Here is a 52,443-nt window from a genome sequence, read left to right on the forward strand (position 1 = left end):
AAGGCCGGCAAACGCGTGGTCCGCCTGAAATCCGGCGACCCGATGATCTTCGGCCGGGCCGGCGAGGAGATTGCCTGCCTGGAACGCCAGGGCATTCCGGTCGATGTCGTGCCGGGCATCACCTCGGCGAGCGCCATGGCCTCCCGGCTCGGCATCTCGCTTACCCATCGCGATCATGCGCAGGGCGTCCGCTTCATCACTGGCCATTCCCGCAAAGGCACGCTGCCCGACAATCTCGACTGGAACAGCCTCGCCGACCCGCGGACGACGACGATTTACTACATGGCCGGCCGCACCGCCGGCGAAATCGCCGCGAAACTCGTTGATGCCGGCATGACGCCTGCCATGCCGGCCGTGATTGTCAGCGCAGTGTCCAGGCCAAACGAAAAGCGCTGGGCGGGATCACTTGGGGACATGGCGACAGCGATGACCAAGATCGGTGTCGACCAACCCGTGCTGATCGGCATTGGCGAAGTGTTCGGCAAGGCAATGCTGGCGGTCAACACCGGTCCTATGAGAGAGCAGCTTGCGGCCAGCGCCTGAGGGCAGGAAGTCAATAACGAGAAAGGGGCGATGAAATCGCCCCCCAGACTGCTGACAAACCCCTGGTCACAGCCGGGGGTTTGTGATTCACTGGGACATGTTGAAGAAACCTGCTCCCGAACAGACGGCTCTCGAGATGGTGACGCTCGACGAGTTGGTGCCTAAGGATCATCTGCTTCGCAAGATCGATGCGGTGATCGACTTTTCCTTCATCCATGATCGCGTTGCCGGTCTTTACTGCGCCGACAACGGCCGCCCGCCGCTCGATCCGACCTTGATGTTCAAGGCGCTGTTCATCGGCTACCTGTTCGGGGTGCGCTCCGAGCGGCAGCTGGTGCGCGAGATCGAGGTCAACGTCGCCTATCGGTGGTTCCTGCGGCTGAAGCTGACCGATCCTGTGTTCGATGCCTCGACCTTGTCGCAGAACCGCCGCCGCAGGTTCAACGACACGTCCGTGGCGCAGGACATCTTCGACGCGATCGTCGAGCAGGCGATCCGGCACGGCCTGGTGGACGGCACGGTGCTCTATACGGATTCGACGCATCTGAAGGCCAATGCCAACAAGGGCAAGTATGACCTTGAGATGCTCCAGAAGTCGCGCGCCGACTATTGGGCCGATCTCGACCGGGCGATCGAGGCGGAGCGCGCCGCCCACGGCCAGAAGCCGTTGAAGGAAAAGGAATGCGAGCCGGAGGTGAAGGAAACCAAGGTCAGTCGCACCGATCCTGAGGCCGGCTACATGGTGCGCGACGGCAAGCCCAAGGGCTTCTTCTATTTGGATCATCGCACCGTCGACGGCCGCCATGCCATCATCACCGACACCCATGTGACGCCGGCAAACGTGCATGACAGTATCGTCTATCTCGAACGACTGGACCGACAGCGCGAGCGCTTCGACTTGGCGGTCGGCGCGGTGGGGCTCGATGCGGGCTACGCCACATCAGGCATCGCCAAGGGACTGGAGGACAGACAAATCCTCGGCGTGACCGGCTATCGCAACCCGACCCCGCCAAAAGACGGCATGATGCGCAAGTCGAAATTCGTCTACGAGCCTGACACCGACGGCTACTGCTGCCCTCGGGGCCGGTTGCTCACCTACGCCACCACCGACCGCAACGGCTACAAGCACTATCGCTCCGACCCGTCCATCTGCCGCGACTGCCCGCTGCTGGCCTCCTGCACCTCGAACGCCAAGGCGGAGCGGACCATCACCCGCCATGTCTGGGCCGACGCCCGCGAGCGCACCGACAGCCATCGCAAGACGCCCTGGGGCAAGGCGATCTACAAGCGGCGAAAGGAAACGGTCGAACGCTCCTTCGCCGATGCAAAGCAACTCCACGGGCACCGCTATGCCCGCTTCCGGGGATTGATCAAGGTCAGGTGGCAATGTCTTCTCGCCGCCGCCGCCCAGAACATCAAGAAGATCGCAATGGCCGTCACCAAGCGGCCCGAACCAGCCTGGGGATGAGGACCAAGAGCCCTTTCGCGTCGATCCCCCCACGACCTTCTCCAAGTCTCCGCCCAACGCCAACACCACAAAAACAAAACCCGCCGAAAAATCGACGGGTTTGTCAGCGGTCTGAGGGGCGATGAAATCGCCCCCTTCTCAGTTTATCGTGATGCCGGCACAGCCCCTTCCTTATCCTTGTAATAGGAAAGATAGCTGCTGCGCAGCCGTTCCGGTGCGCCCGGATCGGCGTATTTATGCAGTTCCGACATCTCCGTCTTGTTGAGGATGACGCCGACTGTCTTCGAAGCGATCTGCGGCTCGGAACGCAGCACCGACTGCACTGCTTTCGCGGGCGTCGCGCCCCATTCCGTCACGAAGACGAAGCCGTCGACATAGGGTTCGAAAGCCTTGGCGTCGATCACCGGGATAAGCGGCGCAAGGTCGACGACGATGACATCGAACGTCTCCTTGATGCTTTCGAGGAACTGGCTCATGCCGGAAGAAGCCAGGAGTTCGCTTGTATGGGCGAGATTGCGGCTCCGCATGGTCATCGGCAGGATCGTCAGCCGCGACCTGCGATCGACGCGTGCAGCGCTCGTCCATGACGTTTTCTGGAGGATGACTTCCACAAGACCGACCTCCGGCTCGCTGCCAAGCATGCGGCTGAGGCCGGGGTTTCGCAGGTCGGCATCGATCACCAGCGTCCGCACGCCGGTCGAGGCGAGCAGGCCGGCGAAGTTTGCCGCAACCATGGATTTTCCCTCGCCGGGCAGGCAGGATACAACGCCGATCACCCGGCATTTCCGATCCTGCAGCATGATATCGCAGGCAAGCTTGGTATTGCGCAGCGTCTCGGCAAACTGCGAACGGGGCGCCTCCACGGCAATCCGCATCAGACGTCTGGATGAAATCGGGTTGCCGGCAGGTACACCAGCCGCCTCACTCTCCGTCGGCGGCGCAGGAGGGGCCGAAGACGTCGATTTGTCTTCCACCAGAGCATTGCTGACCCTCGGCAGATACCCGAGGAAACGTTGGCCGAGCTTGTCCTGCACGTCGTCGCCGGTGCGGAAGAACCGCTCGCGGAATTCGAGCAGCGTCGCCGCCGCACCGCCGATAAGCAGGCCGAGCACGATCGAAAGCGCCATCGTCAGCGTCTTGCGCGGGCTGGACGGCGCCGTCGGAATACCGGCATCTGAGATCACCCGCGCCTTGGCAATCGGGAAGGATTGCCGCTGGGTGGCTTCTTCGAAACGGCCTAGATAGGATTCGTAAAGTGACTTCAGCGCCGCCGCTTTCTGCTCCAGTTCATGCAACTGGACCATTGAGACATTGGCCTCCGAATTCCGCCCGGCGACGCGGTCGATGCTATCGCGCAGCGACTTTTCCCGGGAGCTTGCCACTTCGAACTCATTGCGGAAGCTTCCCATCAACTGCTGCAATTCGCGATAGATCTGTTGCGCGACATCGTTCTTTTCCGCTTTCAGCGCGACAGCCTGCGGGTGATCTGCCCCGAACTGCTGGATGACCCCCTGCTCTCGGTCATTGATCGCGATATAACGCTTCCGCAAGTCCTGAATGACCGTATTGTCCGTATCGCGTGCTGAAACGACGGCGTTCTGGACAGCCGCATCCGGCCCCTTGTCGGTAATCGCCTTGTATTGCTCATAGCGGGCCGAAGCGGCTGCGGCATCTGCCTGGGCGACGATCAACTGGCTGTTCAGATCGGAAAGCTGTTGCGTCGAAAGCAGTTCTCCGCGTGGCGAGACGAGATTGTGCTCGATCTTATATTGCTCGACGGCCAGCGCCGCCTGCTGCGAACGGCTGTTAAGATCGTTGAGCCGTTCCTGCAGCCACAGCGAGGCTCGTTCAGACGCATCGAAGTTGGCATTGAGCTGATCGGTCAGGTAGGAATCGGCATAGGTTCTTGCGATCGATGCCGAAAGCTGCCGATCAGGGGACCTGACGGAAACCGCAATCACCGAGCTGCGTCCGACGCGTTCGACGGTCAGGGACTGCTGCAGGACAGCGGCGGCCTTCTCACGCCGGCCCATGCGGGCAAGCTCTTCCGAAAGCGGCGGATCGCCGGGGGTGACCAGGGCGACGATGCTGCGAACCGCTCCCTTGGCAAGAGCGACCGGCGATTGCGGCGGATTGACCAGTATTTCGTTCTGGTCGAACCTGCCCTTGTCGACGACCCGTAACGCCAATGCCTTGGATTTCAGGATCTCCACCGCACTCGACATGCGGTTGTCGATCTGCTGGGCGGTCTGGCTGTCTCGCTCGTCCTCGGCATAACGCGAGAGATTTTCGTCAATCAGGATTTGCGTCATCGCCGTGTAAGTCGGCTGCGCGGTGAGGAGGTAAAGCCCCGCAAGCGTGACGGTGGCGATGAGGCACACGACGATCACGCCCAGGCGGCGAAACGCCGCCGCCCAGAGCTTGTCGAGATCAATGAACGTGTCGCTGTCGCGCGTCTCGCCGGGAAATATCGTTCGTGGTCGAAAGTTTACCTGATCCATGGAGCTCGCTTTCCGGAGCGTTGGTGTGACGGGCGGCAGCCGCGCTGCCGTCCGCCGCGAATGATTTCAAGCTGCATTAAGCTGCCTGGACGCGTGTCTCGTGTGACATCATCAGTTCCTTGAGGGAGGCGTAAATCTCCGCTCCCATATCCGCACGCAACATGGCGAACGCGACATTCGCTTCGATGAAGCCACGCTTGCTGCCACAGTCGAAAGTGCGTCCCTGATAGGGGTGTGCATGGAACGGCTGGACCTTCGCAAGCTTGTGCATGCTATCCGTAAGCTGGATCTCATTGCCGGCACCCCGTTCCTGACGCGCAAGCAATTCAAAGATTTCCGGTTGCAGAATATAGCGACCATTCAGGTAATAATTAGACGGCGCTTCGGACGGTTTGGGCTTCTCGACCATCTCGGTCACCTCGAAACCGTGCCTGACGGAGTGGCCGACACCGACGATGCCATAGCTGGACGTCTCCTCGGGCGAGCATTCTTCTACCGCAAAGACATTGCCGCCGACTTCCTCATAAAGCTCCATCAGCCCGGCCATGCAGCCCTGCGGACCGTAGGAGACCATGTCGGGCAGCAAGAGCGCGAATGGTTCGTTGCCCACCAGTTCCCGGGCACACCAGACCGCGTGACCGAGCCCGAGCGGGACCTGTTGACGCGTGTAGCTGACGGTGCCGGCGACCGGCAGCATCTTTTCAAGCTGGGTAACCTGGACCGTCTTGCCGGAGCGGGTCAGCGTGGCGATCAGTTCCGGCGCACTGTCGAAATAGTCCTCGATCGCCGTTTTGTTACGGCTGGTCACGAAGATGATGTTCTCGATTCCCGCCTGCATGGCCTCATCGACGGCATACTGGACGACGGGACGATCGACGATCGTCAGCATCTCCTTCGGCATGGCCTTGGTGGCCGGCAGAAACCGAGTGCCATTGCCTGCGACGGGAATCACCGCCTTTCGAACTGGTCTATTCATATCCATTCCTTCGTCCTTTCTGGAGGGCGCCCCCGCCCTATCCGATCGGATTTCAGTTGGCGCCAGCCGTTCCCCAACAGCCGGCGCATGCGGACAGCAATCGGCATGCGCAAATGTCTCAATGCACGCGGATTTCCGATCGCTGTTTTCAGGAAGCCCCTGACGGAGCCTTTCTTGATATCCTCGACGAGCGTGAGGAACGCACCCGCCTCGACGAGGCTGCGGGTGCGTCGGCGCTGGGCGGCCATAGCCTTCTCATCCAGCGTATAGCGGGAGAGGAAGGCCCGGTCGGAGGCCAGCATCGCGTCGAGGTGGTGTTGTTCCAGGACCCGCGAAATCGAGCCCTGCCGAAGATGGTAGACATAGCCGACATCCGGCATGACTGCGCACTCGCCGCCGCTTGCAAGGGCGGAGGCGAGCAACAGATAGTCTTCCCCGATCCGCAGCGTCTCGTCGAAGAGTAGTCCGGGGCGTTCAAGGAAACCCCGCTCATAGACCGGCTTCATGTAACCGAAGTTGAAGGTCGACCGAAAAATCACGTTCGAGCCGATGAAATCGGCAAGCGTCATGAGCGGACGCCGCGTCAGCTCTTCCCTGGGAAACATCGTCTGCGGCTTTCCGCCCTCGATGGGGATGACATCGATATTGTCGACGACGATCTGGGCCTCGGCAGCCTCCGCCCTTTCAAGCATCATCAATAGCCTTGCCGGATAGACCGTATCGTCGGCATCGAGGATGGCGATCCAGCGGCCGCAGGCGACAAGAAGGCCTGCATTGCGGGCAACGGCCGGTCCGCCATTCCTCTCCTGAACGATCAGCCGCACCCGATCATCCGCAAGCGCACGCACCCGCTCGCGCGTGCCGTCCGTCGAGCAGTCGTCGATGACGATGACCTCCATGGTCACCCCGATCTGAGCCAGCGCACTCGCAATCGCACGCTCGATCGTATCTTCCGCGTTGTAGGCGGCGATCACGAAGCTCACGTCGGGTTGGTGTACGAACGTGCTCATGCTGCTTCAGCGGCTCCATATTGGCGAATCTCGCGCATGCCGAGCGTGCCGGAAACGGCGCCGGCGTGCAGAGCCGCACGAAGGGCATAACGGTTGCGGATGACCGGGGAAAAGGCCATGGCTGCGGCCATCGCCGCGCAAAAGGCAAACTTCGAACCGGCAAGCCCCATCTGTGTGACCCGATTCAAACCAGCATGCTTGGAGGCAAGAATGCGCCCATGCGTCTGGCCCGAGCGGAAGCGTCGCTTCGCAAGCCAGGAAAAGCTCGCCCGTTTTTCCGGAACGATTTCCTCGACAATCGCCTCCTGGGCAAATTCAATGCGCCCACCGGCATCGGTGAGCGCTGTGAAGAAATGCGTGTCCTCGCCGCCGCTCTGGCCGAGCGACAAGGCAAACTTGCGACCCGCAACCACGGGCGAACGCATGTCGAGCAATACGTTGCAGGTGTAGCCGGTCCTGATCCTGCCACCGACCCAGACGGGCATGGTGGAATGGAAATCCCCCTTGCGCATCCATGAGGTGCTCCGTGCTCCGTAGACCGCCCGGACGGGGCCGAGTATCGCGTCTGCGCCGGTAAGCATCACCGCTGCAAATAGCTCGGCGAGCCATCGGGGCGTAGCCGTCTCGTCGTCATCGATGAAGGCAAGATAATCCGCATTGCATTCGGTCAGGCAGGCGTTGCGGGCAATCGAGATATTCGATTTCGGGCAATGGACATAGCTGATCGGAAAGGGCGACCGGTTGCGCAGGCCGTCTACCAGAGTGCGCGCGCTCGGAATTGCATCGTTGTCGGCAACGATCAGGCGCAGTTCGACACCCGCCGGAACGCTCAGCGAAAACAATGACATGAGCGTCGTCTGCAGTTCCGGTCGGCGATAGGTGCAGACGCCGATATCGATACGAACCGACTTTTCTCCTGCCGTCATCAAGCGGCCCTCCCTGGACGAATGCCGATCAGTTCCAGCCAGAAGCCAGCCGACCAGGCGAAATGCATGATCATCGCCGAGAGCGAGGCGAGCGGGCCGTAGGGATTTTTCTGCCCCACGGCCATCCAGAAGCCGTAGCCGAGGCAGGCCGCAGCCCAGATCGCCAGCGGCACCGCGGCCCACCAATGAAGCAAGGCGAGGAACGCGCCGACGACAACAGGAGCGACCGCGAGCGGGATCGCCTGACGTAGCCTCGGGATCGAGCGATGCTTGATGAGGTTTTTCGCGCGGCCGCGGCCATAGGCGAGATATTGCCGGAAGAGAGCCGGGGCACTCGCCCGCGGATAATAGGTCATGAAAGTCTTGCCGGTCATCCAGATGCGGAAGCCCGCGGCGCGCAGCCTGAAATCCAGCTCCGCATCCTCGTTGTGGCTGAAATTCTCGTCGTATCCGCCGACAGCGCGAAAGGCCTCGATCCGCATGAGCGCATGATGACCGTGATCCACCCAGTCGCCGCCGCCACCGGCCCTATGCTTGGAGCCGCCATTGCCGAGTTTGGAATTCTGCGCCACGGCCGTCGCCTTCTGGAACAGGCCGAAGCCGACCGTCTCCATGCCGACCACAACGGAATCGGCTTGCATATCGAGCGCTTCCTCCAGCAAGGTCCGACAATACCCGTCTGGATAGTCACCATGCGCATCGATACGGATGAGATAGTCGCGATCCTGCCCGAAACGGTCCACGGCAAGATTGATCGCGGCGCTCTGGATGCGCTTCGGGTTTTCCAGAAGCAGAAGTCGGGGTATCTCAGGCAGAAGCTTTTGCACGATATCCCGCGTGCCATCATGGCTGCCGCCGTCCGCCACAACAAGCAACATGTCCATCTCGCCGCGCTGTCCGTTCAGCTTGCGCAAGAGTGGCTCTATCGTTGCCGCCTCGTTCAGGCAAGGGATCACGAGGAGCGTCCGGACGCTGGAAATCTGGGCATTGGAGTGAGAACGCGAAACCATACTCAACCTCACGACTGCACGGTTGACACGACCGGCATGTCTGCCGGCGACGAGAGGTTGGGATGTAGGGCAGCGAGTCTGGAGACAAGGGCCTGGCATTCCGCCTGACCCGTGATCCATTGATTCCGTTCAATAATTGAAATTCTAGAAGCGAGATCGGCGTAGCGTGCCTCGGTCATGCCCTCGAACAGAGCCTCAAGCGTTTCCGGCATCGCGTTGTCGAGCGTCACGCCAATGTCACGTTTCTCGACAAACCGGCCGGTCTCGGTCCCCGAAAGCGCGATCGGCACTGCGCCGTGGAGCCCTCCTTCATAAAGGCGGTTCGGCAGTAGCCAGCTCGAATTGAGCCCTTCCTCGAAGAAATCGATCGCCCATGTGAAATGGACATCGCCATAGATCGCCGCGAGATCCTCCGGATTGCGGTAGGCGCCGTGGAATTCCACATGCGGGGCAGCACTGACCTTCGCATCGAAATCGTCGAACTCGCTATATGCCGGGCGACCGCGCAGGACGATCTGGACCCTGCCGTCCATCCGCGCCGCGAAATCGATCAGGCTGTCCAGTGATTTTCGGCACCGGATCGCTCCGAACCAGCCAATCCGCCAAGGCGCCCCCTGTCTTGGTGGTCTCGGCGCGACTGAGGCGGGCATAAGTTCCGGCTTCAGGGCCAGAACCTTGTTCTCCAGAAGCAGGACCGGCAGATCGAGACCTGACCGCGGCTTGAAGAAATTCTCGACGAAAGCCGGCGAACTGGTGATCAACAGGCTGGCGCGATTGCCGAAGAAGCGTTGAGCCTGCCGCATCAGGCGGCCTTTTATCCCCTCATCGAGGAGAAGCCGGTGAATATCGAGGCATTCGTAGACGACCGGAACATTGCGATCGAAAAGCGAGGCAGCGTGGCCGGCAAGCGCAAGGGTTTCCAGGTTGCGGGCGATGATAACGTCGGGCCGGGTGATTCCCGAGAGCTTTCGCTTCAGCACCATGCGCGCGGCCGCCACCGCGCCGATACGTTGTGCGAAGCGGGCATCCGCCGTTCTTCCGAGCACAATCGTCGGTACGTCCCGCTCGTCGGACAGCACGTTCGCGCCGCGCTCGAAACCGGCAACGGTGACGCTTGCACCGCCCGCTTTCAAGGTCAGCACCCGCCGCCGGATCGCCGCATCCGCGAGATCATGCGCGAGATAAAGAACGCTCAATGTCAAATCGTCCAACTCCTTTTTCGAGCCTTCTGGCTCTCAGGGACCGCATCGGGCAACGAACCGCAGACCGCCTCAATCGAGCGTGCAGAGCACGGATTCTGGAAAGCGGCAGTCTTCGCCCATCGCCGTGAACGCGACACGGTCAATGGTCATCGTCGTAGGTTGAGTGTAGGAAAACGCACCCATCCATTGTTTGAGTGTATCGGTGCCCCAGAGGCTCAGGAATATCTTCTGGGCGTTCGAAGGTATCGTCGCCTTGTCCGTCACCTCCTGAACGAGCTTGCCGTTCACGAAGTAACGGAGGCGGTTCTCCTCCCAGATGAAGGCGTAATCGTTGAAGCCCTGGTCCGCGCCGCCGGCGACCGGCACAAGCTTCTCATTGCCGCCCTTGCCGTTGATGTACTGGTTCACCTGAACTTGGCCGGTGTTCTTGCCGAGGACCTCAAAGTCGATCTCATCGTGCGGCTTCTTGTCGGTTGGTCCGATATAGCTGAAGAAGGCCGAGTTCAGCCCGGAACCGGTCGCAGCCTTCATCCGCACCTCATAGGTACCGTAGCCGAAGCGCGCCTTGGTCTGGATCTCGCCACAGACATAGTTGCGGTTGCTGGTCTTTCGCTCGGCAAATTCCAACTGCAGTACGCCATTTTCAACGCGCACCTGGTTCTTCGACCAGGTGCAGTTCTGGTGCTTGCCGTTACTCCAGCCGTCGGAGACGTACCAGAACGAACGGTCGAGGCTGTCGAAGTTCTCGACAAAGGATTTGCCGGTCGCGCCCTGTTGAGCTTGGGCCATGGGTGCAAGAAGGCTCGCCACCGCGGCTGCGGTAGCGATCTGCCAGGCTCGCCGAAGATGTCCGGCTTTCGCCATCATGTTTCACCTCTGCTGTTGCGTCATTGCCGGTTCGCCGGAGCGAGTGGTGCCGGCGGACGAATGGGATTTCGCCGCGGCGGAAAGCTTCGCCTTTCGCCCGCGGCTGCCAGTCAGGATTTCATAGAAGCCCGGCATCGCGCGGGAGACGAAGAGATTGGATGTCGTGAGGATGACGAAGCTGGCGATGACCGAGCTGGCATAGAAAAGCGGATACTGCTCATCTCCAGCCATCCGGTTCCAGACCATCCACAGCAGGACCAGCAAGGGATAATGGGCGCAGAAAACCCAGAAGCTCAAGCTGCCGGTGCCGGCCAGACGCCGGCCGATCCACGACCGGATGGCCAAGGCCGACATAAGCCAGAATCCCCCCGCGCCAACGATCGACAGCGTGTTGCGCGCAAGATCAAGCGCCCATGGGAAATCTGGACCGGTGCGAAAAAGACCAATCGACAGCAGGATGGCGACTGCGAGCATTGCTGCGGTCCCAGCAATCGAGAATCGATCGAGCGCCTTCAGGTCCAGCCGGTTGAGCGCCAGGAAAATGCCGAACGTGAAGCTGAAGAGAATCGACTTTTTGAGAACAATACCAAGCGTCAGTTCCGGCAAGATCGCCAGGACGAAGAGAATCACAAGCGTCGGTGTCGCATAGCGGCGCACCAGAAAGGCAAGGATCGGCGAAAGAATGATGCAGACGATCAGGTCACGCAGGAAATAGAGCGGAACATTGACCGGCAGCCCTTCGGTTGCCAGCGCATAACTCAGGAACTCTCGTGTCGAGGCGTTCCAAAGGTCGGGGAAATAACCCACGCCAATATCGAAGTGCTGAAGGAGGAAAACGGTGGCGAGCAGGCTGCAATTCCAAAGCAGGAAAGGAAGAAGGACGGTTTTCGCTTTCGAACGAAGCGTCCTGGCATAGTCGAAAGCGTCCAGGCCGCGCTGGAACAGCAGATAACCGGAAATGGCGCTGAGGCACGGAACGCCAATGCGAAACAGGCTGTCACCAAAAAAGACGCGCAGCCAGTCGAAGAAGCCATTCAATCCGAGGAAGGCGCTCGTCGGAGGATCATAAGGCACATGCACGAAGACAATGCCTGAGATCAGCAGGATACGCATCAAATTGATACGGGAGGATATGTTCTGATCAACAGTCAACGAGTCACCCCTTTTGAGCAGTGCCTCCCCTCACCGCCGTTTCAATCAGAGCAGACTTGGGCCCGCAGTTATCAAAATGATCACGCCGAGTTTGGCGCAAAATGTGGCGGCGCAGCAAAAAATTGATGGATGACAGAGTAATCGATGCGTGGGCAGCCAAGCGCCCGCCCCATCAACTCGCCCGCACGAATTTATGATTCACAGGGAGTTCGATGTGATTCCAACCCAAAATGCTGCATTGCAGCACGCGCGAAAAATTTTTCCTCCCGACCCCGAAACAATCTATCGGAGTCCGTATTCTATTACCGCTCCCGTTTCAGACTTCGCTAAAATATGGCGAGATTAAGGCAAATCTGCGACACAATCGGGCAGGCGAGGCGTCTGACCGGCTCGCGCATCCCGCGACGTCGAATAGACTGGAAAATTTCTCAGAAGCGTCCGCTCCGCAAGGAGGAAACCCGTCCCGCGGCAGTGCAGCCAGCACTTCCATATCGAAGATTTGTTAACCCGTCCGCCCAAAACAGGCAGGAAAACGCGCATGCGGAGCGTCATCACAAAGGCGGTGATCCGTCGATAGACTGCTGGCCAGGCGGCCTCTCCGGCCACCCGATCCGACATCTTCCGGTGTCAGCGGTCTTGCCAGAATGGACATGGTGACAAATTTCAGCCCGAATGTAGCGGTCTTAGATAGCGCGCTCCAGCCGGCACTTGCGTGATGGTCTTAGTGTCGTGACCTGGAGCCACAGGTCGAATCCCGTTGCTGGAGGTCAGTCGAATACGGCAGCGAGCTGCCGCCTAAACCCGGAGCCCGGCGAAAGTCGGTGGCTTGCAATTCTTCGAGGAAGCAGGGCTAAAACATGGCGACGTTCACGGTTGTTATCCCATTTTACCAAAGAGAGGCCGGCATTCTTGGCCGCGCATTGAAATCGATCTTCGATCAAACCTATCAGGATTTCGATATAGTCATCGTCGATGATGAGTCCCCCCTTCCCGCCGACACCGAGCTTCAAGGCATTGATGAAACCTGGAAATCGCGCATCCGGGTGATCAGCCAGAAAAATGGCGGACCAGGAGCTGCACGCAATACCGGCCTCGATAACGTACCGGCGGAAACTCGTTTCGTCGCCCTTCTCGATTCGGACGACATCTGGCTGCCGGACCATCTGAAGAACGCGTTTGACTGCATGACCCGGTTCGATGCCGAGTGCTACTGGGCCTCCATGCAGGCGAGCGACGAGTTCTACTATCACTTCGGCATGGCCGAGCTCGAAAAGGCGGAGGGCGGCACGCGGCTGTCCGAAGATCCCCTCGTCATCGAGATGTCGAATCTGGCAAGCGTGATGCTGAAGAACTGGAGCTTCCTGCATCTATCCTGCATGGTGATCGCGCGGCCGGTTTTCGAAACGATCCGCTTCGAACCCTCGCTGCGATTGGCTGCAGAAGATGTGCTGTTCTTCTGCGACTGCATTCTCAAATCGAAACGAACCCTGCTCTGCGACGAGGCGGGGGCGGGCCGCGGCATGGGCCTCAACATCTTCCACAGCATCGACAACCGCTCGCCGCAGTTCCTGCGCCAGCAGTTCAACACCTGGGTCGCGCTTGACACGCTGGAACAGCGTTTCCGCTCCCGCCCTGGCGACGTAGCGTCGATCGCATCCTACAAAAACACCGCCCGCCGCCAGGCGCTCTGGAGCCAGGCCGGACGAGTGAAACGACGTCAGGCTCCGGATTTCGGCCTGCTCGCCCGCTGGGTGATGCGTGATCCTGGCTTGCTTCGGGCAGCCTTCGAACTCGGCGCCGGAAAATTCGGTCGCAGCGCTCGCTGAAACCAGGACGTCCCATTCAACCATTATCCCATGGAGGCCCGCATGAAAGCGTACTACTGGGAATCGCATCACGGCAATTTCGGCGACGATCTCAACCTCTGGCTCTGGGACGCACTGCTGCCCGGCTTTCGGGACGTGAATCCGGAGATACTTCTCGTAGGTGTCGGCACTGTTCTCAATCCGGTCCTGCTGCCAGCGGGACAGAAGAAGCTCGTGGTGGGCAGCGGTTATGGTTATGGCACGCCGCCGGATATCGGCGATCCGGCGGAATGGGACGTGCGTGCGGTTCGCGGTCCGTTGACGGCCGCCAAGCTTGGCCTGCCGCCAGAAAGGGCGATTACCGATCCGGCGGCGATGATCACAGACATGCCGGAATTCCAGAGCCTCCCTAAGGTCCACAGGAAAACCTTCATTCCCCATTGGGAATCGGCCGAATTCGGCATGTGGGAGGCGGTTTGCGAGCCGGTCGGCCTCGCTTACCTCGACCCCCGCGGCGAAGCGAAATCCGTCATCCGCCACATTGCGCAGTCGGAGCTGATAATCGCCGAATCCATGCACGGCGCTATCCTGGCGGATGCCTTCCGTGTTCCCTGGATTGCTGTCAGCACCTCGCGTTCGATCAACAATTTCAAATGGAACGACTGGGCAAGCTCCGTCGGCACCACCTATGAACCTCGCTATGTGCCGGTATCCACCCGCGCAGAGGCCGTCGCCAAACGCTCCCGTTTCTGGGGCGTGCGCTTCGACGGGGAGCAGCCCGCCCCCGAGGCGACGCCGCAAAACCCGGGAGGCGAAGTCATGACCCGCAGGCCTCCCTCACAGACCGGGCTTCGCGGAATGGCCAAGCAGTTTCTGGCCTCTCCCTCCGTGCTGGCACTCTGGCAGGCAAGCCGCGCCGAACCACGCCTCAGCCCCGATAATGTCATCGAAGAGCGGAAGGAACAGTTCCGCACGATGCTGGATGGGATCCGCCGCGACTATTTCTGAACGGCAGGGATACCAGGCAGGAGATAGCGCGTCCTCGGAGGCTCAACCGCCGCCGGAGATGATTTCGAACGCAGGAGATCGAGCTTGTCGAGAAAGATGCCTGTCGCCACCGCCGGCAACACCTGCGGGCGGGTTAGGATATGGCGAATTGCGGCGAACTTGCCGGCGTGCGACTTGACGTCGAGGAAAGCACGCAACTCGTAGCGGTCGCGAATATGGTCGCGATGTCGCGTAATGACGGCCCTCGCCTCGTCGGGGAGCCTCCGGTCGGCGAGAATTGCCTCGTCCGCTTCGTAGAACGTGCGCAAATCCTCTGTGCGATGCCGGCCGCTGAGCGAATCATGCCGGACCACGGCGCCGTAGCCGCAATGCTCGATCACCTTGTAGCGGGCGCCTTTTGCCAGTGCCCGGACATAGAAATCATAGTCCTCGCCAAGTCGCATCTCCTCCTTGTAACGCAGCCCATGAGCCTCCAGGAAATTCCGACGTATCATCGGTTTCAGGAAACCGGTCTCCCCACGCTTCACGCCGCGCTTCGAGATATTCCCCTCGACGAATTCGGTCAGTGACATTGTACGCGCCCTCGTCTCGAAGCGCTCTGGATGAATGATTTCGGTTGGCTCGTAGATGAAGGCGATGTTATCGGCGATGAGATCCCATCCATCCTCTTCGAGCATCGGCGCGAAACGGCCGGGAAAGAAGAAATCGTCGGCATCGAGGATGGCGATCAGCGGGGCGCGCGATATCGCAACGGCGTGGTTGCGGGCAGCGGAAGGACCACGGTTTTTTTCAAAGGAAACGACGGTCAGGCGACCCGATCCGTCATCGGCTTGCCGTGCAACCGTCGCCGTCGCATCCGTCGAACCGTCATCGACCACGACGACCTCGCCGACATGCATCTCATTCAGGGCCGATTGAATCGCGACCCCGATCGTTTCGGCAGCATTCCGGGCCGCGATGATGACGCAGATTGTCTGGTGAGTAGTTTCAGCCATAGCCCTCTCCAAGCTTCATCGGTTGGTGGAACTATGGACGCAGGAAAATGGCCCTCGTGTGAAATCTCGTAAAAAAATTCGAACGAGACAAATCAGGTGTCACTGGCGGGTAAATTCGGAGCGGCATCGGCGCGCAGACCGTCGCGTCGACTGCTGTCCTTCGAGTTTTTGATGCTGGCCGCCTCTGATGAAATGTTCTCTTCGCGAAGCTTCTTTTCGCGTCGCACCAGGTAAAGAACGCCGATGAAATAACCGACCTGGAGAAGTACGGCACAGATCAATGTCTGTATAAGCGCCGTATAAAACGATCCGGTCATAAAATACGCAGACACCGCAAAAACGATCAGTACCCCTGTCATGCTGACAAAGACGCGCGGTGCGTACATAATTCCTCCTCCCGAACTTAAACTTGCTCAGTTCATCGATCTTTCGGCTCCTCTCCCAATGGAACAACCATAGGAGCCTGCAGGAGAGGATTCAAGTTTCCTATCTCGATTATGTCAGGCTATTGGTGAAACTTTCGTAAGGTTTCGCAAGTTCCGCGAAAATATAGCCCGTCATAGCGCTTGATACCCCTGTACCACAGTGCTTACGCCTCGTTTTCGCCACATTTTAGCCCGGTTTCGCCGCGTTTGGAACAATTCCCGAGTTGCGTCGGGTAGAGTGGCCGGTTATGCGATCAACTTTTGTTACAAAGCTTAAGACGGCACACCTACGATTATTGCAGCGCAGCATTGTATTGCGGCGCAGCAGGGCTGGGCCTTTGGTCCTAAGTGCAAGCTACTTTGGTCCCACTCTCAAAGAAGCACGGTCGGGTGTAGCTGGGGCAGCGACGAGACAAAAAGCGGGAAATAACCGGACACAGTCGGAAACTATTCGCAACAAACAGGATTTTACATACAAGAATTAGTATTTCCAAACATATAAACCAACGCCTCTCAAGTTAACCAATATCCCTCCGGCATCCCCCAGCCGGCAGCGGCCGCCCATCGGAAATGGCCGCACAAAAAATTTGACTGGCATCAAATTCCGAACACAGACTTATTATCCCATGGGCTCGGAATAACGCGCCGCAATGGCACCGACTATCGCAAAACCTAAATGGAGTTAACTCTATGAAGTCAGCGACACGTTCGGCAGGTTCGCCGTTTTCAAGCCCCGACCAAGCCGACTTGGCTTTCCCGACCGGTGGCTTGGCAAAACGTACCTTCGACATCACCGCAGCCGCTCTAGCCCTCATCCTTTTCAGCCCGATCTTTCTGATGATTGCGGCGCTGGTGAAATTTTCCGACAATGGTCCGGTCTTCTACGGGCATCGTCGGATAGGCCATAACGGCCGGTCATTCAGATGCCTCAAGTTCCGCACGATGGCTGTCAATGGCGACGAGGTCCTGCGAAACTATCTGAACGCCAATCCACAAGCAGCCGAAGAGTGGCGGGCCACCCGCAAACTCAAGGTCGACCCGCGTGTGACGGTTGTTGGGACAGTGCTACGCAAACTCAGCCTCGATGAACTCCCGCAGCTCATCAACATTTTTCGAGGTGAAATGAGCGTGGTCGGTCCAAGACCTGTCGTCGATGAGGAACTGAACCTCTACGACAGCTTTGCCGCTTATTACCTGCGGACCCGCCCGGGCCTCACGGGTCTCTGGCAGATCAGCGGTCGCAACGACGTCTCCTACGAAACCCGCATCGCTTTCGATACCCAATACGTCCAGAACTGGTCGCTTCTCGGCGACTTCGCAATCATTGCGAAAACGATTCCCGCCGTTTGCCTGGCACGCGGCAGCTACTGATCGTTCGCCTTCTCTTGCCCCAGAAGAAATCCGAAATCCCTGTCCGCGGCCGGTTTCGGAAAAATGATGCTCCCCAAGCGTGGACGCAACCGCGCGATTTGAGGAAAAGTCAAATGCAGATACGAACCGCCTCCGCATGGAGGATTTTATGCTTTCTGGTTGGAGCGCTCCTTGTCATATCGACCGAAAGCGCCGCAGCGGATGAAACCGGATATCAACTCGGTGTTATGGACAAGCTGCGCATTCGGGTGGCTGAATGGCAGCCTGCCGAAGGCACCGTTCGAAATTGGGATGCGATCAGCGGCGATTATACGATAGGGCCAACGGGTTCCCTCTCGCTACCCTTCATCGGTGACCTCGCAGCTGCGGGAAAGACGACCGCCGACGTGGCAAAAGCCATCGGTGAAGAGCTGCGCAGCAAGTTCGCATTACGCAACTTGCCATCAGCCTCGGTGGAAATCGCTGAGTTCCGCCCGGTTTTCGTAACCGGCGATGTCGATAGGCCCGGCGAATATCCCTATGGCCCCAACCTGACGGTTCTGAAGGCCGTCAGCCTCGCCGGCGGGCTCCGCCGGTCCGATGCAGGACAACGTTTCGCCCGTGATTTCATTAATGCTCGCGGCGAAGCGGTAGTCTATGATTCCGGGCGCAGCCGGCTTTTTGCCCGTCGCGCCCGCCTGCTTGCGGAAGTCGCCGGCGTCGACGAACTGAAGGTCCCGCCGGAGCTTCAGAATGTCGCAAATGCCGACCAGCTTATCGCCAGCGAGACGGCGCTGATGAAATCCCGGCGGGATCGTTATGAACTTCAGTTGAAGGCATTGGCCGATCTCAGGGAACTGCTCGAAAAGGAAGTCCAATCGCTCGCCCAGAAGTCCGAGACACAGAAGCGCCAGCTGCAGCTTGTCAGCGAGGACCGCGACAAGATGGCCAAGCTGACGGAACAAGGCCTTGCCACTTCCAGCCGGCGCCTGACGGCCGAGGAGCGGGCAGCCGATCTCGAATCGAACATGCTGGATACGGATACGGCAGCGCTTCGCGCCAAACAGGACATCAACCAGGCCAATCAGGACGAAATCAATCTGCGTAATGACTGGGAGGCGCAACGCGCCAAGGAACTGCAGGATACCGAAGCCGAACTCGAAAAACTCGGGCTGCAGCTCAGCACCAGTCGCGAACTGATGTCGGAAGCGCTGGCCCAATCCGCTGAAGCGCTGAAATTCGACCCTACCGGCAAGGCTGCCACCATCAAATATGTCGTCGTGCGGGACCAGGGAGAAGGGCCGAAGGAAGTCATGGTGGGCGAAAACGACAGGCTCTTGCCCGGCGATGTCATCAAGGTCAGTTCCGAGCTTTTGATGCAATGAGGCATGCATGAGGATAGCCAAATCTGCGTTGATCGATCCGGCCCGCAATGAAGTCTACGGCGTGGCTGCGATCGCGCTTTCTTTCTTCGTGTTCGCCTATTCGAGCCGGCTGGGGCAGGTTTCCATCCTGGCCTATTATGCCGTCTGGTTTCCGCTCGTCCTGATCGACTATCGCCGCGTCCTCGGCAACTCCTTCAGATACCTGTGGGTATTCTCCTTCGCACTTTTCTGTTTCCTGTCGGTGTTCTGGTCGGCGGCTCCTCCGGTATCGATGCGTGCATCCGTGCAGTATCTGACGCACATCATCTGTGCACTGATCGCAATGCGGACGATGACCGTCGCTACTCTATCGCGCGGCGCCGTCGCTGGATGCGGGCTGGTATTGCTGTATTCGCTTCTGTTCGGAACCTATCTTTACGATTCGCTTGATGGCACTTACAGTTTCGTCGGCGCCTTTTCCTCCAAGAACCAGCTCGGCCTTTATGCTTCGCTCGGCGTTTTCTTTTCCTATGCAACGGTGTTGATCTTCCGGGCGCGCGGTCTCTGGTTCATCGCCTCCGGCCTGATCGGCCTGCTTTCGGTCTATTCGCTCGCCGCGTCACAATCGGCAACATCCGTCATTACGACGCTTGGTGCCGTGGCTCTCTGTGTCGGTATGCAGGTCATCATGTTCTTTACGCCACAGAACCGGCGGGTATTCTTCGCCGCGTCCCTGATCATAATGGCAGTCATCGGCGTTGGGGCACTGCAATTCGGCGCGATGGATGTGATCCTCTCCGTCTTCGGCAAGGATTCGACCCTGACCGGCAGAACCTATCTCTGGCAACAGGGCATCGCCGCAGCCCGCGATAACCCCTATTTCGGAATCGGCTATCAGGCCTATTGGGTGCCGGGGTTTTCCGAAGCGGAACGATTGTGGCAGGACTTCTTCATCGCCTCGCGAAGCGGCTTCCATTTCCACAACACCTATATCGAAGCCATGGTGGAAACCGGCTTGGGCGGCACGCTTCTGCTTGCCCTTATTCTGCTGATAACCATCGTTAGTCACCTGAGACGACTGCTGACCGTCGACAGGAATCCCGGATCGCTTCTCCTCTTCGGCATAGCCAGCCTGCTGCTGGTCCGTTCCTTTGTCGAGATCGACATCATGCATCCTTATCATATCGGCTCGTTCCTCCTCTATTTTGCCGTCGGGAAGCTGACGATCGTACAGTCCCGCCTCTCCCGCCCCTATTTCGACCAATATGTTTCCGGCCTGAACAGCGCCCATACGGGCTGAACGCTTATCGCGGGGCGCCGGACCGCCTAAACCCCGCGCTGAAGGATACCCAGGATGCAGACGCTCTACTCAATTCAGTACCTGAGGGCATTCGCAGCGATGGCCGTCGTGATCTTTCATGCCGGCGAGCGCACCGGCTTGCATTTCACGATCGGCGCGGCCGGCGTCGATGTCTTCTTCGTGGTCAGCGGTTTCATCATGGTGGCTCTCAGCGACAGCCGGCCAGTCAGCCCCGCCGATTTCTTCCGCAGCCGCCTTCAGCGCATCGCACCGGCCTATTGGGCCGCGACTGCGGTCATGATCATCGGTGCGGTTATCGGGCTCTTCCCGAACCTGAAACTCAACCTCGAGCATATGCTCGGATCGTTCTTCTTCATCCCGGTAACGTCTCCAAGTTCGGGAAACCTGTGGCCGGTACTGGTGCAGGGGTGGACGCTGAACTACGAGATCTTCTTCTATGCGGTATTCGCGCTGATCTTGTTTCTGAAACCCGCCTCACGGCTCCCGGCCCTGGCCGTCCTGTTTGGCCTGCTTGTTGCCGCCGGAGCCTTGCTGCAGCCAACGAGCCAGATCATCGGCTTCTATACGGCACCGGTCATCCTCGAATTCGTAGCCGGAGCGGCGCTCGCAAAATTGTGGCGCAGCGGACGTTTGCCCTCCCCCTCGATCGGCCTTGTTCTCGTGGGAACTTCAATAGCAGGCTTTGCTGCGATCCATCTGCTGAAGCTTGAATTCGATGCCTGGTCATGTGGACCGCTGGCGGTGATGCTCGTGTCGGGAGCGCTGGCCGTTGAAGCCAGCGGTAAGCTGCCGAATCTTCCCGCACTCACCTATCTCGGCGACAGCTCCTATTCCATCTATCTCTGGCATACTTTCGCCGTTTCCGTCGTGGCACAGGTTGGCGTCTCGTTATCGCTCGCGGCTCCGGCAATCCTTTTTGCGGCCGTCGTGCTCGGTACACTCGCGGGTGTCGCCGGCTACGAGTGCCTGGAAAGGCCCGTTCAATTCCTTCTCAAGGGGAAAAGGTCCTCTCTCTGGCGTCTTCCGATCCGTCGGCCGGCCAGATGAACTGAGCTTCGAAACGCTCAGGCCGTAGCTTGAGGCAAGCCTGGACTTTTATCTCATACCGAATTGGGATCAATCCGTGCCTTCGTGGATGCCACACACCATCGAGCTCATCGTGGCAGGGGATAAAGGAGCTGCCCGTCCTCTTCGCCTCGCGGAAATGCGCCTTCGCGGTTACGTTTTTCCGATTGTTGATATCCAAGCGGGCTGATGCCGATATAGCGCTTGAACATGCGGGAGAAATAATAGGCATCGGAATATCCCGAAAGCTCTGCCGCGCGCTTGACGCTGCAACCTCCAGCCATCAGCCCCATGGCTCTCTCCATCCGTTTGAATTCCTGGAATTTGTCCGGGGTCCATCCAACGCGCTTGCGGAACTCGCGCTTGAAATAGTCGAGATTATAAGGCGCCGAATTCAGAGCGCGTTCCACAATCTGATCGTTGAGCGGATCGGCGGCAATCTGACTTGCCGCTACCATGATGGAAAATGAAAGCGCGTCGGGATTGTTGACGTTACCGACCGATTGCTCTCGCCATCCGATATGTGCCTGCTCGATGAATTCGATCAGAAGGAACATGAAAAGATGATGCTGCAGGAGTGTGGTGGAATAGGGCGGCGAATTGTCGTGATAGTAGCGCGTCAGCGGCTCCATCATATCCCAGCGGGCAAGGGCAACGGACCGCTTGAGATGCATCTGGGAGATCATGTCCAGCCGACCGAAGAGGTCAAGCATGAAGTGTTGGGCAATTCCCGTATAAGGCTCCTTCGAGGTCGAATAGCCGATGAAGTGCGTGTCCGCCGGCAACAGCATCGCCCGGCCCGGCGACATGAGGATTGCCTCTCCGTCCACCTCGTAATGCGCCGAGCCCGTCAGACAGATGATGAGATCATGGACACTGTTAGACTTGTCGACGCTCCAGGTGTGGGAATGCTGCATCCTTATGGTTGAACGCGTGAGTGTCAGGGCAAGTGCACCCATCGGAATCCCGGCGAGTACGCTACCTTCAATTTTATCCATCCTTTTCCCCGAATTTGTCGATTTGATCTCTACAACAAGATGAGATTATCAGTGCGGGAACCAAGACCTCAACACGCTTGAAGGCCAGATTGGGAGGAAATGGCGTTAGATTTTTCAGGAGCCCGCCGTCGTTGCGGGCGCCGCGGGATTTCTGTGCCAAAAATACGATGCACAATAAGGGAAGTATCTCGTCGTTTAACATTGCCCTTTGCAGGGGCGCGCGCAACGGGCCGGCGAAACTCATGGGCGACCTTGCCCAGGGCGGAACGCTCGCCCTGCTCATCCGGATTTCTGACCCCTGCCAGATCATCGATAGATCCCAGCACCGGGAGGCCGAAGCGCTGGCAAAGTCGAGGACAGCGGCATGAGCGGAGAGAGCCGGTTCCTGGGTCTTTTTTATCTATCGCCCTACATCATCGGGCTGCTGATCTTCACGGCCCTTCCGTTCGTGGCATCGCTCTACCTGAGCTTCACCAACTATAACCTGATGAACGAGCCGATCTTCACCGGCTTGGCGAACTACATCAAACTCTTCACCAACGACCGGACCTTCCGCAAATCACTCTGGGTAACGCTCGTCTACGTCTTCACGACCGTGCCGCTGAAGCTCGCCTTCGCTCTCTTCATGGCGGTGATCCTGAACTACAAGCTGAAGTTCATCAATGTCTTCCGCACGGCCTATTATGTACCGTCCATCCTCGGCGGCTCGATCGCAATCGCCGTTTTGTGGCGATATATCTTTGCGGATGTCGGCCTCGTCAATATGGGCCTGAATCTGATTGGCTTCGAACCCGTCAACTGGTTTGGCGATCCGGCCAATGCGCTGTTCACCATCACGCTGCTGAGGCTTTGGCAGTTCGGTTCGGCGATGGTGATCTTCCTCGCCGCACTTCAGAGCATCGACAGGACGCTTTATGAGGCTGCCGCGATCGACGGCGCCGGCCGTTGGACAAGCTTCGTCTATATCACGCTGCCGCTCATCACCCCGGTCATCTTCTTCAACCTGATCATGCAGATGGTCCAGGCCTTCCAGGAGTTCAACGGCCCCTACATCATCACGCAAGGCGGCCCGCTGAAATCCACCTATCTCCTGCCGCTCTACATCTATGATGAGGCCTTCAAGCGCTTCGACATGGGGTATGCCTCGGCGATCGCCTGGGTCCTCTTCGTCATCATCATGCTGCTCACACTCGTGGCCTTCTGGTCCTCGCGCCACTGGGTCTACTACGCCGGCGACAAGAGGAACTGATCATGACCGAGCATGTGCTTTCCAATACCGCACCCACGGTCGGCGACATTGACACCATGCGCGCGCGCGAAGTGCGCAGCCATCGGCTCAGCATGGCATTTCGTTATGCACTGCTCGCCGGAGTGGGCCTGCTGATGCTCTATCCGCTGATCTGGCTGATCGGCGCATCCTTCAAGACCAATTCCGAGATCTTTGCCAATCCCGGCTTCTGGCCCGAGAATCCGACACTTGACGGCTATATCAAGGGCTGGAGGACGTCGACGCCCTATTCCTTCGGCACGTTCTTTTTGAACACGCTCTGGATCGTCGTCCCCAAAGTGATCGGCACGGCCATCTCATGCACGGCAGTCGCCTACGGTTTCGCTCGCTTCGAGTTTCCGTTCAAGAAGCTGCTCTTCGCCTCGCTGATCGCGACATTGCTCCTGCCGAACGTGGTCACCCGCATTCCGCAATACCTGCTTTTCCGCGACCTCGGATGGCTCGATAGCTTTCTGCCGCTGTGGGTACCCTCGGCTTTTGCGGGAGACGCCTTTTTCGTCTTCATGCTTGTGCAGTTCCTGCGCGCCATTCCTCGCGACATGGAAGAAGCCGCACGTGTCGATGGCGCCACCACGTGGCAGGCGCTGATCTTTATCGTCGTGCCGCTGCTCATGCCGGCGCTGATCTCCGTCTGCCTCTTCCAGTTCATGTGGACGATGAACGACTTCCTGGGGCCACTGATCTACATCTCGTCGGTGGACAAATATCCGGTTTCGCTGGCGTTGAAACTCTCGATCGACACCACGGAAGCGTTCGAATGGAATCGCGTGCTCGCCATGTCCGTCCTGACGCTGACGCCGGCGCTCGCGGTCTTCTTCCTCGCGCAGAAATATTTCATCGACGGCATCTCGTCCGGCGGCATCAAAGGATAATCGACATGGCGCGTCTGCAACTGAGAAACCTCGAAAAGGACTATGGCTCGTTCCGCGCGGTGCATGGCATCAACCTCGATGTCGAGGATGGTGAGTTCATGGTGCTGGTGGGCCCGTCCGGCTGCGCCAAATCGACGACGCTGCGCATGATCGCCGGCCTCGAACGGATTACCGGCGGCGAGATCCTCATCGGTGGTGAGCTTGTTAACGACAAAACCCCGGGCGACCGCGGCATTTCCATGGTCTTCCAGAACTATGCTCTCTACCCTCATATGAAGGTGCGCAAGAATCTCTCCTTCAGCATGCGGCTGAAGCGCCGCCCGGCTACAGAGATCGCGGAGGCGACGCAGCACGTCTCCGGCCTTCTGGAGATCGACCCGCTCCTCGACCGGCTTCCGAAGCAACTTTCCGGAGGTCAGGCCCAGCGGGTCGCTGTCGGCCGGGCACTCATCAAGAAGCCGCAGGTCTTCCTGTTCGACGAGCCGCTCTCGAATCTCGACGCGAAGCTGCGCGCCTCGATGCGTGTGCGCATCACCGACCTGCATAAGCGCCTGAAGGCCGAGGGACAGCAGGCGACCGTCATCTACGTGACCCACGACCAGACGGAAGCCATGACCATGGGCGACCGCATCTGTGTGATGAAGGACGGGCACATCATGCAGGTCGCCGACCCGGTGACGCTTTACAATCGCCCTGCCAATACCTTTGTCGCAGGTTGCATCGGCAGTCCGGAAATGAACTTCCTGGACGGAGAGCTTGTGGGAGAAAGCAGCATCCGGACAGCGGATCAGACGGTCGAGCTCGGTGAAGATTTCGCCTCTCGCCTGTCGGGAAATTCGCACCGCGCGGTAACGCTCGGCATCCGGCCTCAGCATCTGCGCCTTGCCGCCGCTGAGACGCCGGCAACACTCAAAGGCAAGCTCAATCACATCGAGTTCATGGGCCATGAAGTCTACCTCTATGTCGACATCGGCCCGAAGCGACTGATCGCCGTCGTGCCGTCTGCGGCCTACGACCGCGGCGCATTGCGCGACGATTGGGTCTGGCTGAGCCCGGACCCGAGGGGAGTACATCTGTTCGACCGCCAGACCGGGGAGAATATCAGCCTGGCGGTCTGAAATTTCACCGTTCCAACCTGGGAGGAGCCAAAATGAGAACCATGATCATCACGGCGGCACTGTTTGCCGCTACCGGCCTTTCGACAGCATTCGCTGCGGATCTGCGCATGTCCTGGTGGGGCAGCGACGACCGTCACCTTGCAACGCAGGAAGCCCTGAAGATTTGCGGCGGCAAGTTCGGCCACACGATCGCGCCCGAGTTCACCGGGTGGACCGGACATCAGGAGAAGGTCGCCACCCAGCTTGCCGGCGGCACCGAAGCCGATATCCTGCAGATCAACTGGCCGTGGCTGCCGCTCTTTACCAAGAACGGCACCGGCTTTGCCGATCTCTATCAGTACAAGGACATCATCGACCTCGGCCAGTGGACCAAGGCCGACCTCGACAGCGGCACCGTCAAGGGCAAGCTGAACGGCATTCCGGTCTCCACCACCGGGCGCGTCTTCATGTTCAACAAGACGACCTACGACAAGGCCGGTGTCCCGATCCCCAGGACCTGGGATGAACTGACCGCTGCCGCACCGAAGATGAAGGAAAAGCTCGGCAAGGACTACTATCCCTTCGAAGGCGCCGCCCTCGACGCCCGGCTTGTGGTCATCCTACGCACCACGCAAAAGACCGGCAAGGACCTGATCGACCCTGCGACGAACCAGGTCGCCTGGACGGAAGAGGAGCTCGTCGAGGGTCTCGAATTCTACCAGACCCTGGTCGACAAAGGCGTCATCGAATCCTGGAAACAGGTTGCCGCCGCCGGCAACACGCCGCTGCATGAAAACCAGAAATGGGCGAAGGGCCAGATCGCCGGCACCTATCAGTGGGACAGCACCTACGGGAAGATTTCAACCCCCATGGAAAAGGGGCAGGAACTGGTCCCGGTCAAGCTCCTGACGATCGACGGAGCCAAGACGGACGGTGTCTATCGCAAGCCTTCCATGCTGTTTGCGATCTCCAAGAACAGCAAGGACCCGAAGGCGGCAGCGCAGATCGTCAATTGCCTGCTCAACGACCCGGAAGCGGCGAAGGTGATGGGCGCCACTCGAGGCATTCCCTCCAGCAAGGCAGCCCTCGATATCCTGACCAAGGAAGGCAAGATCAAGCCTGTGCAGTTGGAGGCTTACAAGCAAGTGATGGAGCCGACGAGCCCCGGCGTTTCGCCGCTCAACGAGCATCCGCGGGTCACCGAAGCCTTCGACAGCAATTTCGAAGCCTTCGCCTACGGCCAACAGTCCGCCGAGGACGCCGCGGCCGAAATCATCGCCGGCATCAATGAAGCACTGACGGGGATCTGAAGACGTGACGGCCACCATCGAACTTCTGACGACCGGATCACGCAGTGCGACCTTCAGCGTCGATGCCGGAAGGTATTTCTTTGAACGTGACGCTACGTTCGCCTGGGAAGTGCGGGATGCTGATGGTGGCCTTGTAGCCGAGGAGACGACACGGCGTGTCGTCTCCTCGGTCAATGGGCTGGAGCCGGGCAGCCTTTATTCTCTCCAGATAGGCGATGCCCGTCTTGAGTTCACAACGCGAAACGAAACCGCTTTAATTGACATCCGCGATTTCGGCGCGTCGACCGGATCATCGGACAATGCTGAAGCGATTGAGAGCGCCATTGCCGCTCTTCCGATCGGAGGAACGCTCAAGATACCCGCGGGCCGCTGGCTAAGCGGCCCGGTCTTCCTCAAGAGCAGCATGACACTGCTGATTGAAGAGGGAGGGGAATTGGCGGCGACCTCCGAAAGGGAAGACTTTCCTATCATACCTGCTCGTCATCCCGATGGCCGTGTACTCGGTACTTGGGAGGGCGTGGCGGAAGCCTGTTATGCAGGCCTCATCAACGCGATCGACTGCCGGAACCTTTCGATCACCGGCGCCGGTATCATCGATGGCGGCGGCGACCGCGGAGACTGGTGGTCCTGGCCCAAGGAGACACGTCAGGGCGCCCGCCGGGCACGGACCGTCTTTCTCTCCGGATGTGAGGACGTGACCCTTTCCGGCCTTACCATCCGCAATTCGCCCTCCTGGACGATTCATCCGGTCCTCTGCAGGCGAGTGCTGGCTGTCGGCCTGAAAATCTACAATCATCCGGATTCGCCGAATACGGACGGTTTCAACCCCGAAAGCTGTGCTGACGTCCGTCTCGTCGGGCTGCACATCTCGGTCGGAGACGACTGCATAGCCATAAAGGCCGGCAAGCGCAGCCCGCGCGGCGGGCCGGACCTGCCCACGGAACGCGTAAGTATCTCCAACTGCTTCATGGAACGCGGCCATGGCGCCGTCGTCATCGGCAGCGAGATGAGTGCCGGTGTCCGGGACATCACCATCCGGAATTGCCACTTCAGGGGCACGGACCGCGGCCTGCGCATCAAGACCCGGAGGGGACGCGGCGGCATGGTTTCGGACATCAGGATTGCGGACAGCCTTATGGAGGAGGTCGCGACACCAGTAGCCGTCAACTCCTTCTATTTCTGCGATGCCGATGGCCGGTCGGACTACGTCCAGTCCCGAGCGCCGCTACCGATATCCATCGAGACGCCGAGTATCAGATCAATCTCGATCGAAAATGTTACCGTCTCCGGCGCCCGCACGGCGGCAGCCGTCTTTTACGGCCTGCCGGAAGCGGCAATCCACGACATCACCTTTGAGAATTATTCCGTTTCCTTCGCGCCCGAGGCGGAGGCAGAGGTGCCGGAAATGGCCTGCCGTCTCTCGCCTCTCCGCCACGCCGGAATCATTGCGGAAAACGCCACGTTCAGCCGCCTTGTACGGCTCTCCCCTCTTTCCATTCATCCAGCACAAGACTGAAATCCGATGCTTCAAGACTACTTCGAGACCTATGTCCGCAACTACGAATATTATAAGGGCGGCGCTTGGTGCTACGAAGACGGGTGCCTCTATCGCGGTCTGATTACGCTCCATGAAGCGACGGGCGACGACCGCTGGCTCGACCATCTTATCCGGTTGGTCGGCGGTCAGATCGACGCCTCGGGTCGGCTGGCCGGGTATGAGATCGAGGAATTCAACATCGACAATATCCTGGCCGGCCGCGCCCTCGTCTTCCTTTACCGGCTAACCGGCGAGACTGCCTGGCTTAGTGCCGCCACTTTACTCGCGCGGCAACTTGAAACGCATCCGCGCACCGAAAGCGACGTCTATTGGCATAAGCTCCGCTACCCGCACCAGATCTGGCTGGACGGTCTCTACATGGCTCTGCCGTTCAAGATGGAATATGCCCGCGCCACCTCCCGGCCCGACATGGCAGATGAGACGCTTCGGCAATTCCTGACCGCGCTCGACCTGACTTACGACCAGGCGACCGGCCTTTACCGGCATGGCTACGACGAATCTCGGCAGCAATCCTGGGCGGATGCGGAAAGCGGCCTCTCGCCCGCCCATTGGGGAAGATCGATTGGTTGGCTCGCCATGGCCTTCGTCGACATTATCGAGAGCCTGCCGTTTGGCCCAGTTCGGCAGGAACTTGTCGATCGAGCCTCGGCGCTCGCATCCCGATTGTTGACCCTTCGAACGCCGGACCACCGCTGGCTGCAGGTCATCGACCGCCCCGACGAAGCCCGGAATTACCCAGAAAGTTCGGCGACAGCGATGTTTTCCTATTTCCTCCAGAAGCTTGCGCGCCTCACCGGATCGGCATCCTATGCGCACGCCGGCCGGACAGCTCTCCAATCGCTGATCGAACACGAATTGCGGCCGGCTCCGGATGGCATGATCAGGCTTCACAATGTCTGTTGCGTAGCGGGTCTTGGCGGTTTTAACGGCCGATACAGGGACGGCACGGTGGAATATTATCTTTCGGAGGAAATCCGCCCGGATGACATCAAGGGCGTCGGGCCTCTGATGATGGCCTATGCCGAAACAAAGCGAGATACCCAATCCAAACGCCTCATCGGGAACGAGGATGGGGATAAGGTTGAGCTTAGCACAACCTCGGAGCGCTGAGCGATTTGGCCGCCTTGCGGTCAGGCGGCCAGTCATGACGATGCCGGGTACGAGAGATGCGTTCAACGAGCAGGGGAACGGGCGCGATGCAGGCAACCGGTCCCCCGCCTTCGCTTACGAAGCCGCGATCCTGCCGTTACCCGATGGAGCAAAAGCAATGCCGCCGACCATGATCGCCGGCATGCCGGCCTCCAGGCAGGCGGCGATGAATGCCTCGCGGGCGACCTCGGTCGGAAGCATCCTGTTCAAAGCTGCCCGGCACCTTCGCACGGCGCGCTGATAGCGCTCCCCGTGTTTTAAAGGCCATTCATTTTCCAGAAAATCCAGCGCGTCATAGACGCTTCCAAAACTGCGCTCCAAGCCCGATTGCAGGCGGATCGTGACAGGCGCACGAAATGGCATATCCGGGATGTACATGATTTCCTCCTTTCGCTGTCAAACCGGATAAAGAAGCGAAATCAATCTGGTGAGTGGCCTTTGGTTTTTCAAGAAGTAACGTCCGCACCAGCGCCCTGGTGCGGACCGCACTAATGGTCGTTGGAGCCCCCCTTACCCTTCCTTCCTGGCGGGTTGCGATGTGCCGTGGCATCCTCGGACCCGGTTACGACCGTCGGCTTGGCGCTATGAACGCCGCTGCTTTTCCTGTCGGCTTGCGACTTGGCGAACTGACCTTTTGCGTCGGCTTCGGGACCGCGGGGCGATTGGCTTTCCTTCATGTCAGTCTCCCTTGGTCTTGCCGGCATCGGAAAGCTTTTCGCGAGATGGATCGCGATTGTTCTCGCCGCGCGCATCTCTGTCCCGATCCGGATCATCCTTGGCCGGCATGTAGCCTCGCGGCATATTTTCCTGTGGTCCTTCCCACCGCGGAGACTGATCGGTCGTACCCGGTGCGCCTTTCTTTGGTGCATTCATGCCCATGTCAAATCCTCCTTCTTTGAGGAATAACCAGCATTGAGGCGGAGGGTTCCGCTAGGAAAGGAATCTCCTGGCGCGGTTCAGGCCACGTGTGAGATAAATCTTTTTTCGATTTCAACGGCCGCCATGGGCTTGCCTACCAAATAGCCCTGAAGCTGGTCGCATCCGGAAAGCTTGAGAACTTTGGCCTGTGCCGGCGTTTCGACGCCCTCAGCCGTTACGGGAATGTTGAGCGCATTGGCAAGGGAGATGGTTGCGGCCAATATCCGCGCTCCCCGCTCGCTATCAATCGCCGTTACCAGCGATCGATCTATCTTCATGCGGTCGAAACCGAACTCCCGCAACGCCCCGATGCTCGCATAACCGCAACCGAAATCGTCAAGGGCGAACTTGACGCCGATCGCTTTCAGGCTGGCAATCGAACGCTTGGCGTGTTCAGGATTCGACATCAGAACACCTTCGGTGATTTCAAGCGTCAGCCGGCCTGGATCGAAAGACTTCGCCTTGAGAACGGCTGCGACATCTGCAGCAAAGTTCGGATTCTTGAGCTGTATCGGCGAGACATTGACGGAAACGGTGATATCGTCCCATTGCCGAACGCTGTCGATAGCCGCCGAGAGTACGTGCAGGCCAAGTTCATCGATCAGACCGGCGCGTTCGGCGATCGGAATGAAGACTTCCGGGCTGATCGGGCCGGTTTCGGTTGTCCACCGAGCCAGGGCTTCGACCCCCTTCAGCTCTCCGGTCTCCGCATCCACCAATGGCTGATAGGCTGGGTGAATGCTTGCAGACGCGATCGCCGAACGGAGACTATCCTCTAGTCTCGTGCGATGCTCCCGCTCAAGGTCAAGGTCTCCGTGATATGCGACAGCCTGACCTCGGCCATTTTCTTTGGCCCGGTACAAGGCCATGTCGGCGCGTCGGACAAATTCGAGAGGGTCATTGATAGTTGCATCGGTGGAAACAAGACCGATGCTTACCCCGATCTCTATTGTCCTTCCACCGATAATGAACGGGGTCGCCAATGCGCGCAGGATCGTTTCCGAAAGCTCATCGACGGCTCCCTTCGCTACGGCAATGGCGAATTCATCGCCACCGAGACGCGCGAACAATGCATCATCGGGCAGAAGCGCTTCGATCCTGGCGGCAACGAGCTTGATCAATGCGTCACCGACGGCATGTCCCCACGCATCATTGACCTCTTTGAACCCGTCGAGATCGAGAAAATGAAGGTCCATCTCGACCTTTCGAACCAGCCGCTCGTCCAGCCTTTCCAGCAATCCTGCTCGATTTAGGAGGGAGCTCAATGGATCATGAATTGCTCTCTGATGGGCCTGTTGCGCCGATCGCTTGAAGTTGCGGGCAGAAAGGGAACCGGTCACAACAATGGCAACGAAGAAGCCGGTGAGAAGCAACGCGGCCGCAAGCAAATAGCCCCGAACTTCCTGATAGATCTTTGAACCCGGATCCCGGCTTGGCCATTCCAGATAGGAAATGGCTCTGCCGTCGACGCCTGGAAGTGGCGTGCTCAAATGGTCGGCATTGGGAAAACTAACAAGTCTCAAGTCGCCAAGGTGAAAGGTTTGGTCCAGTTGTGCCACTGCCTCAGGTGTCAGCATCTTGGCGAGGAAGAGCGTGCTGAACCTCGGAGGGATATCGGCCGTCGCCGTATAAAGTTGAATGGCACTGGCTCCGACAAGCACGGTGCCGTCAGGTGTCGCCACGAAACCTGCAACCGTATTCTGGCCCGCCTTGCTCGCTTTTTCGGAAAACTCAAAGAGCGTTGCGCCGAAATAGCGGATTGGGTCAAATTCCTGCCCTTTCTTGTAGGAGATCAATACCTCCCGCTCTGCCGTCAGCACGATGGCAATGTCGTACAGCGGATAGTCTTCCGTCGTCGTGCCCCAGTTCTCGACGGCCCAATCCTTTGCATCCTCCGACGCGATTGCCCTGTAGGCATCGTCCCAGACGGCGTTGTCCCTGACCGTTGCGCTGAGATTGTTCCGAAAGGCCCGCACAGCGGCGCCAGCGGCATTGAGTGCGCGGGCATCATCGATCGCCGTTGCCGCCCCCGTCATGTCTTTGACCGCCAAAGCCACCAACACCGCCAGGATGGTACCGACGACGATGAAGAACGCTGTCACAGCGGCTATAACAAGAAGGGCGGAATGGGAGGATCGGGCGCGTAGGCTTTTCTGCATCTATAGGACCGGCATCTGTATAAACAGCAGGTTATTCCTGCAAGCCGAAACATTAGGATTTGATAATCAAGGAACAATTAATCCGATGGTTATCGATGCACGTTTTGAGCTGCCGCATTACGGGCGCGCGCCGGTTTCTTAGAGAAATACCGGAAACATGGTAATCAAATTCGAAGTTGGAACCGATGCCTTTTTAAGGAACGGCACACCTAACCCTTCGGCCGGCCTATCAGAATCTAAACAATCCCACCGCTGCCGGCAGCTGACGCCGGGCGCTCTGACGCGACCTTCTTGCGATAACCGCTGACGCGGTATGTTGCGATGGGATCTACCGCGCCGCCGGCACGGCGACGGGCTTCCGCGAGGATCGGTCCCACATCGGTGCGATAAGCGCGCTTCAAGGTTTCCGAAGCCATCAGCGCATCGTTGTCCTGCTGATAGCCGTCGAGTGCCGCGCGATCGACGAGCAACGCCTGGGCATAAGCACGGCGGATTTCGTTGGCGCTGGAAATCAGGCTTTCGATCGGGTCGGTCACGTTATGCGACTGGTCGATCATATGGGCCGGATGGAAGCCCTTTGCGCCACGATGTTCCGCATCGACCAACTCGTTGAAGACGAGGAACAGCCGGTAGGGCTCGACGGCACCGGCGTCGAGGTCGTCGTCGCCATATTTCGAGTCGTTGAAGTGGAAGCCGCCGAGCTTGCCGAACTGGATAAGGCGAGCGACGATCATCTCGATATTGGTATTCGGTGCATGGTGGCCGAGGTCGACGAGGCAGAAGGCCTTGGATCCGAGCGTGTTGGCGATCAGGTAGTTCGTGCCCCAATCCTGCACCACCGTCGAATAGAAGGCGGGCTCATACATCTTGTGCTCGGTAAAGAGCCGCCAGTCGTCCGGCAGCGCCTTGTAGATCTCGCCCATGGAGGCAAGATACCGCTCGAAGGTTCGGATAAAATGGCTCTGGCCCGGGAAGTTCGAGCCGTCGCCGATCCACACCGTCAAAGCCTTGGAGCCAATCGTCTTGCCGATCTCGATGCATTCGAGATTGTGTTCGATCGCCTGGCTGCGCGTCGCAGCATCGGTGTGGCTGAGCGAGCCGTATTTGTAGGAATGTTTCTGCCCCGGCGCGTCGGAAAAGGTGTTGGAGTTCATCGCATCGAAGCTTAAGCCCAGCACATCTCCCTTAGCCTTCAGTTCCTTTGCATCCGCCTTGTCCCAGGGAATGTGCAGGGAGACTGTCGGCGTTGCCTGGGTCAACTGATGGATGACGGAGCAATCGTCGAGCTTGTCAAAGATGCCGCGCGGTTCGCCCAATCCCGGGAAGCGGGCAAACCGGGTGCCGCCTGTGCCGACGCCCCAGGAGGGCACCGCGACGAAGAAATCCGCGACTTGTCTCGTAATCGCGTCGATATCGATTTCGCGGCGCGACAGATTTTCGCCGAGCGCAGCGTAATCGGATTTGAGTGCGGCTGCGCGCTTGTCGTTTTCCGCAGCGATCAGGTCCGCAGCAATCTTCAGCTCTGTCATGACGTCTCCTCCCCAAGGCGTAATTTAGAGGGTCCACCCGCCGCCGGCCTTGGGAGAGCCGGAAACGGGCGGACGAACTGTCAGCGCGTAAAGCTCTGGGCGTTGCCCGCATCCACGTTGATGATGTTACCGGTCGACTTGGACGATGCGTCGGACGCAAGGAAGTAGATCGCCTCGGCAATGTCTTCCGGAAAGACGTTCAGCTTCAGCATCGAGCGCTTGCGGTAATGTTCCTCCAGATCGCTCACCTCGATCTTTGAAGATGCCGCCCGCTGTTCGCGCCACTCGCCGCTCCAGATCTTCGAGCCGCGCAGCACAGCATCCGGATTGACGGTATTGACGCGGATGCCGGCTTCAGCACCTTCCAGCGCCAGGCAGCGGGCAAGATGGATTTCGGCAGCCTTGGCGGTGCAATAGGCCGATGCGTTCGGCGAAGAGGCAAGCCCGTTCTTGGAGGCGACGAAGACGACATTGCCGCCAAGCTTCTGGCGCCGGAACAGCCGGAACGCCTCACGCGAGACAAGGAAATAACCGGTCGTCAGGATGTCGATATTCTTGTTCCACATGGCGAGCGTGGTTTCTTCGACCGGGGCCGAGGAGGCAATGCCGGCATTGGAGACAAGGATATCGACGCCGCCGAATTCGACGCAGGCTTCCACGAAAGCGGCGAGGACCGCGTCTTCCTTGGTGACGTCCAGAATGACGCCTCGAACAGCATCCTTGCCGAAGGACTTTTCGAAATCCGCCCTGGTCGCCTCAAGCGCACCGCCGTCGATATCGGCGAGCACGACGCAGGCCCCCTCGCCCATCAGCCGCGAAGCCGTCGCCCGGCCGATCCCGCCCGCACCGCCGGTGACGAAGGCCACCTGGCCGGCAAGGCTCTTCGGCTTCGGCATGCGCTGCAGCTTGGCTTCTTCGAGCAGCCAGTATTCGATGTCGAAGGCTTCCTGCTCCGGCAGGCCCTGGTATTCGGAAACGGTGGAGGCGCCGCGCATCACGTTGATCGCGTTGACATAGAACTCGCCGGCGATGCGGGCGGTCGCCTTGTCGCGCGCAAAGGACAGCATGCCGACGCCCGGCACCAGGAAGATGACGGGATTGGGATCGCGCATCTTCGGCGAATTGTCGTGCTTGCAGGTTTCGTAATAGCGCGTGTAGTCGGCGCGGTACTCCTCCAGCGCCTCGTCGAGCACGGCGATGACCGCATCGACATCCGGTCTTGCCGGATCGAAATCGAGGATCAGCGGCCGGATCTTTGTGCGCAGGAAGTGGTCCGGGCAGGACGTGCCGAGCGCGCCCAAGGGCTTCAGGTTCTTCGAATTGACGAATTCCAGCACCGCATCCTGATCGTCGAAATGGCCGAGCTTGCGCTCGGCTTTTCCGATGCGACCGCGGATTTCCGGCATCAGCTTCGCGGCGATCGCGCGGCGCTCCGCTGCCGGCAGGCTCTTCGCCACGGCGCCACCGAAGATCGTCTTGCCCTCGGTCGCTCCCGCGAACCAGTCGATCGCCTTGTTGATGATCTGAAGCGTCAGTTCGTAGCAGGCCTTCGCGTCGTTTGCCCAGGTGAACAGGCCGTGGCTCTCCAATACGACGCCCCTGGCATTCGGATTGGCCTTTACGAATGCTTCAAGGTCGAGCCCGAGCTGAAAGCCCGGCCGCCGCCACGGCAGCCAACCGATCTCGTCGCCAAAAATCTGCTTCGTCAGTTCCTTCGAATTCTTCGAGGCGGCAATCGCGATGATGGCGTCCGGATGCATGTGGTCGACATGCGTATAGGGCACGAAACCGTGCAGCGGCGTGTCGATGGAAGCCGCGCGGGGATTGAGATTGAAGGTGCAATGCGGCAGGAAACCGACCATGCGGTCTTCGTCCTCTACTCCCTTGTAGAGGCCCTTCAGCGCTTCCAGCTTGTCCATGTACAGGGTGGCGAAACCATCGAGCTTGATCGTGCCGACATCGCCGCCGGAACCCTTCACCCACATGACGCGGACCTTTTCGCCGGACAGCGGGTCCTTCTCCATCACCTTGGCAGAGGTATTCCCACCGCCGTAATTGGTAATGCGCTTGTCGGCGCCGAGGAGGTTGGAGCGGTAGAGCAGCTTGCCCGGCTCATCGAGCTTCGCAGCGTAAGAATCGTCCCAGCGGTTTTCGAGAAGGCGGGTTTGGCCCGACATCGCTTTCCTCCCAACGTGTTTCGGCTCACAGCGACCGGGCGCCGCCGTCTCCCATACGGTGGATATCGCGCATTGCTTCGCCATATGTCAATCAAAAACGATCATAAACTTTCATTGTGCAGCGCAATAAAAGCGAATTTGATCGTTTCTGATTGACAACGGAATATTTCCGGCAATAGTTGGCGCTCAGGAGGAACCCCATGCACGAACGTGAACGCCATCGCATCATTCTGAGCGCGGTCCAGGAAAAGCCTGTCATTACGGTGCAGGATATCGCCGAGCTGACCGAAGCGTCTGAAGCGACGATCCGGCGCGACATCGCGGCACTGCACGTCCAGGGCAAGCTCCGACGCGTGCGCGGCGGGGCCGAGGCGGTTCATCCGCCACAGATCGGCCAGCTTGCCGCCCGCTCGTTCCGGGTTTCCGAATCCGTCAATATCGATAAGAAGCGTGCGATTGCACGCCGCGCAGTCGAACTCTGCGAAGAAGGCGATTCCGTCATCATCAATGGCGGCACGACCACGTTCCAGATGGTGCATTTCATGTCGGCGCGCCGCCTGCAGGTGATGACCAATTCGTTTGCGATCGCCGAGCATCTGGTCAAGCATTCGAAAAGCACGGTGACGGTGCCGGGCGGCGCGATCTATCGCGAGCAGAGCCTCATCCTGTCGCCTTTCGAAAACGACGCGATCCGCAACTTCTATGCAAGGCGGATGTTTATCGGCGCGCAAGGCGTCGGTCCGCTCGGCGTCATGGAAGCCGATGCTTTGGTGATTCAGAGCGAACAGAAGCTGATGAGCCAAGCCGAAGAACTGATCGTGATGGTGGACGCCTCGAAATTCCACCGCCGTTCCAGCCTCATTCTCTGCCCGCTGGAACGCGTGACGACGGTCATCACCGATGACGGCATTTCTGAGGATGCCGCGCGGATGATCGAGGACGCGGGCGTCAAGCTGATCATTGCCGGAGCCGCGGTGGCGGAGACTGTCAAGGAGGATTCCCCGTCGGCCGCCTGAGAGGCGACGGGAGGGAAATGAACCTGTTCAACTGGGAGGACTGAAAATGAAACTAGCCAAGAAACTTGCGCTCGGCGTGGCGCTCGCCTTTGCCGCCATGACGACGGCCGCAAGTGCCGCCGACATGAAGATCGCCCTTGTCGTCAAATCGCTCGGCAACGGCTTCTTCGAAGCCGCCAACAAGGGCGCGCAGGAAGCAGCGAAGGAACTCGGCGGCGTCGAGGTCATCTATACCGGCCCGACGACGACCACGGCCGAAGGCCAGATCGAAGTGATCAATTCGCTGATCGCGCAGGGCGTCGATGCGATCGCCATTTCCGCCAACGATCCGGATGCCGTCGTTCCGGCGCTGAAGAAGGCTGCTCAGCGCGGCATCAAGGTAATTTCCTGGGATTCCGGTGTGGCGCCTGAAGGTCGCATCATGCATCTGAATCCGTCTTCCAACGAGCTGATCGGCAGGATGTGCCTGACGCTCGCCAAGAACCATCTGGAAGGCGGCAAGGGCGATTTCGCGATCCTGTCTGCCACCACCACCTCGACGAACCAGAACACCTGGATCGCCGAAATGAAGAAGCAGCTCAAGGATTTCCCCGGCCTCAACCTCGCCACCACCGTTTACGGGGACGACCTGGCCGACAAGTCCTATCGCGAAGCCCAGGGCTTGCTCACCTCGCAGCCGAACGTAAAGGTCATCGTCGCCCCGACCACAGTCGGCGTGCTGGCTGCATCGCAGGCCGTCAAGGATGCCGGCAAGATCGGCCAGGTCTACGTGACCGGTCTCGGCCTGCCATCTGAAATGGCTGGCGCCATCAAGTCGGGCGCGACGAAGGAATTCGCGATCTGGAACCCGATCGACCTCGGCTATTCTGCAACGCAGATCGCCTATCACATCGTCAAGGGCAACGCGGACGGCAAGCCGGGCTCCGAGATCAAGGCAGGCCGCATGGGCGCGATCAAGATCGACGACAACGGCGAAGCCGCGATGTCCGACCCGTTCGTCTACAATGCCTCCAATATCGACGAGTTCTCGAAGATTTTCTGAGCCGCAAGCAAGTTGCCCCTCACCCTAACCCTTTCCCCGCCCGCGGGGAGAGGGAACGTGCCACACGCAACATTGCGGATGAAGGAAAACGATGCGGCATATCCCTTCTCCCTGCATGCGGGGAGAAGGTGCCGGCAGGCGGATGAGGGGCTTTTGCAGGTGAAACCGATGATGAACGCCGCGGCACCGATGATCGAAATACAGCCAATCGCTACCGAAACACCAATCCTCGAAATGCGCGGCATCAGCCAGATATTTCCGGGCGTGAAGGCCCTCGACGGTGTCAGCATCAAACTCTATCCCGGCCAGGTGACGGCATTGATCGGCGAAAACGGCGCCGGCAAATCGACGCTGGTCAAAATCCTTACCGGTATCTACCGCCCCAATGAGGGCGAGATCCTGATCGACGGCCAGCCGATCGTCTTTCACAGTGCGCAGGCTGCGATCGATGCAGGCGTCACCGCCATCCACCAGGAGACCGTGCTGTTCGACGAGCTGAGCGTCGGAGAGAACATCTTTCTCGGCCACGCGCCGCGCACCCGTTTCGGCACGATCGACTGGCGGCAGATCAACGAGCGCTCAAAAACGCTCATGCGGCAGCTCGAAAGCGAGATCGACCCGACGATCCGGTTGCGCGACCTCTCGATCGCCCAGCGCCATCTCGTAGCGATCGCCAGGGCGCTTTCGGTCGAGGCGCGCATCGTCATCATGGACGAGCCGACGGCCGCCCTTTCCCGCAAGGAAATCGACGACCTGTTCCGCATTGTCCAGAACCTGAAGCGCCAGGGCAAGGCGATCCTCTTCATCAGCCACAAGTTCGACGAGGTCTACGAGATCGCCGAGAACTTCGTGGTCTTCCGCGACGGTCGCGCCGTCGGCCAGGGCAAGCTGAAAACGACGCCGCAGGACGAGATCGTCCGCCTGATGGTCGGCCGCGACGTCAAGGACGTCTTTCCGAAAGTCAATGTCGAGATCGGCGGACCGGTTCTCTCAGTCCAGAGCTACAGCCATCCGACAGAATTCCGCGACATTTCCTTCGAACTCCGGCGAGGCGAAATCCTCGGGCTCTACGGTCTGATCGGCGCCGGTCGCTCGGAGCTTTGCCAGTCGCTGTTCGGCATCACCCGACCTTCATCCGGCCGCCTCACTCTGGAAGGTCAGCCGATCGATATCCACTCATCGAGCGATGCGATCCGCGCCGGCATCGTCTACGTGCCGGAAGAGCGCGGCCGCCATGGCCTGGCGCTGCCCATGCCGATCTTCCAGAACATGTCGCTACCGTCTCTCAAGAAGACGTCGCGCTCCGGTTTCCTGAAGGCGGCCAACGAATTGGCACTCGCCCGCAAATATGCCGAGAGGCTGGATCTGCGCGCCGCCGCCCTTTCCGTGCCGGTCGGCACACTGTCCGGCGGCAACCAGCAGAAAGTGGTGATCGGCAAATGGCTGGCGACCCAGCCGAAGGTGATCATTCTCGACGAGCCGACCAAAGGTATCGATATCGGCTCCAAGGCGGCCGTTCACGGCTTCATCAGCGAACTGGCCGCGCAGGGCCTGTCGATCATCATGGTCTCCTCCGAACTTCCGGAAATCCTTGGCATGTCCGATCGGGTGATGGTGATGCGCGAAGGCCTCTCCGCCGGCATTTTCGAACGTGATCGTCTCAGCGCCGAAGTGCTTGTGCGTGCTGCAACCGGCAATCAGTGAGGAAAGACAGATGAACCGCCTCCTGAAAAACCGCGAAATCCTTCTCATCGTCATCATTGCGATCATGGTGGCCGCCTTCTCGACCCGTGCGCCGGGCTTCGCCTCGCCGGGCAATCTCGCCAACATCTTTAACGACACCTCGATCCTGATCATCCTGGCGCTCGGCCAGATGACGGTGATCCTGACGAAATCGATCGACCTTTCGGTCGCCGCCAACCTCGCCTTTACCGGCATGGCGGTGGCGATGACCAACGCCGCCTACCCCGACCTGCCGCTGGCGCTCCTGATCGTCATGGCAATCGGCATCGGCGCTTTGCTCGGAGCCATCAACGGCTTTCTCGTCTGGGCGCTGCAGATCCCGCCGATCGTCGTCACCCTTGGCACGCTGACCATCTATCGTGGCATGGCCTTCGTGCTCTCGGGCGGCGGCTGGGTCAATGCGCATCAGATGACGCCGGCTTTCCTCAATGTCCCTCGCATGCCGGTGCTCGGCCTGCCGGTCCTCTCCTGGATCGCAATCCTCATCGTCATCAGTGCATGGTTCGTCCTGACGCGCCTCCCCTTCGGCCGCGCGGCGTATGCCTCCGGTGGCAACCCGACCGCCGCGGTCTATGCCGGAATCGATATCGGTCGGACGCGCTTCCTCGCCTTCGTCTTGTCGGGCGCGCTGGCCGGTCTTTCCAGCTATCTCTGGGTATCGCGCTATGCCGTTGCCTATGTGGATATTGCAGCCGGTTTCGAGCTCGATACGGTTGCAGCCTGCGTGATCGGCGGCATATCCATTGCCGGCGGCATTGGCACCGTTGCTGGCGCAGTGCTTGGCGCCCTGTTCCTCGGCGTTATCAAGAATGCCTTGCCAGTCATTGGCATATCGCCCTTCGCCCAAATGGCAATTTCCGGCATCGTCATCGTACTCGCCGTCGTCTTCAATGCCCGTGCCGAAAAGAAGGCGGGCCGCATCATCCTGCGCAACCGCGCAGCTCCCGAGGTAACCGCATGAACGACGTCGCTACCACGAAACGAGTTATTCCAGACCGGCTTGGGACGAAAGCCTCGCGCATGCTCGGCAGCTGGGAAATCCTGCTCTTCGGCGTGGCGGTGCTGATCTTCATCTTTAACGCCTTCGCCTCGCCCTACTTCCTCAACGCCTGGAATCTCTCCGACGCGACGTTCAATTTCACCGAAAAGGCGATGATCGCCTTTGCCATGGCTTTGCTCGTCATTGCCGGCGAGATCGACCTGTCGGTCGCGGCAATCATCGCGCTTGCTTCGACGGCGATGGGCGCAGCCGCACAGGCTGGTATCGGCACGCCTGGACTGGTGACGATCGGCATCGGCACCGGGCTTGTCTGCGGGGCCTTCAATGGACTGCTTGTCGCAGGTTTGCGCCTTCCGTCCATTGTGGTGACGATCGGCACGATGAGCCTCTTCCGGGGCATTTCCTACATTGTGCTCGGCGACCAGGCCTATGGCAAATATCCGGAGAGCTTCGCTTACTTCGGACAGGGCTACGTCGCCTGGGTCTTCTCCTTCGAATTCGTGCTGTTCATCGTCCTCGCCATTGCCTTCTCCGTCCTCCTGCATGCGACGAATTTCGGTCGGCAGATTTACGTCATCGGCAATAATGAATTCGCTGCGCGTTTTTCAGGGATTCCGGTGGAGCGGGTCAAATTCATCCTCTTCCTCCTGACCGGACTGATGGCCGGCGTCGCTTCCGTCTGCCTCACCTCGCGGCTCGGTTCCACCCGGCCATCGATCGCACAGGGCTGGGAGCTGGAAATCGTCACCATGGTCGTGCTGGGTGGTGTTTCGATCCTCGGCGGCGCCGGCACGATCGCCGGCGTCGTCATTGCCGCCTTCGTCATGGGGCTCGTCACCTTCGGGTTGGGCCTGCTCAACGTACCCGGCATCGTCATGTCGATCTTCGTCGGTCTGCTTTTGATCATCACCATCGCCGTGCCGATCATTACCCGCCGCATCAGGGAAATGAGCCGATGACTCTGGAAAAATATGCCTTCAAGATGAAGCTCAATCCGGGCATGGAGGCGGAATACCGGAAGCGTCATGACGAGATCTGGTCGGAACTGGTCGATCTGCTGCACCAGGCAGGTGTCAGCGACTATTCCATTCATCTCGATCGCGAAACCAATATCCTCTTCGGGGTGCTGACCCGTCCACAGAACCATGGCATGGCGGGCCTGCCGGACCATCCGGTCATGAAGAAGTGGTGGGCACATATGGCCGATATCATGGAAACCAATCCGGACAATTCGCCGGTCGCGACCGACCTCGTGACGGTATTTCACTTGCCATGAACGAGCCGGGAAAGATCGCCGTCCTCGACATCGGCAAGACCAACGCCAAGGTCGTCGTGCTCGATTTCGCAACTGGCCAGGAGATCGCCGAACGGCGCATGCCGAACCGGGTTCTCTCCGATCCGCCATATCCTCACTACGATACGGAAGCGCTGTGGACCTTTGTGCTGGAAGCGCTGACCAACTTCGCGCAACAACCCGGCTTCGATGCGATCTCCATCACCACGCATGGCGCAGCTGCCGTGCTTCTGGATGACACGGGCAATCTCGCCTTGCCGGCCCTGGACTACGAGCATCAATATCCGGAAGAAATTCAAAAGGCCTATGCAGCTCTTCGGCCGCCCTTCTCAGAGACCTTCTCGCCGCCCCTTTCCGGCGGCTTGAATGTCGGGGCGCAACTCCATTACCAGAAGACGGTCTTTCCGGAGGATTTCGCCCGGGTGCGGACGATCCTGACCTATCCACAATACTGGGCGTGGAGGTTGACCGGAGTAGCGGCGAACGAGGTCACCTCGCTAGGTTGCCATACGGACCTCTGGCGACCGCGCGAAGGCGCCTACTCCTCGCTCGTCGATGCGCTCGGCATCCGGAACTTCATGGCGCCGGTGCGCTCCGCCTTTGATGCTTTGGGGCCGGTCCTGCCGGAGATCGCCGAAAGAATCGGCCTCATGAAACCGGTTCAGGTATATTGCGGCATCCATGATTCCAACGCCTCGCTGCTGCCGCACCTGATTGGACGCGAGCCGCCTTTCGCCGTCGTCTCGACCGGCACGTGGGTGGTGAGTTTTGCGGCCGGCGGTGATCTCGACCATCTCGATCCTGAGCGCGATACACTCGCCAATGTCGATGCCTATGGCCGCGCGGTGCCCTCCTCCCGCTTTATGGGCGGCCGCGAATTCGAACTTTTGACCGCCGAGCTTGGCGAGTTCCCGCTGGAGGCCGCCCTGGCCGCGATGCCTGCAGTAATCGAAAAAGGTGTCATGCTGCTGCCGAATATTGCAGCAGGCTCAGGCCCCTTCCCCGGCCACGAACGGCAATGGATCAACGACAGGGGCACCTCGACAGACGAACGCTGGACCGCCGCCTGTCTCTATCTCGCGCTGATGACAGAGACCTGCCTCCACCTGATTGGCGCCAAAGGACCTGTTCTGGTGGAAGGTCCGTTTGCCTCGAATGCCGCATACCTTCGCACGCTGGCATCGTTGCTGGGCCGCGAGGTGATTGCGCTGCCTGGATCAACCGGAACAAGCCAGGGTGCTGCGCTGCTGGCGGGAATGCCTTCGGTCGAGGCCAAGAAATTTGCCCGATTCGAGGGCCGCATCCATCACCTGACAGATTATAAAGAGAGCTGGCGCCGACACATCAGTTTTCCCGGTCATCGGAAGCCCGGTTGACGCCGCGTTTGCGCCAGAATTCACGCTCCTCCTCTTGCGTCATGAAATCCTCTGGCTCCGGAGCGGTTGGTTCCTTTTCGTGCGGGTAGCCTGCCTCCAGAAAGCTTTCGGCATCGAGATAGGCACAGGCTTCCGGACGCAGTTCAACGTCCAGCACGTGAACGGCGATCTTTTCCGAATATTCCGCAATCGGTTCGGCATAGGAATAGCTCGCCCACGGGAAAAGTCTGGTCATGATCTCGTGGAGACTGTCTGCCCGCAAATGGTAGTCGAACCGCATGTCCGGACCGCTATCTCTGTCTTCCTTGAAATAGATGCGGAGATTGCAGAAGGTCGAAGGCGGGTCGATCCATTCATCCCAGACGAAGACAGTTATCCGATCTTGCATGTCCTCCATCAGCGGACGGTCGAGGGCAAAGATCGAACGCATCAGGGCTTCGGGATCGGCGGGGATTGCCTCTTCGAAAAGCAGCCGTGCCGCGGCGTCGAGCCGATTGGCATCCGGCACGACGATCGACCATTCCGCTTCTGTCTCCCGGCAGAAAGGCCGTTCGATGCGCTGCCAAACGATCCGTTTTCCGATCGTGTCGGCAACGAGAAGATAGACCGGCAGCGAATGCCTCGTCCAATAGTCCAGGTGCTCCTTGCGCCCATGATAAAGGTATCCTTCCTCTTCCCGGACACAGGACGTTTCTGACCGGATGTGCAGCGCCATGAACCGGCCCGTGGCTCTCCCTTCATCGAGAATTTCCGCCCGCGCCTCTATGCCGATATCGGACTCCGGTATCCGACGAAAGAACCATTTGAAATCCCGCCGGAAAACCTGCTCGCTGGCATCGACCGCGAGGCGCGTGACCTGATCCGCCGGATAGTTTTCCGGGCCTTTATGGCGCGAGCGGCGGAGCGGCTTTAGCGGAGATCGCCGTCTCCGGATACCTGCAAGTGATGAGAACGCTGCTGTGAGCAGAGCTGCTATATGGGCGCCGGTTGCGAAGAGTGCTGCCTGGAGACGTCGCATCATGGAAGACCGTCCTCACGAAGCGCGGGCTCCCTTGTCCGACTGCTCAAGCAGCGCGAGCAGACCTTTGAGGATGTCCGTCGGAGAGGGCGGGCAGCCCGGAATATGGAGGTCTACCGGAACGACCTTCGAAACCCCGCCCACGACCGCATAGCTGCCGGCAAAGCAGCCGCCGTCGCGGGCACAGCCGCCGAGCGCGACCACCCATTTGGGTGCGGGCGTGGCGTTGTAGGTTCGCAACAGGGCCTCGCTCATGTTCCTCGTCACCGGCCCCGTTACCATCAGGACGTCTGCATGCCGGGGGGAGGCGACGAAACGTATGCCAAAACGCTCGATGTCGTAAAAGGCATTGCTGAGCGCATGCATTTCGAGTTCGCAGCCGTTGCAGGACCCCGCATCGACGGCGCGGATCGACAGGCTGCGGCCGAGCCGCCGGCGGGCCGCCTTGTCGAGCGCCGCCGCCAGTTCCTCCGCCGCCACATCGGAAATATCCGGCGCCGGTTCGGTCAATGGCGGTCGGATCACACTTCCAAAAAGGAGCTTGCGCATGACGGCCTCCCTTCAGAGATCGTGGCCGGAATAGGAACAGTTGAACGATTTGTTGCAGAGGGGAAAATCGGCGACGATATTGCCCTCGATGACTGCCTCCAGCAGCGGCCACTGGAACCAGGAAGGGTCGCGCAGATGGCAGCGTTCCACCGTATTCCCGGCAAGCCGGAGCCAGACCAGCACATCGCCGCGAAAGCCCTCGACCATCGCCATGCCCTCCCTCACCTCGCCGTTTTCGGGGACCTCGATCCGCACCGGCCCGGCCGGGAGCCGGTCGAGGATCTGTTCGACCAGCGACAGACTGCTCTCCACCTCCCGAATGCGAACCCAGACGCGCGCATTGACATCACCCTCGCGCAGAACCGGCACGTCGAAGGCAAGTTCTCCGTAGGGCAGATAGCGCAAGGCGCGCCGAGCATCGAAATCGCGGCCTGACGCACGTCCGACATAACCGCCCGCGCCATACTGGCGGGCGAGTTCCGGCACGAGTCGGCCGGTTCCAACGGTCCGGTCCTGCAAAGAGGCGGTATTGTCGTAGAGTTCCATCAGGGCCGGAAACCGGCGGCGGATTTCCGCGAGCAATTCCCGCAAGGCGGTGATACCGATGTCATCGAGGTCGGCAACGACGCCGCCGGGCACGATGCGGTCGCGCATCAGGCGATGCCCAAAAGCGATGTCCGCCGCCCGCAGCACCCGCTCGCGCAACACGCCGCAATGGGCGAGCATCAATGAAAATGCCGCGTCGTTGCAGATGGCGCCGATATCACCGAGATGGTTGGCAAGTCGTTCGAGTTCCGCCATGAGTGCCCTGAGCCAGACCGCGCGTCCCGGTATTTCGAGCCCGAACGCTGCCTCCACGGCCCGCGAGAACGCATAGGCGTAGGCAACCGTACTGTCGCCTGATGTCCGTCCGGCGAGCTGGAGCGCTTTGTCGATGTCCGCACCCGCCATCAGAGCTTCGATCCCCTTGTGGACATAACCGAGACGCTCTTCGAGGCGAACGACTGTCTCGCCATTGGCGGTGAACCTGAAATGCCCCGGTTCGATGATGCCGGCATGGACCGGTCCGACCGGAATCTGGTGCAGGCTTTCTCCTGTCGCCGGCAGAAATTCGTAAGGAGCCGCTTCGGAAGAACGGAGCGCCTCCTCTCCGAGCGGGAAGCGGATATCCCAGCGCCGATGGTCGAGCCAAGGCCGGGTATCCGGCAAACCTTCGGGTTCAAGACCCGTCAGATCGCGGACCGTCCGTTCCAGGCGAAGCGCTGGTGAGTGATGTCGCGCGACGGAAGGATAGGCCCCCTCCAGCCCCTCAAGGCTGGCGACGCAGACCGCGCCGTCGACTTCGTCCAGCAGCGCCATATGCACCCTGTTCCGTTCGCCCCAAAGGCCGAGCAAGGTCAAGTGTCCATCCCGGAGAGCCTCGGCCAGGAAAACCCAGGCATCGGCATCGACAACGATACGTGGCCAAGGTTGATGCGCCTCGATGAGGCGACCGGTCCGGATGAAATTGCTCAGCATCGGCATACCCGTCCCCCTCATCATCGAAGAAGGTTGGCGATATGCTGGAACCAGGCGACCAGCGGCGGCGGCAGATAAATGCCGGCGCCGAGTACCAGCGCCAGATGGGCGTACATGGGAATATAGGACGCCTTGCCCGGGGCTACGCTGCCCCGTGGTTGGCCGAATGCCACCCCTGTCAGCCGCAGAAGCAGGGCCCCGAATGCAACCAACAACCCGAAGACAAGCGGGATCGCGAGCAGCGGATGTCGTGCGAAGGTGGAGCTCACGATCAGGAACTCGCTCATGAAAATACCCATCGGCGGCAGGCCGGCAATGGCAATGACGCCGGCGAGCAATCCCCAGCCCAGGCCAGGATGCGTCTCGGTCAGGCCGCGGATGGCGGAAAGCCTTTGCGTTCCCTTGATCTGGGCGACATGGCCGACGGCGAAGAAGATCGCCGATTTGGTGAGCGAGTGCATGACCATGTGCAGCAGGCCGGCAAAATTGGCGAGTGGCCCGCCCAACCCGAAAGCGAAGACGATGATGCCCATGTGCTCGATCGAGGAATAGGCAAACAGGCGTTTGATGTCGCGGCGGCGATAGAGCATGAAGGCGGCAAAGATCAGCGACGTCAGCCCCATCGTCATCATCAGCGGCCCGGCGGCGATCGCCTCGGGACTGGCGGCAAGCAGGATCTTGAAGCGCAGGACCGCATAGAGTGCGACGTTCAGCAGGAGGCCGGAGAGCACCGCCGAGATCGGCGTCGGTCCCTCGGCATGCGCATCCGGCAGCCAGGCATGCAGCGGCGCGAGGCCAACCTTGGTACCGTAACCCAGAAGCAGAAAGACAAAGGCGACATTTAGAAGCGCCGGATCGAAGGTAGCGGCATGCTCCACAAGAATGGTCCAGACCATGGCATCATAACCTTCGCCGACGACCGGCTGCGCGGCGAGATAGACGAGGATGGTGCCGAAGAGCGCAAAGGCGATGCCGACGCTTCCGAGGATGAAATATTTCCAGGCCGCTTCCAGCGCCTCATGCGTCCGATAGATGCCGACCATCAGCACCGTCGTCAGTGTCGCAAGTTCGACCGCCACCCACATCAGCCCGATATTGTTCGAGACGAAGGCGAGGTTCATGCCGAACATCATGACCTGATACATGGCATGGTAGAAACGCAGGTTCGACGGCGTCAGCCGCCCGGTTTCGAGTTCGTGCGCGATGTAGCTTGCGCTGAATATGCTGGTGGTGAACCCGACGAAGGCATTGAGGACGATGAAGACGATGTTGAGATCATCGACGAGCAGGTATTGTCCCGGCTCGGGCCGTTCGGTGACGAACAAGGAAAGGGCGGCGAGCAGCGTCAGCAGGCTTGCAAGCACATTGAGCCGCGCCGTGATCCTGTAGCCGGGCAAGAGGGCCAGAAGCGCCGCCGCCGCGACGGGGATCAGCAGGACCGCCGCCACCGCATCGAAGGCGAGCAAAGGGGATAGCGCGTTCACTTCCGCCTCCTCCCCCTGAAATCGTCGAGTGCCCTGACATCGACGGTATCGAACCGTTCCCGGATGCGGAACAGGAAGACGCCGATGACGATGAAGGCAATCAGGATCGAGAAGGCGACACTGATCTCGACGACCAGCGGCATCCCCTTGGCGCCGGTCGCGGCCAGCACCAGCCCGTTCTCCAGCGACATGAAACCGACGACCTGGCTGACCGCATTGCGGCGCGTGACCATAATCAGCAATCCGAGCAGCAGAACGGAGAGGGCGAAGGCAAGATCTTCACGGGCAAGCGGATCGGCCTCCGGCGTGACGCGCAGCATGACCACGATCGACAGCGCGACGAGCCCGATGCCGGCCAGCATGGTCGGGCCGACTCCGACGACCGTCTCGATCTCGCGATGGATGCCGAGCTGGCGGATCATGCGATGGAGCGCCACCGGAATGACGATGGCCTTGAAGATGAGGGCAATGGCCGCGGTCACGTAAAGATGCGGCGCGTCCTGAACGAAAGCCTGCCAGGCGACCGACAGTGTCAGCACCAGCGAGTGCAGTGCGAACACGTTGAGCAGGGCATAAAGACGGTCCTGGTAGAGCATCATCATGCTCACCAGCACCAGTCCGCCGGCAAGCATGTGAGCGATGTCGAAGACCGGACCATTCATCACAGGCTCCTCGAAACGAAACGCAGAAGAGTGGCAAGCAGCGCGAGCATGAGCGCGGCACCTAAGAATTCCGGCACGCGAAAAACTCGCATTTTGGCGATCGAGGTTTCGAACAAGGCAAGAAGCGCGCCCCCGACCGCAAGCTTGGTCAGATAGACGACGAGCCCGGCCAGATAGGCGATCGGCCCCGCTTCCGGGGCCGCTAGTTTCCACGGCACGAATATGCAGACGATCAGCGAAATGTAGAGGAGCAGCTTGAGCGACGCCGCCAGTTCGATCATCGCGAGATGCCGTCCGGAATATTCGAGCACCATAGCCTCGTGCACCATGGTGAGCTCCAGATGGGTCGCAGGATTGTCCACCGGAATACGGGCGTTCTCGGCAATCGCCACCATGACGAGCGCGACCAGGGCGATCGCGAGGGAAACGCGCAAGCCGACCTCAGGGGAACTCATGAACCCGGCGATCGTCGAAAGCTGCGTCGAGCCGGCCACCAGGGCAAGCGTGAAGATGATGAGCAACATTGAAGGTTCGGCGAGCGTTGCGATCATCGCCTCGCGGCTTGAACCTATCCCACCGAAGCTGGTGCCGACATCCATGCCAGCGAGCGCCAGGAGGAACCGCGCACTGCCCAGAAGGGCGACGATCGCAATCAGGTCCGCCGTCCAACTGAAGATCAGGCCGGTCGCGAATGTCGGGATGACGGCCGCCGCCACCCAGGTGGAGGCAAAGATCAGGTAAGGTGCCACCCTGAACAGCCAGGATGCGTTCTCCGCGACGACGACCTCCTTGCGGAACAACCGCAGGAGATCGCGATAGGGCTGGATCAGCGAGGGGCCCTGCCGGCGCAACAGCCGCGCCTTGGCCTTGCGGATGAGACCGGTCAGCAGCGGCGCCAGCAGCACGACAAGCGCCATCTGGAAAGCCTGAACGAGAAGAGCCGAAATCAGGACCATAGCGCCAACACCAGAAGCAGGAAAACAAGCGCAAGGAAGACCAGGCTCAGATAGCGCCGGATCGACAGGAACTGCAGGCGGTTGAGCTTCTCGGCAGCGAACCCGACGGCGCCCGCGATCGGCACATAGAGTCCCTCCCAGACCAGATCGTGCTGCTCGACCGAGAAGGTGGCTGGCCGGAGATCTCCCGGGGCCGGCATATCCACCCGTTCGCGGGCACGCATGGCGAGCGTGCCGAAGACGCGCCTGACGGGCTGGGCGAAGCTGCCTGCCGTATATTGTGTCGAAGGGCTGTTTTCGGGAAAGCCGCAATCCCAGGCGGCAGAACGACGAAGCGCCCGCGACGCCCAGCGATGGACGACATAGATCGTTGCCGAGGCTGAGACGGCGATGAACAGGAAGACCAGCAGGCCGTTGTAGGAACTGCGGCTTTCGGCGATCGGTACGATCGACAGCCAGGGGATATCCATCTGCACCGGCATGCGATCGCCGACCAGGGAAAGTACCACGGGCGAGGTGCCGTCGATAACGATCCCCGGCAGGATGCCGGCAAGCAGGCACAAGCCTGCAAGCGCGCACATCGCCGCAAGAGAGAACCGGTCCACGTCCGCGACTTCGCTAGCCGCCGGAGTTCGGGGACGGCCGAGAAACGTGATGCCGAAAGCCTTGACGAAACAGGCGGCCGCCAGCGCGGCCGACAGGGCGAGCAGGCCACCCACAGCCGGCACTGCGATCTTCAGCGCCCATTGCGGCAGGTCGGGGCTCTGCAATATGGCCTGGAAGGCAAGCCATTCCGACGCGAACCCGTTGAACGGCGGCAAGGCCGAAATTGCGACACAGCCCACAAGGAAGGTAAAGCTGGTGACGGGCATGCGATGGATGAGGCCGCCGAGCTTCTCCATGTCCCGCTCACCGGTCGCCGTCAGCACCGCGCCGGCGCCGAAGAAGAGCAGGCTCTTGAAGAGCGAATGGTTGAGGACATGGAACAACGCAGCGGTCAGGGCCAGCGCCGATGCTAGTCCCATGCCGTTTGCCTTGAAGGCCAGCGCCAAACCGAGGCTGACGAAAATGACGCCGATATTCTCGATGGTGCTGTAGGCGAGCAGACGTTTGAGGTCGCGTTCCATCAGGGCATGCAGAATGCCGAGCGCCGCCGTCGCTCCGCCCAGCAGCAGGACGATGAGGCCCGACCACCACAACGGCGCGCCGAGAAGATCAAAGGTGACGCGGATGAAGCCATAGATCGCGATCTTGGTCATGACGCCGCTCATCAATGCAGAGACATGGCTCGGCGCGGCGGGGGGAGCCAGCGGCAGCCAGACGTGCAGCGGCACGAGCCCCGCCTTGGAGCCGGCGCCGAGCAGCAGGAGGATCAGGACAAGGCCTGCCGTCAGCGGCGTATGTTCAGCCGCGCGAATGGCGGCAAAACCGTAGGCGCCTTGAGGCCCGGCAAGCAGGCCGAAGGCCAGCAGCAGAGCCAGCGTCCCGAAGCTTGCCATGACGATATAGATGTAGCCCGCCCTGCGATTGCCCGCATCGCGATGATGCGACATCACCAGCGCCCATGAGGCGAGCGACATGAACTCCCATGAAATCAGGAAGGTGAACGCATCGTCGGCCAGCAGCACCAGGTTCATTCCGGCGATGAAGGCCGGAAAGAACGGCAGCACCCGGTGCGGCGCATGCTCGTGCCGGCCGTAGCCGAGACCGTAAAGACTGGCGAGCGTGCCGCCGAGATTGGCCACGAGCAGGAAGAAGGCGGAGAGCGCGTCGAGCCGGAAATGGGCTCCGAGCCACGGCAGGCCGATGGGAAGGATGAGGGTCGGCGCGTCAACGAAAGATGTCGCGAGATGCATAAGACTGGTGACGAAAGCAATGGCCGAGAGAAGAAGGCTCAGCCCATAGATGGCCGGGGTCGCCCGGTGTGACCGGCTCATCAAAATCCCGAGCCCTCCCGTCACCAGAAACATGACAATACATGACAGGATGACGGAAAGCGATGTCATGAGCTCGACCCCGCCTTATTCCTGCGGGCAGGTGATCTTCCTGCCCCGTCTTCGGGCGGGTTGGCTCTCGTTTTCAACCGGACCCCTCGTCCGCCGTCCTCACTGACAGCGCCCTCTCTGATGAGTTCAATCCCGGCGTTCTCCAGTGCCGCCAGCAAACGCATCAGAGAATCGACATTGCCGCGGACGACGTCGACGCTGGCCTCCATGCGCTGGATTGTCGGCACCGAAATTCCCGCCCGCTCGGCCAGTTGGCGCTGGTCGATTCCAAGAAGAGCCCGGGCGGCTCTCATCTGAGCAGCAGTAATCACGATTCATCCATCGCTTATATTACGCAGACTCTGATATTCGCGAGTTATGATGTACCTATTGATGTCTCAAATCAACATTCTGATGCAATGAGACTCTGAAATTGGATTCCGCACTGCAATAAGGAAGTGGAACCCGCGTGCGATATCTTCAGAGTTTCGGCCCGATGATTTGCCGACGCGTCAACGCGCATGGTCCATCGCAGCGATCGGCGAAACCCGGAAATTAGAAGTATCGGTGTAAGGGGATGCGCCCGGCAAATAGCCTGCGCATCTCATTCACATCTCACGCCATGGGGAGCTTCGACGTGGATCTTCAATCCAAGAGCTGGCGCAAACGGGTGGCAAGCTCTCGTGCCGTGTAGGGCTTCTTGAGCCAGCTTCCCGATTGGGCAAGTTCGCGTCCGGCGATCGCCGGCTCGGCATAA

At 59.9% G+C, this 52,443-nt stretch carries 46 protein-coding genes (1 of these 46 running past the window's edge); 21 read left to right on the top strand and 25 right to left on the bottom strand.

Going from position 1 to position 52,443, the window contains the following annotated elements; translation table 11 throughout:
* Both cysG and JL39_RS16590 read left to right on the top strand, forming a co-directional pair.
* Window positions 1–543, top strand: partial view of a siroheme synthase CysG gene (cysG, locus tag JL39_RS16585; protein ID WP_037153675.1) — the final stretch only. The gene continues 936 nt to the left of window position 1, outside the view; 543 of the gene's 1,479 nt are visible here — the last part of the coding sequence; its start codon lies beyond the left edge, outside the window; its stop codon occupies window positions 541–543.
* Window positions 544–640: 97 nt separating this feature from the next.
* The gene (locus JL39_RS16590) at window positions 641–2,011 is read left to right on the top strand and encodes an IS1182 family transposase (RefSeq protein WP_037152762.1); all 1,371 of its coding nucleotides are present in this window, start codon (window positions 641–643) and stop codon (window positions 2,009–2,011) included.
* Window positions 2,012–2,154: 143 nt separating this feature from the next.
* Here the strand turns inward: JL39_RS16590 and JL39_RS16595 are convergent, their stop codons facing one another.
* The 8 genes from JL39_RS16595 to JL39_RS16630 form a co-directional block, all read right to left on the bottom strand.
* Window positions 2,155–4,512: a polysaccharide biosynthesis tyrosine autokinase gene (locus JL39_RS16595; RefSeq protein ID WP_037152765.1), complete on the bottom strand. Its 2,358-nt coding sequence runs from the start codon at window positions 4,510–4,512 to the stop codon at window positions 2,155–2,157.
* 76 nt (window positions 4,513–4,588) lie between these two features.
* Window positions 4,589–5,494: a UTP--glucose-1-phosphate uridylyltransferase gene (locus JL39_RS16600; protein ID WP_037152768.1), complete on the bottom strand. Its 906-nt coding sequence runs from the start codon at window positions 5,492–5,494 to the stop codon at window positions 4,589–4,591.
* Entirely contained in the window at window positions 5,485–6,498 is a 1,014-nt protein-coding gene (locus JL39_RS16605; protein WP_052182924.1) for a glycosyltransferase family 2 protein, read from the bottom strand. The genes JL39_RS16600 and JL39_RS16605 overlap by 10 nt, the downstream gene beginning before the upstream one ends.
* The gene (locus tag JL39_RS16610; protein ID WP_037152771.1) at window positions 6,495–7,424 is read right to left on the bottom strand and encodes a glycosyltransferase family 2 protein; all 930 of its coding nucleotides are present in this window, start codon (window positions 7,422–7,424) and stop codon (window positions 6,495–6,497) included. Before JL39_RS16610 ends, JL39_RS16605 begins: the two co-directional genes overlap by 4 nt.
* Window positions 7,424–8,434: a glycosyltransferase family 2 protein gene (locus JL39_RS16615; RefSeq protein WP_037152772.1), complete on the bottom strand. Its 1,011-nt coding sequence runs from the start codon at window positions 8,432–8,434 to the stop codon at window positions 7,424–7,426. The genes JL39_RS16610 and JL39_RS16615 overlap by 1 nt, the downstream gene beginning before the upstream one ends.
* Window positions 8,435–8,442: 8 nt before the next feature.
* Window positions 8,443–9,636, bottom strand: coding sequence for a glycosyltransferase (locus JL39_RS16620; RefSeq protein ID WP_081952895.1), 1,194 nt, complete (start codon window positions 9,634–9,636; stop codon window positions 8,443–8,445).
* 69 nt (window positions 9,637–9,705) lie between these two features.
* Window positions 9,706–10,503 carry a glycoside hydrolase family 16 protein gene (locus tag JL39_RS16625; protein WP_037152773.1) on the bottom strand — a complete coding sequence of 266 codons (798 nt, stop codon included), beginning with the start codon at window positions 10,501–10,503 and terminating at the stop codon, window positions 9,706–9,708.
* A 3-nt stretch (window positions 10,504–10,506) separates the two neighbouring features.
* On the bottom strand, window positions 10,507–11,655 hold the full coding sequence (locus JL39_RS16630) for an acyltransferase (protein WP_037152774.1): 1,149 nt from the start codon (window positions 11,653–11,655) through the stop codon (window positions 10,507–10,509).
* A gap of 857 nt (window positions 11,656–12,512) precedes the next feature.
* On the opposite strand from JL39_RS16630, the gene JL39_RS16635 reads away from it, so the two are divergent.
* A complete protein-coding gene (locus JL39_RS16635) occupies window positions 12,513–13,481 on the top strand; it encodes a glycosyltransferase family 2 protein (RefSeq protein WP_037152775.1) in 969 nt (322 codons plus the stop codon).
* Between the two features lie 42 nt (window positions 13,482–13,523).
* Window positions 13,524–14,468 carry a polysaccharide pyruvyl transferase family protein gene (locus JL39_RS16640; protein ID WP_037153687.1) on the top strand — a complete coding sequence of 315 codons (945 nt, stop codon included), beginning with the start codon at window positions 13,524–13,526 and terminating at the stop codon, window positions 14,466–14,468.
* On the opposite strand, the gene JL39_RS16645 is transcribed toward JL39_RS16640, so the two are convergent.
* Both JL39_RS16645 and JL39_RS32820 read right to left on the bottom strand, forming a co-directional pair.
* Window positions 14,459–15,463: a glycosyltransferase family 2 protein gene (locus JL39_RS16645; protein ID WP_037152777.1), complete on the bottom strand. Its 1,005-nt coding sequence runs from the start codon at window positions 15,461–15,463 to the stop codon at window positions 14,459–14,461. The genes JL39_RS16640 and JL39_RS16645 overlap by 10 nt on opposite strands.
* A 92-nt stretch (window positions 15,464–15,555) precedes the next feature.
* Window positions 15,556–15,849 carry an exopolysaccharide production repressor protein gene (locus JL39_RS32820; RefSeq protein WP_052182925.1) on the bottom strand — a complete coding sequence of 98 codons (294 nt, stop codon included), beginning with the start codon at window positions 15,847–15,849 and terminating at the stop codon, window positions 15,556–15,558.
* Between the two features lie 729 nt (window positions 15,850–16,578).
* On the opposite strand from JL39_RS32820, the gene JL39_RS16655 reads away from it, so the two are divergent.
* The 4 genes from JL39_RS16655 (at window position 16,579) to JL39_RS16670 (ending at window position 20,970) form a co-directional block, all read left to right on the top strand.
* Window positions 16,579–17,259 (top strand): sugar transferase, encoded by a 681-nt coding sequence (locus tag JL39_RS16655; RefSeq protein ID WP_037152778.1) that lies wholly within the window; start codon window positions 16,579–16,581, stop codon window positions 17,257–17,259.
* A 113-nt stretch (window positions 17,260–17,372) separates the two neighbouring features.
* The gene (locus tag JL39_RS16660; protein WP_037152779.1) at window positions 17,373–18,623 is read left to right on the top strand and encodes a polysaccharide biosynthesis/export family protein; all 1,251 of its coding nucleotides are present in this window, start codon (window positions 17,373–17,375) and stop codon (window positions 18,621–18,623) included.
* Window positions 18,624–18,630: 7 nt separating this feature from the next.
* Window positions 18,631–19,902, top strand: a complete 1,272-nt coding sequence (locus tag JL39_RS16665) for an O-antigen ligase (RefSeq protein WP_037152781.1) — start codon at window positions 18,631–18,633, stop codon at window positions 19,900–19,902.
* Between the two features lie 54 nt (window positions 19,903–19,956).
* Window positions 19,957–20,970 carry an acyltransferase gene (locus tag JL39_RS16670; RefSeq protein ID WP_037152784.1) on the top strand — a complete coding sequence of 338 codons (1,014 nt, stop codon included), beginning with the start codon at window positions 19,957–19,959 and terminating at the stop codon, window positions 20,968–20,970.
* Between the two features lie 107 nt (window positions 20,971–21,077).
* On the opposite strand, the gene JL39_RS16675 is transcribed toward JL39_RS16670, so the two are convergent.
* Window positions 21,078–21,986 (bottom strand): helix-turn-helix domain-containing protein, encoded by a 909-nt coding sequence (locus JL39_RS16675; RefSeq protein WP_037152787.1) that lies wholly within the window; start codon window positions 21,984–21,986, stop codon window positions 21,078–21,080.
* A 364-nt stretch (window positions 21,987–22,350) separates the two neighbouring features.
* Between JL39_RS16675 and JL39_RS16685 the strand changes: the two genes are divergently transcribed.
* Genes JL39_RS16685 through JL39_RS16710 form a run of 6 tightly spaced genes read left to right on the top strand, consistent with a single transcriptional unit; the run spans window position 22,351 to window position 29,221 of the window.
* Entirely contained in the window at window positions 22,351–23,235 is an 885-nt protein-coding gene (locus JL39_RS16685; RefSeq protein WP_037152792.1) for a sugar ABC transporter permease, read from the top strand.
* A 56-nt stretch (window positions 23,236–23,291) separates the two neighbouring features.
* The gene (locus tag JL39_RS16690) at window positions 23,292–24,146 is read left to right on the top strand and encodes a carbohydrate ABC transporter permease (RefSeq protein ID WP_037153694.1); all 855 of its coding nucleotides are present in this window, start codon (window positions 23,292–23,294) and stop codon (window positions 24,144–24,146) included.
* Window positions 24,147–24,151: 5 nt separating this feature from the next.
* The gene (locus JL39_RS16695) at window positions 24,152–25,264 is read left to right on the top strand and encodes an ABC transporter ATP-binding protein (RefSeq protein ID WP_037152794.1); all 1,113 of its coding nucleotides are present in this window, start codon (window positions 24,152–24,154) and stop codon (window positions 25,262–25,264) included.
* A 32-nt stretch (window positions 25,265–25,296) separates the two neighbouring features.
* Window positions 25,297–26,553 carry an ABC transporter substrate-binding protein gene (locus tag JL39_RS16700; protein ID WP_037152796.1) on the top strand — a complete coding sequence of 419 codons (1,257 nt, stop codon included), beginning with the start codon at window positions 25,297–25,299 and terminating at the stop codon, window positions 26,551–26,553.
* A 4-nt stretch (window positions 26,554–26,557) separates the two neighbouring features.
* Window positions 26,558–28,069 carry a glycoside hydrolase family 28 protein gene (locus JL39_RS16705; protein ID WP_037152799.1) on the top strand — a complete coding sequence of 504 codons (1,512 nt, stop codon included), beginning with the start codon at window positions 26,558–26,560 and terminating at the stop codon, window positions 28,067–28,069.
* Between the two features lie 6 nt (window positions 28,070–28,075).
* A complete protein-coding gene (locus JL39_RS16710; protein WP_052182927.1) occupies window positions 28,076–29,221 on the top strand; it encodes a glycoside hydrolase family 88 protein in 1,146 nt (381 codons plus the stop codon).
* Between the two features lie 114 nt (window positions 29,222–29,335).
* Here the strand turns inward: JL39_RS16710 and JL39_RS16715 are convergent, their stop codons facing one another.
* From JL39_RS16715 to JL39_RS16740, 6 genes are all read right to left on the bottom strand, one after another.
* On the bottom strand, window positions 29,336–29,638 hold the full coding sequence (locus JL39_RS16715) for a DUF982 domain-containing protein (RefSeq protein ID WP_037152803.1): 303 nt from the start codon (window positions 29,636–29,638) through the stop codon (window positions 29,336–29,338).
* 110 nt (window positions 29,639–29,748) lie between these two features.
* Window positions 29,749–29,937, bottom strand: a complete 189-nt coding sequence (locus JL39_RS16720; RefSeq protein WP_037152806.1) for a hypothetical protein — start codon at window positions 29,935–29,937, stop codon at window positions 29,749–29,751.
* Window position 29,938: 1 nt separating this feature from the next.
* Entirely contained in the window at window positions 29,939–30,139 is a 201-nt protein-coding gene (locus tag JL39_RS16725) for a hypothetical protein (RefSeq protein ID WP_037152810.1), read from the bottom strand.
* 77 nt (window positions 30,140–30,216) lie between these two features.
* A complete protein-coding gene (locus JL39_RS16730) occupies window positions 30,217–32,337 on the bottom strand; it encodes a bifunctional diguanylate cyclase/phosphodiesterase (RefSeq protein ID WP_037152813.1) in 2,121 nt (706 codons plus the stop codon).
* Window positions 32,338–32,573: 236 nt separating this feature from the next.
* The gene (rhaI, locus tag JL39_RS16735) at window positions 32,574–33,866 is read right to left on the bottom strand and encodes an L-rhamnose catabolism isomerase (protein WP_037152816.1); all 1,293 of its coding nucleotides are present in this window, start codon (window positions 33,864–33,866) and stop codon (window positions 32,574–32,576) included.
* A gap of 80 nt (window positions 33,867–33,946) precedes the next feature.
* Complete coding sequence (locus JL39_RS16740; RefSeq protein ID WP_037152820.1) at window positions 33,947–36,043, bottom strand: bifunctional rhamnulose-1-phosphate aldolase/short-chain dehydrogenase; 2,097 nt, start codon at window positions 36,041–36,043, stop codon at window positions 33,947–33,949.
* A gap of 200 nt (window positions 36,044–36,243) precedes the next feature.
* Between JL39_RS16740 and JL39_RS16745 the strand changes: the two genes are divergently transcribed.
* The 7 genes from JL39_RS16745 (at window position 36,244) to JL39_RS16775 (ending at window position 43,514) form a co-directional block, all read left to right on the top strand.
* The gene (locus tag JL39_RS16745; RefSeq protein WP_037152823.1) at window positions 36,244–37,059 is read left to right on the top strand and encodes a DeoR/GlpR family DNA-binding transcription regulator; all 816 of its coding nucleotides are present in this window, start codon (window positions 36,244–36,246) and stop codon (window positions 37,057–37,059) included.
* Between the two features lie 46 nt (window positions 37,060–37,105).
* Window positions 37,106–38,101, top strand: coding sequence for a rhamnose ABC transporter substrate-binding protein (gene rhaS / locus JL39_RS16750; RefSeq protein ID WP_037152826.1), 996 nt, complete (start codon window positions 37,106–37,108; stop codon window positions 38,099–38,101).
* Between the two features lie 168 nt (window positions 38,102–38,269).
* Window positions 38,270–39,805, top strand: coding sequence for a sugar ABC transporter ATP-binding protein (locus JL39_RS16755; protein ID WP_052182969.1), 1,536 nt, complete (start codon window positions 38,270–38,272; stop codon window positions 39,803–39,805).
* Window positions 39,806–39,815: 10 nt separating this feature from the next.
* Entirely contained in the window at window positions 39,816–40,805 is a 990-nt protein-coding gene (locus JL39_RS16760; RefSeq protein ID WP_037152828.1) for an ABC transporter permease, read from the top strand.
* Window positions 40,802–41,803 (top strand): ABC transporter permease, encoded by a 1,002-nt coding sequence (locus JL39_RS16765; RefSeq protein ID WP_037152832.1) that lies wholly within the window; start codon window positions 40,802–40,804, stop codon window positions 41,801–41,803. Before JL39_RS16760 ends, JL39_RS16765 begins: the two co-directional genes overlap by 4 nt.
* A complete protein-coding gene (gene rhaM / locus JL39_RS16770) occupies window positions 41,800–42,120 on the top strand; it encodes an L-rhamnose mutarotase (protein WP_037152834.1) in 321 nt (106 codons plus the stop codon). Before JL39_RS16765 ends, rhaM begins: the two co-directional genes overlap by 4 nt.
* Window positions 42,117–43,514, top strand: a complete 1,398-nt coding sequence (locus tag JL39_RS16775; RefSeq protein WP_037152837.1) for an FGGY-family carbohydrate kinase — start codon at window positions 42,117–42,119, stop codon at window positions 43,512–43,514. The genes rhaM and JL39_RS16775 overlap by 4 nt, the downstream gene beginning before the upstream one ends.
* Here the strand turns inward: JL39_RS16775 and JL39_RS16780 are convergent.
* Genes JL39_RS16780 through JL39_RS16815 form a run of 8 tightly spaced genes read right to left on the bottom strand, consistent with a single transcriptional unit; the run spans window position 43,483 to window position 52,018 of the window.
* Entirely contained in the window at window positions 43,483–44,535 is a 1,053-nt protein-coding gene (locus JL39_RS16780; RefSeq protein ID WP_037152840.1) for a DUF4365 domain-containing protein, read from the bottom strand. The genes JL39_RS16775 and JL39_RS16780 overlap by 32 nt on opposite strands.
* A 12-nt stretch (window positions 44,536–44,547) precedes the next feature.
* Complete coding sequence (locus JL39_RS16785) at window positions 44,548–45,081, bottom strand: NADH-quinone oxidoreductase subunit B family protein (protein ID WP_037152842.1); 534 nt, start codon at window positions 45,079–45,081, stop codon at window positions 44,548–44,550.
* 12 nt (window positions 45,082–45,093) lie between these two features.
* Window positions 45,094–46,605 (bottom strand): nickel-dependent hydrogenase large subunit, encoded by a 1,512-nt coding sequence (locus JL39_RS16790; RefSeq protein WP_037152845.1) that lies wholly within the window; start codon window positions 46,603–46,605, stop codon window positions 45,094–45,096.
* Window positions 46,606–46,619: 14 nt separating this feature from the next.
* Window positions 46,620–48,083: a hydrogenase 4 subunit F gene (locus JL39_RS16795; RefSeq protein ID WP_037152847.1), complete on the bottom strand. Its 1,464-nt coding sequence runs from the start codon at window positions 48,081–48,083 to the stop codon at window positions 46,620–46,622.
* The gene (locus tag JL39_RS16800; RefSeq protein WP_037152851.1) at window positions 48,080–48,745 is read right to left on the bottom strand and encodes a hydrogenase-4 component E; all 666 of its coding nucleotides are present in this window, start codon (window positions 48,743–48,745) and stop codon (window positions 48,080–48,082) included. Before JL39_RS16800 ends, JL39_RS16795 begins: the two co-directional genes overlap by 4 nt.
* The gene (locus tag JL39_RS16805; protein WP_037152854.1) at window positions 48,745–49,701 is read right to left on the bottom strand and encodes an NADH-quinone oxidoreductase subunit H; all 957 of its coding nucleotides are present in this window, start codon (window positions 49,699–49,701) and stop codon (window positions 48,745–48,747) included. Before JL39_RS16805 ends, JL39_RS16800 begins: the two co-directional genes overlap by 1 nt.
* Window positions 49,692–51,707, bottom strand: a complete 2,016-nt coding sequence (hyfB, locus tag JL39_RS16810; RefSeq protein ID WP_037152857.1) for a hydrogenase 4 subunit B — start codon at window positions 51,705–51,707, stop codon at window positions 49,692–49,694. The genes JL39_RS16805 and hyfB overlap by 10 nt, the downstream gene beginning before the upstream one ends.
* Window positions 51,704–52,018 carry a helix-turn-helix transcriptional regulator gene (locus tag JL39_RS16815; protein ID WP_200883969.1) on the bottom strand — a complete coding sequence of 105 codons (315 nt, stop codon included), beginning with the start codon at window positions 52,016–52,018 and terminating at the stop codon, window positions 51,704–51,706. Before JL39_RS16815 ends, hyfB begins: the two co-directional genes overlap by 4 nt.
* Between the last annotated feature and the right edge of the window lie 425 nt (window positions 52,019–52,443).

This window comes from Rhizobium sp. YS-1r, from assembly GCF_000757525.1.
GTDB classification, from domain to species: Bacteria; Pseudomonadota; Alphaproteobacteria; order Rhizobiales; family Rhizobiaceae; genus Neorhizobium; species Neorhizobium petrolearium.

What these genes read in the sequence shown, in the direction of transcription:
- JL39_RS16590 (WP_037152762.1), top strand. Translation starts at nt 641, where the DNA reads ATGTTGAAGAAACCTGCTCCCGAACAGACGGCTCTCGAGATGGTGACG.
- JL39_RS16595 (WP_037152765.1), bottom strand. Translation starts at nt 4,512, where the DNA reads ATGGATCAGGTAAACTTTCGACCACGAACGATATTTCCCGGCGAGACG.
- JL39_RS16600 (WP_037152768.1), bottom strand. Translation starts at nt 5,494, where the DNA reads ATGGATATGAATAGACCAGTTCGAAAGGCGGTGATTCCCGTCGCAGGC.
- JL39_RS16605 (WP_052182924.1), bottom strand. Translation starts at nt 6,498, where the DNA reads ATGAGCACGTTCGTACACCAACCCGACGTGAGCTTCGTGATCGCCGCC.
- JL39_RS16610 (WP_037152771.1), bottom strand. Translation starts at nt 7,424, where the DNA reads ATGACGGCAGGAGAAAAGTCGGTTCGTATCGATATCGGCGTCTGCACC.
- JL39_RS16615 (WP_037152772.1), bottom strand. Translation starts at nt 8,434, where the DNA reads ATGGTTTCGCGTTCTCACTCCAATGCCCAGATTTCCAGCGTCCGGACG.
- JL39_RS16625 (WP_037152773.1), bottom strand. Translation starts at nt 10,503, where the DNA reads ATGATGGCGAAAGCCGGACATCTTCGGCGAGCCTGGCAGATCGCTACC.
- JL39_RS16635 (WP_037152775.1), top strand. Translation starts at nt 12,513, where the DNA reads ATGGCGACGTTCACGGTTGTTATCCCATTTTACCAAAGAGAGGCCGGC.
- JL39_RS16640 (WP_037153687.1), top strand. Translation starts at nt 13,524, where the DNA reads ATGAAAGCGTACTACTGGGAATCGCATCACGGCAATTTCGGCGACGAT.
- JL39_RS16645 (WP_037152777.1), bottom strand. Translation starts at nt 15,463, where the DNA reads ATGGCTGAAACTACTCACCAGACAATCTGCGTCATCATCGCGGCCCGG.
- JL39_RS32820 (WP_052182925.1), bottom strand. Translation starts at nt 15,849, where the DNA reads ATGTACGCACCGCGCGTCTTTGTCAGCATGACAGGGGTACTGATCGTT.
- JL39_RS16655 (WP_037152778.1), top strand. Translation starts at nt 16,579, where the DNA reads ATGAAGTCAGCGACACGTTCGGCAGGTTCGCCGTTTTCAAGCCCCGAC.
- JL39_RS16660 (WP_037152779.1), top strand. Translation starts at nt 17,373, where the DNA reads ATGCAGATACGAACCGCCTCCGCATGGAGGATTTTATGCTTTCTGGTT.
- JL39_RS16665 (WP_037152781.1), top strand. Translation starts at nt 18,631, where the DNA reads ATGAGGATAGCCAAATCTGCGTTGATCGATCCGGCCCGCAATGAAGTC.
- JL39_RS16670 (WP_037152784.1), top strand. Translation starts at nt 19,957, where the DNA reads ATGCAGACGCTCTACTCAATTCAGTACCTGAGGGCATTCGCAGCGATG.
- JL39_RS16675 (WP_037152787.1), bottom strand. Translation starts at nt 21,986, where the DNA reads ATGGATAAAATTGAAGGTAGCGTACTCGCCGGGATTCCGATGGGTGCA.
- JL39_RS16685 (WP_037152792.1), top strand. Translation starts at nt 22,351, where the DNA reads ATGAGCGGAGAGAGCCGGTTCCTGGGTCTTTTTTATCTATCGCCCTAC.
- JL39_RS16690 (WP_037153694.1), top strand. Translation starts at nt 23,292, where the DNA reads ATGCGCGCGCGCGAAGTGCGCAGCCATCGGCTCAGCATGGCATTTCGT.
- JL39_RS16695 (WP_037152794.1), top strand. Translation starts at nt 24,152, where the DNA reads ATGGCGCGTCTGCAACTGAGAAACCTCGAAAAGGACTATGGCTCGTTC.
- JL39_RS16700 (WP_037152796.1), top strand. Translation starts at nt 25,297, where the DNA reads ATGAGAACCATGATCATCACGGCGGCACTGTTTGCCGCTACCGGCCTT.
- JL39_RS16710 (WP_052182927.1), top strand. Translation starts at nt 28,076, where the DNA reads ATGCTTCAAGACTACTTCGAGACCTATGTCCGCAACTACGAATATTAT.
- JL39_RS16715 (WP_037152803.1), bottom strand. Translation starts at nt 29,638, where the DNA reads ATGTACATCCCGGATATGCCATTTCGTGCGCCTGTCACGATCCGCCTG.
- JL39_RS16720 (WP_037152806.1), bottom strand. Translation starts at nt 29,937, where the DNA reads ATGAAGGAAAGCCAATCGCCCCGCGGTCCCGAAGCCGACGCAAAAGGT.
- JL39_RS16725 (WP_037152810.1), bottom strand. Translation starts at nt 30,139, where the DNA reads ATGGGCATGAATGCACCAAAGAAAGGCGCACCGGGTACGACCGATCAG.
- JL39_RS16730 (WP_037152813.1), bottom strand. Translation starts at nt 32,337, where the DNA reads ATGCAGAAAAGCCTACGCGCCCGATCCTCCCATTCCGCCCTTCTTGTT.
- rhaI (WP_037152816.1), bottom strand. Translation starts at nt 33,866, where the DNA reads ATGACAGAGCTGAAGATTGCTGCGGACCTGATCGCTGCGGAAAACGAC.
- JL39_RS16740 (WP_037152820.1), bottom strand. Translation starts at nt 36,043, where the DNA reads ATGTCGGGCCAAACCCGCCTTCTCGAAAACCGCTGGGACGATTCTTAC.
- JL39_RS16745 (WP_037152823.1), top strand. Translation starts at nt 36,244, where the DNA reads ATGCACGAACGTGAACGCCATCGCATCATTCTGAGCGCGGTCCAGGAA.
- rhaS (WP_037152826.1), top strand. Translation starts at nt 37,106, where the DNA reads ATGAAACTAGCCAAGAAACTTGCGCTCGGCGTGGCGCTCGCCTTTGCC.
- JL39_RS16755 (WP_052182969.1), top strand. Translation starts at nt 38,270, where the DNA reads ATGATGAACGCCGCGGCACCGATGATCGAAATACAGCCAATCGCTACC.
- JL39_RS16760 (WP_037152828.1), top strand. Translation starts at nt 39,816, where the DNA reads ATGAACCGCCTCCTGAAAAACCGCGAAATCCTTCTCATCGTCATCATT.
- JL39_RS16765 (WP_037152832.1), top strand. Translation starts at nt 40,802, where the DNA reads ATGAACGACGTCGCTACCACGAAACGAGTTATTCCAGACCGGCTTGGG.
- rhaM (WP_037152834.1), top strand. Translation starts at nt 41,800, where the DNA reads ATGACTCTGGAAAAATATGCCTTCAAGATGAAGCTCAATCCGGGCATG.
- JL39_RS16775 (WP_037152837.1), top strand. Translation starts at nt 42,117, where the DNA reads ATGAACGAGCCGGGAAAGATCGCCGTCCTCGACATCGGCAAGACCAAC.
- JL39_RS16780 (WP_037152840.1), bottom strand. Translation starts at nt 44,535, where the DNA reads ATGATGCGACGTCTCCAGGCAGCACTCTTCGCAACCGGCGCCCATATA.
- JL39_RS16785 (WP_037152842.1), bottom strand. Translation starts at nt 45,081, where the DNA reads ATGCGCAAGCTCCTTTTTGGAAGTGTGATCCGACCGCCATTGACCGAA.
- JL39_RS16790 (WP_037152845.1), bottom strand. Translation starts at nt 46,605, where the DNA reads ATGCCGATGCTGAGCAATTTCATCCGGACCGGTCGCCTCATCGAGGCG.
- JL39_RS16800 (WP_037152851.1), bottom strand. Translation starts at nt 48,745, where the DNA reads ATGAATGGTCCGGTCTTCGACATCGCTCACATGCTTGCCGGCGGACTG.
- JL39_RS16805 (WP_037152854.1), bottom strand. Translation starts at nt 49,701, where the DNA reads ATGGTCCTGATTTCGGCTCTTCTCGTTCAGGCTTTCCAGATGGCGCTT.
- hyfB (WP_037152857.1), bottom strand. Translation starts at nt 51,707, where the DNA reads ATGACATCGCTTTCCGTCATCCTGTCATGTATTGTCATGTTTCTGGTG.